This is a genomic window from Faecalibacterium sp. 9, assembly GCF_048320955.1.
GTDB lineage: Bacteria > Bacillota > Clostridia > Oscillospirales > Ruminococcaceae > Faecalibacterium > Faecalibacterium wellingii.
This window is the reverse complement of record NZ_JBLWGB010000001.1, coordinates 1,247,349-1,303,538: the sequence shown is the minus strand read 5'-3', so window position 1 is coordinate 1,303,538 and position 56,190 is coordinate 1,247,349. Positions and strand designations below refer to the sequence as shown.

Here is a 56,190-nt window from a genome sequence, read left to right as displayed (position 1 = left end):
TCCATGTAAAGCGGCTCTTAGTTTCGTGGTAGTGTTCGGTAATGGAAATGGCTTCCTTATACTTGTTCATAAGGGGCGAATAGGATTCTTCGCCCTGCTCAAAGGAAGGGGCAGCAATCTCCTGCGTATGGTTCTGGTAAGAACGCGCAGCATTGAAAACAGACCAGTCATACTCATACATTGCCTGAATTGCTTCGCTGCTCATGCCAGCGTCCTCATACTGTTTGCGAATGATAGTCCACTGACGGTCAAAGTTCTTTTTTTCCAGGCCATAGTTGAAGCCCATGTTAAACCTCCAAATTTTCGATAAAACGTGAAAAGTCGAAAATTCGAAGTTGCTAGGGATACCGTGCGGCCAGTTCCAGCCACGAAAAACGGGCAAAAAGAAACATGAAGTGTCCTTTCCGCCGGATGCGGAGGTTGAGGACACTTCACTGCAGGACAGTTTGCGGGCTTTTCTTGGCAACAAAAAAGAGATGCACTAAAGAAAAGGGTACCGACACTGTTTTCCATCCGAAGATGGAAAGCGGTATAAGTATCCTCAGCCCTTAATGCATCTCAGGCATTCGATATTTTTTGTGTGAGTTTTGATAGCAAATAAATAAGCTGCAACTCACTTCAAGAGCTGCAGCTTACCGTCATAAGATATTTTTAATGTGAATATTGCTCGGTTCTTTGCAGAACCTAAATATCCAATCTATACAGATTTTCACCTTTGTCACCTCTTTTTGGGTTGCCCGTGTTTAGCAAGTAATCTTGAGATCACTTCAAGTCACTCTTGTGGTGATTTATCAAACTACCGGAACGAATTAGAATGAATATGAGGTGAGCTTTGATGAACAATCCACTGGATGAGTTTGGTGCAAAAGTTCGTGCAGAGCGAGAAGCCAGAGGTCTGACCCAGAAGCAGCTTGCCGAAAAATTGGGCATGAGTCACCGCACTGTTATGCAGGCGGAGATCTGCCGCAGCAATCCAAAGATGGAAACGGTCATTCTTCTGGCAAAGGAACTGAACATCAGTTTGGATGCACTCGTGTTCCCAGAAACGGCAACGCCGAATGCAGTGCCAAAGTGTGTTTATGACTTCTTTCGCGGAAAGACAGAGAGCGAAGCCGAAAAGCTGATCGACATCTGTCGGCGAATCGACGAACTGAATCATGCAAAGTAAGGCATCGGATGCTGTGAGCATCTGGTGTCTTTCTTTTTGCAAAGAAAAAAGCAGCGAAACATGACGTTTCGCTGCTCTTGGCGTATCATCATGTGAATTAGGAAAAACTCTCCCCATTTTCAGGTAGATGATACCAAATGAATTCTTCGATATGGTTTAGTCTTGCATAAGGTTTGCCCAAGAAAATTCTTACGGTTCAAATTTATAGCCGATGCCACGGATGCTCTTAATCAGGTCTGCAACATCCGAGAAATGTTTCAGTTTCTTTTTAAGGTTGCTGATATGGCTGGACAGTGCATTACGAGAGTAAAAAGCAGAATCGTTATGCCAGATGGCATCCATCATCATTTCATGCGTGAATACCTGCTTCTGGTTCAGCAGAAGCAATGCCAGAATATCAAACTCTTTTTCCGTCAGGTCAACAGCCACGCCATCAATGCTCACCGAACGCTGTTCAAGGCAGATTTGCAGATTTTTGACCTTGATCACAGTGGATTTGTGTTCGCATTGCAACGGACATTCTTCGGGAATGCGCACTTCGCTCTCCGTAGGCTGCACATAGTTACAAATTATATCAGGAGAAGTAACAATGATTGGAATCGTCTGGATTTTCTGCAGCGTTTCAATCTGTTCCTCTGAAACCGCCCTTGTACAGATCGCAACACAGATATAATTCCTGTTGCTGAGCATACAAACTGCGTGATCAAAATCATCTGTGCAGTCCAGTTCCAGTCCAAGCTGTTTCCAAATGCCGATTTTGGCGATGGTGGCCGTACTTTGTGTATATCCAATTCCCAATACATGAGATGCCATTTGCTTTTAACCTCCGGGTTCTTTTGATAATGCTGCTATTTTAGGAGATTCACCGCCCTTCAAATTAAATACTTTTAGATAAATAATCTTTTATAAGTATAAACGCTACCACCGTCACCGTCAATTTTAATAAGTTTGCATTTTATCAAATATTGCAGAAAGGTTATATGGAACAAACTTAATATTTACATTATTGAATCTATGATTGCGAGGTTGGCATACGGAACCGTAAACGCTATACAGACCTCTTGACAAAATCCAGCAGAAGAATAAAATAAATGCAGTTATTGATAAATTGATTTATCGAAAGAAGTGACAGAACAATGCCTGCAAAGAAACAGGTGACAAAAGAAATGATCCTTGGTGCAGCCCTCCGGGTGCTGATGGAAGGCGGAACGGAAGCTGTCAATGTAAAAAGCCTTGCCGCAGAACTGGGATGCTCTACCCAGCCGATTTATCTGTCGTTTGACAATATGGATGCACTGCGCAAAGAACTGATTCCAACAGCAGTGAACAAGTTTGTCGAACTGATGCAGAAAGAGTGCGGTTCAACACGGGTGCATCTGTACGGCATCGAGTACATTTGTCTTGCCAGGCAGCAGCCGGAACTGTTCCGGTTCTTATTCATGAGGTCACAGGCATTTGCCGAAATGAAACAGGTGCTTTTGCCCATAATTGACCGTACCATAGACGAACTGATGGAGCAGTACCATCTTGACCGAGCCGCCGCCGATGAACTGCACGACCAGCTTTGGATGCACACCCATGGTATCGCAGCCATGATTGCGACAGACTACTGCGATTGGGATATGAGCAAGGCTCAGCGGATGCTGAACCGCTGCCAGAAAGCTCTTGTGAGGGAATACGAGGCGTAAAAATGTTTTCCAACAAGGATTTAAGAAATCTGATCTTTCCACTGTTCATTGAACAGTTTCTTCTGATGTTCGTGGGAATCGCGGACACTTTTGTGGTCAGCTTTTCCAGCGAAGCGGATGTTTCGGGCGTATCGCTGGTGACGTCCTTTAACACGGTGATGATTTTCCTGTTTACGGCTCTTTCGGCGGGCGGTGCGGTCATTATCAGCCAGTATATCGGCTGTGACGATAAAAAGATGGCGTCCAGAGCTGCCGGTCAGCTGCTGACGATTTCCTGCCTGATTTCAGCGACCTTGACCATACTCATCCTGTGTTTCCGCAAGCCGCTCCTGCGGCTTCTGTTCGGGCAGATCGAGCCGGATGTCATGGCGGCTTGCGAATCCTATCTGTTTATCACCACACTGTCGCTTCCAGCCTTGGCGGTTTATGATGCTGGTGCCGCCCTCTGCCGCAGCATTGGTAAGACCAATGTGACCATGTATATCTCCCTTGTGACCAATATCATCAATGTGGTGGGCAACTGCGTGGGTGTGTTCGGACTGCATCTAGGAGCGGCTGGTGTGGCTTGGCCATCGCTCATTTCTCGCACCCTTTCAGCGGTAGCCGTTACCGCTTTCTGCTTTCAGAAGACAAACGCTGTGCAGTATCACGGCCCGGATATTCTGGCATGGGATGGCGGTACGCAGAAGAAAATCATGGGGATTGCACTGCCCAACGGTCTGGAAAACGGGGTGCATCAATTGGTCAAGGTAGCCCTTTCCAGCATGGTTGCATTGTTCGGCACCTACCAGATCGCAGCAAACGGTGTGGCGCAAAGTATCTGGTCGCTAGCATCTATTATGGGGCTGGCAATGGCTCCCGTGTATACCACGGTCATTGGGCAGTGTATGGGCGCACGGGATATTGATGCCGCCAATTTTTATTTCAAAAAGCTGAATCGTATCACGCTGGTACTGTCGATTTTGTGGAACGCCTTTGTGTTCGCCCTGACACCGCTCATCGTGCGGTATTCGGCTATTTCGCCGGAGGCAAAGTCGCTGGTCATCTGGCTGGTACTTATCAACAACATCTTTAACGGTCTTGCCTATCCTTTTGCCGGGAGCTTAGGCAATGGCCTGCGCGCAGCAGGTGATGTCACCTTTACGATGGTCGTTTCCATTTCGTTGACGATTGGCGCACGGCTGCTTTTCTCGGCCCTGTTTGGTCTGTATTTCGGCTGGGGTGTTATCGGAGTTGCCATAGGTATGAGCATGGATCTTGTATTCCGCGGTGCGATTTTCATTTGGCGTTATAAATCTCAGAAATGGACAAAGTTTCAGTTGATATAAGCTTTTTCTATCCGAGTGCATCTACGAAAAATCCCATGTCCTACACCATATTTTGGTCTGGACATGGGATCTTTTCATCTTATTGGTTGGAGGAAACGGGTGGCTTCAGTTCTATAAAACCATCCTGCGGCATTGCATCCGGGATAAATTCCAGACACATCAGCGCATTCAGACACCATTGCGATACCCAGTTGGTCGAGATGCCGGGAATCTCCTGATACGGGCCCTCTGCGGCAAAACCGTTCACATAGGAATGGGGTGTAAAGGCATCTGTTCCAGCGTTCTGCGGAACACTTTCCATCAGGACAGCCCATGTTTTCTTTGCAAGTTCCGCGTCGTGGGTGCTTGCCGCACTGAATGCCGAAACTGCCGTGGCAAACATCGGCCAACTGAAAGGACGGTTCATGATTTGCCCGTGGGTCAGTCTGGTCTTTTCTTCTACCGGGAGATAATAGAACTTGCCCAGTCGGGTCAACAGTGTTTTTAAGGTATCGTCTTCCAACAAGTCGGCAGTTTCCAGCCAGATCTGCGGCCCACCCATGCAGATCTGCAAATGCTGGTTTGGAGTATTTTCAATCTCGCCATGGTAGATTAAATGCCCGTTTTCCGGATCATAGTAATAGTCCGGCCCGGATGCAAAGCCGTATGGCGTGGCGGCAATGTCACGGATGCCGGTCTCAATTTTGCGCCGGTAGGTTTCATCCAGTGTCCGCTCATAGTGGGTCATCCAGTTCGACACATAACTCGACCAGTCCGGCCCGCTGCGGGCGGAGGGAACAACAACACCGTCTGACCGCTTTTCCATGCTGTGCGGATTCTGGCTCATGGAAACATCGGCATCTTTCACGTCTTCCATGACCTCGCCAAGTCGTGCGTCCCCGGTCAGATAGAATAGAAAACGGTGGTGTCCCGCCATGCCGATACGCGGTTCTTTGCAGGAGCAGCCCCAGTGTCGCACATTATGGCGAGAACCCAGCCCCTTGAGCGGGCCAAAGTGGTAGGTGTCCACTTCTGATGCGTGTCGGCTCATGGCTTCGGCAAGGCTGAAAACATCCTCACGTCCGGTGTGCAGGAAGTAGAGCCACAGCCAGTAGGTCGGCACCAGTTCTGTGTTCTGCCACGCATAGCCGCCAATATCATACTTCCAGCAATGGCGCACCGGGTCGTAGGTGTGCATTACATCGCCGTAGTCAAACAGGCCGTACCAATGCCGTGCTTCTACTTCGCGCTGATAGAACAAGAATGCCCGGTTAAGGGCAGTTTCCAACTGCTCCCCGGCCTTTGTTTCGGAATGCGGAAGCCCCCAATAGCCAAACGCGCGTTTTTCGTGGTAATACGTCGGGTCTGCTACAACGACCGGTGGCTTTTGCAGTCGGTCGGCAAACCGCCGGAGCTGCTGTTCGGAGGGCAGGCTGTCCGTGAACTGCACCCGGCATTCGCTGGTCACGCCGATGCCGTAGGCACTGGGGCGTAAATCTTCAAAACCCTCGTAGCAGGTCATAGGATGACTTTTGGTGTCATAATGCCGGAAATCGTAGGCTTCCTGCAAGGGCGAATAGAACCACAAAGTCAGCTGCGCATTTTCCTGATTCAGCGCATCTGCGGCAAGACCACCGGGATATTTCTGCCAGAAATCCCGGATGCCTGCCATCACGCCGCCGTTCTCTCCGGTCAGTGCCATAACGCCCGGTGCTCTTGCACCCTCCTGTGCGCGGATGCGGCAGCACGCAGTATGGGTCGCTTTGAAGATAGCATAATGCCGGTCGCTGTCCTGCACCAGATGATACTGACGCCAGATGGGAATATCCTGCGCGGCCTGTTTCATATCCTCTGACGCATTTGCAGCAGAAATCTCGCCGTTCAGTTGTGCCTGACGGACTTCCGGCCCAAGATGTGGAAACCGGGAATCCAGATTCTGCGGACATTCATGGAACACTTTGTCCTCTTGCAGATATTGCACATGACGGGTGTACGCCGTGCTGGAAAGCACTGTTTCAAATCGGATGCCCATTCCTTTGAGAAAATCCCACTGTTCCACACCGTCAAACAGGAAGGTGTGGACAAAGCGCATTTCTGCGCTGCCCTTCCAGACCGAGAGCCGTATCACAAAGGGCATGGAGCAACACTCGCCGGGCGTGTTCTCTCCGTAAAATGCAATGGTCGCCTGCAAAGGGCCGACTTCTTCCAGAACAGCCTTTTGAATCACACCGTGGAACTTCTGCACCCGTGTTTCCAGCACATCTTCCGTTTCGTTCCGGCGTTCCAGCAGAAAGACCGGGTAGACCTTGTGTGCGGCCTTTCTTCCGGAAACAGAAATATCCTGCGCCAGAAAATCACAGCGCAGGGTTTCTCCCAGAGGAACGTTCAGCCGGAGTACGCCGGTATCCAGTGTACAGGCATCCGAGCCTTTTATGATCTGGATGCCGCTGTCAGGCTGTTCTTTGAGGGTGGGCAAAAGTTCCGCGCCCTCTTTCATCAGTGCGGCATCGGTGGTATGCGCACTCCATTTGATGCTGCCATCCGGCCAGAATGCCATGGGCTTGCTCTGCAGCGGCAATGGTTTGCCATCTGGTGCTGTCAGCTGGAACGATGCAGCCGGAACCTCGCCCTTTTCCCAGACACCACCGAAGGTCACAAAGCCGCTTGCCGTCCGTCCTTGTAAGCAATGTACTTTCATGCTGGATTCTCCCTTCCGAAGTTCTTTCTGGCTCCATTATAGAAGCCGCTTTTCCCAGCGTCTATATCAATAATTTTTCATTCTATCAAGAATCACAGGTGGATAAAAACAAAGACGCCCTCCCACGAATGGGAGAGCGCATGATGAAGGAGAAAATGAAGAAAGCAAAATGCGGATGGGTTTGAAATGAAGGTTCAGAGGGCAGACATAAAGGCAATGTCCTCTGCGGCACAGTTCAGGATGACTTCTTCCCGAAGGAGCGGAATGTCCCGGTTCTGCTGATGCAGCCATTTGGAGATGGCATCATACTGGATGCAGCCTTTTCCCAGCGGGCAAGGCCCATAAGTATTGTAAGTTCCCGTAGAACCGTAGGTAAAGTCTTTGACGTGGATCACATCAATGCGAGAACCAATCAGGGAGAGCCAGTCATTCCACAGCTTTGCCTGATGGGGAATGTTGTGGTTTTCCAGTACATTGGCCGGGTCGAAGATGAAGTGCAGATGCTCCGGGTCGGCTACACGGTCAATCAGCTGCTGAACCACTTCCATGCTGTCCAGTGGGTGCCAATAGACCGGTTCCACCGCAAAGATGGCGTCTGTTTTTGCAGCGGTTTCCACGATGCGGAGAACGCTGTCGAACATCCATTCGCGCCGTGCAGCGCGTTCCTCTGCATCCAGATGCAGATAGGAAGTTTCACTGCCGACGCAGCGACCGCCTGCAAGATGCTGCCAGCCCAGAACGCGGCAGACATTCTGCACAGCAGCGGCACGTTTTTCTGCGTCCGGGTCGCTCAAGTCCTGATAACAGCCCAGCACAGAGATCTCGACCTGATGGGCGGAAAAACCACTCCGAAGGGTTTCCAACTGTTCCGGCGAGATATGTTGATAATCGTTGATGCCCTCAATGGCCTTTGGCACAGCGACCTGTGCAGCCTGATAACCAGCGTTGTGCAGAATCAATGCCAGTTCCTGCGCCGGGTGCTTGCCATAATCGTGGGCACGGCAGCCAATCTTCATAGCAGGTGCCTTTCTTTACTGGGGCTGCTTGCCGATGTAAGCGAGGATGCCGCCATCAACGTACAGGATCAGGCCATTGACAAAATCGGATGCCTCGGATGCGAGGAACACGGCAGGGCCACCCAGATCTTCGGCTTCACCCCAGCGGCCTGCAGGGGTCTTGGCCACGATAAACTGGTCGAAGGGATGACGGCTTCCATCGGGCTGAATTTCGCGCAGAGGTGCGGTCTGCGGGGTAGCAATGTAGCCGGGGCCAATGCCGTTGCACTGGATGTTGTAAGCACCGTACTCAGAAGCAATGTTCTTGGTCAGCATCTTCAGACCGCCTTTTGCGGCAGCGTAAGCAGAAACCGTTTCGCGGCCCAGTTCGCTCATCATGGAGCAGATGTTGATGATCTTGCCGCCGCCCTGTGCGATCATGTCAGGGATGATGGCCTTTGCCACGATGAAGGGCGCGTTCAGGTCAACATCAATGACCTGACGGAACTGTGCTGCGCTCATCTCAGTCATGGGGATGCGCTTGATGATGCCGGCGTTGTTGACCAGAATGTTGATGTGGCCGACTTCCTCGGTGATCTTGGCAACCATGGCGTTGACGGCGTCCTCGTCGGTAACATCGCAGACATAACCGTGAGCCTTGATGCCGGCTTCTTCATAAGCAGCGATGCCATTGTCCACCAGTTCCTGCTTGATGTCGTTGAACACGATAGTCGCACCATTCGCGGCCAGTGCCTTTGCAATGGCCATGCCGATGCCGTAGGATGCGCCGGTAATGAGTGCGACCTTGCCGGTCAGGTCAAAGGATTTGGGAGTGCAGATAGCCATAATAGTAGTCCTCCATAAAGGTCAGTGAAATATCATTCAAAGGTTTCCAGTGCTTCCACCAGTGCAAGGATGGTCAGCGACTGGCCGTATGCCATGGGAGCAATCAGAATGTTCTTGTAGTGGTCGCGGTCATAGCCCATGCCGGTGCCGCCGGACACTTTCAGCACCGTACCATCGGTGTCGATGTTCTTGAGGATGGCGCGGATGGCTTTCTGGGCGCAAGGCAGGTAGGAATCATCCAGAATCCCCATGCGGATGCCCTTCAGGATGCCAGCGGTGATGGCAGCAGAACCGGAAGTTTCTTCGTAGCTGGTGGGGTCGTCCAGAACGGTGTGCCACAGGCCGTCCTCGCCCTGCAGGTCACGCAGCGCACGAACCTGTGCTTTGTAGGTGTCCAGAATGAACGCCTTGACCCCCTGATTCAGCGTACCCTTGAACATATCCAGATAGTCCAGAATACCCAGCGTGAACCAGCTGTTGCCGCGGCACCAGAACACGCCGCCGAAGTTGTCCATCCGATTGAACGACCAGCCGTGGAAGAACAGGCCGGTGTGGGTATCGTACAGATACTTGATGTGCATCAGCACCTGCTTGATGGATTCATCGATCCACTCCTGCTTGCCGTACTTCTGGCCCATCCGGTTCAGGAACAGGACGGTCATGAACAGGGTGTCGATCCACATTTCGCTCTCGTTCAGACGAACGCCCTGACGGTCGCCGTTGGCACTGGTGACGTGCTGGAAACCGCCCTCACGGGTGCGTGGGATGCACTCCATCAGCCACTTTGCCCAGTCCAGACAGAGAGCTTCAAACTCAGGGTCGTGGTAGATCTCGTTCAGTTCACACAGGGTCAGCAGCGGAGTGGTCGTATTGATATTGCGGGAAGGCAGACCCTGCGCAATATTCTCCTTGAACCAGTCGTGCAGGAAGGTGCGGTATTCCTCCGAATCCTGCATCTTGGCAATTTTGAGCAGTCCGTACAGGCCGATGCCCTGCGGCCAGTCCCACTCCTTGATGCCGAAGTCACGGCTGAAAAATCCGATGGCCTCGCCGCCTTCTTTCAAAGTGTCCTCGTTTTCGGGGGCACCAAGGTGCATCAGCTTCTGAATGACGAGATCCAGCTTCTTCTGGATCAGTTCTTTTTTGATTTCGTTTGCCACAAAAAACACCTCATTTATCTGTGCTGTTTTGATTGGTTGAAGTAAGCGATTTGCGATATTGTGCAGGCGTAACGTGCTGATATTTCTTGAACACACGCCCCAGATAGGTGATGCTCTCAAACCCGGTACGGCTTGCGATCTCGGAAACGGAAAGCGTTGTCGTTTCCAACAGGCTCTGCGCCTTTTTTACCCGCAGGATGTTGACGTATTCGTTGATGCCGAAGCCAGTCACTTCATGAAAGGAACGGCTCAGATAATACTTGCTGATATAGAACTGCTCGGCAAGGCTGTCCAGTGAAAGCGATTCCTGAAAGTGGTCGGAAATATAATCAGCGACCTGATAAACGGCATCGAACTTTCCGCCGCTTGCCTTGCCCTCCTGCACATCATTCAGACAGGCGACCTGCTGATTGCTGCGCCGAAAGTGGATGAAGCCCAGAATCAACTCTGAAAGGATGGCAGTCTGGCTCATAGGCTCTGCCTTGTCCAGTTCCTCCATGATTTGCAGAAACAATCGACTGGTGTTCGCTGTCTGCTTCGGGGTCAGTTCGTAAATGCCGTAGTGCTTGTGGAAGAACGCACCGATCTTCAGTTCCGGGAACATCTTATCGACCTTTTCCACAATATCCCGGTCCACATAGAGGATCACGCGCTCGTATTCGGACTCCGGGTCACCCACAATGGAATGGGACATATGGATCTGGCCGCTGTCCACAAGGATCAGGTTTCCAGCCTGTGCTTCATAGGCGCGGTTCTCAAAGAACATCTGCCGCCGCCCACGGAGCAGGAGATAAATTTCGTACTCCTGATGGAAGTGGTTGTACCGCATATCAAAGTTTGCCGGACGAACCATGTGTTCCACCATAATGCCGTTTCGTTTGCGGTAATACTGGGTCGCATCGCCCTGAACCATGCTGTGCAGCCACGTTGTTTCCATGAAATGCTCCTTTTCTCCTGAACAGGCGGCATCCCTGCGGCAACTGCCGCAGGAACCTTCGCCTTGATTATGTCATATCTGTTCAGGTTTGACAAGCATTTGCACTGAGGGGCTTACATCAGGCCCAGCGTGGTAGGCAGCCACTCGCTCAGAGCGGGAATGTAAGTGACCAGCATCAGGGAGATGAAAATTGCCACGAAGAACGGAACCAGACTCTTCATCACGTTCTCCAGACGCTGCTTTGCCAGCGAACAGCCCACGAACAGGACGTTGCCAACGGGAGGAGTGATGGTGCCGACCGCCAGATTCATGACCATCATAACGCCGAACTGCACATCGCTCATACCGAAGGTGCGGACAATGGGCAGGAAGATCGGGGTGAAGATCAGCAGAGCCGGTGCCATATCCATGAAGGTGCCGACGATCAGCAGGAAGATGTTCAGAATGAGCAGCAGGACGTACTTGTTGTCCGAAATGCCCAGAACCATCTTGCTGATGGCAGCAGGCAGGCCGGTGAAACTCAGAACAAAGCTCAGGACGGAAGATGCACCGATGATGAGCATGACAACGGTGGTCATGTTTGCGGTCTGAACCAGAATACGGGGCATATCCTTCAGGTCGATGGATTTATAGATGAACACCGACAGGATGAAAGCGTAGGCAACAGCCACAGCGGAAGCCTCCGTGGGGCTGAACACACCGGACAGGATGCCGCCGATGATGATGACGATGAGCAGCAGGCTGGGGATGGCGCGCCAGATGGTCTGCAAGGTTTCGCTGGCACTCAGCTTCTTGGCTTTCTCGCCCTTACGGATGTAGCCGTATTTCTTTGCGATGAAATAACCAACGACCATGCAGGCGGCAGTCCACAGCAGACCGGGAATCCAGCCAGCCATGAACAGGGTAGCGACGGAAGTGCCGCCGCTGGCAGTGGAGTAGACGATAAATGCGGTCGTGGGAGGAATCAGCTGGCCAACCGGAGCGGTAGCCACGTTCATGGCAGCGGAGAAGCCTTCGTCATAGCCTTCCTCTTTTTCCATGGGGAGCATAACGCCGCCGATGGCGGTAGCCGCTGCGATACCAGAACCAGAAATAGAACCGAACATTGCGTTGCCAGCGGCGTTGGTCAGAGCCAGCGCACCGGGAACCCGGCGCAGAACCAGCATGGCTAAGTCAACCAATCGGTGCGCGATGCCGCCGTTGCTCATCAGCAGACCGGCTAAGATGAAGAATGGAACGGCGATCAAGGACAGACTGTCAATGCCCGCGATGACTTTCTGGGCGGAAACGAACATACCGAATTGCGGGGTCAGGAAAGCGGTGATGGTGATAAATGCGGATGCAACGATGCTGTACGAAACAGGTACGCTGAACATCAGCAACAGCGCGAAGCTGACCACCAGAAGGATAGCGGCTTGCAGTTCCATTTAAGCGACCTCCTTGTTTTTATCCCGGAAGAGATGATACAGATTGTTCAGGCTGTAAAGGATCATCAGCGCACCGCCGATGGGAATGCAGGCGTAGTAGCACTCCATGGGCAGCTTCATTGCCGCCGAGATCTGGCCGTGGGCGTTCATCGTGACGGCGATGCCGCCTGCAACAAAGACCGCAGCACTCAGTGCCAGAACAACGAACTCTACAAAGATCTGGGTGCGGTGCTGACCAGCGGGTTCAAAACCCTTGACCAGCAGGTCAATGGCCAGATGCTGCTTGGCACCGTAGGCATACGGCGCACCCAGCATAGTCAGCCAGATCAGTGCGAAACGCAGGATCTCTTCGGTGTATTTGCTGGGATTGCCCAGAACAAAGCGGGTAATGACCTGCCAGCAGCAGACAACGACCATCGCCGCCACCATGAAGGCAAGAACGGAACTCAAAATCTTATTCAAAACTTTCATTTGTCTGTATCCTCCGCATAGCTCTGGATATCATCGTACAGCTTCTGGTAGGACTCGCCTTTTGCAAGGAAGTTCTGGTGAATGGGCTGCACAGCTTCGATAAACGGAGTCTTGTCGATGTCGCGGTAGACATGGACACCGTAGCTTTCTGCCTCGACCATGGCATCGTCCATCATCTGATTGTACTTCTGTACGAAGTTGTCATTCAGTTTGCTGAAGCACTCCAGCAGATAATCCTGCTGCTCCTTGGAGAGCTTGTTCCAGACTTTCGTGCTGATGATGTAGATATCGGGGGTGTACTGATGCTCGGTGTAGGTGTAGGACTTGACGATCTCCTCGTGCTTATCAACGGTCAGAGCCAGTTCGGTGTTCTCGGCACCGTCCACGATGCCCTGCTGCAAAGAGGTGTAGGTCTCGCTTGCGGACATGGGAACGGGCGAACCGCCCATTGCTTCGATCATATCCATGGAAGTGGAACTGACCATAGAGCGGATCTTCTTGCCTTTCAGCACTTCGGGAGAAGTCACTGCAATATCGTCTTTCAGATAGAAGTTGCGCGCACCGTTGCAATAATATCCGATCGCGATATAGCCGGCATCTTCCGTGGCGTTGAACAGTTCGCGGATAGCTTCACTGTTTGCCATTGCATTGTAGTAATGTTCCTGCCCTTTGAACAGATACGGCAGCGAGAAGATGGTGTAGCGGTCATCGAACTGTCCCAGCGTACCGGCACTGATCTTTGCCATGTCCAGAACGCCGGCCTGTACCAGTTCGACCATGGCAGTTTCGGAACCCAGAACACCGCTGGGATAGATGGAAACCTCCATGTTCATGCTCTCATCTTCGGCCACCAGATCGGACAGATATGCGATCGTGCCGCCGATCTCGGAATCGCCCGCCTGACCGTGTGCCAGCCGGAGCTGGATCTTGTCACTGCCAATGCTGCCGTTTACCTTGAAAAAGGTGGAAATTCCAATTCCCAGCAACACGACGACAATGACGGTCAACAAGATTTTTGATGTCTTTTTCATTGTCATTCCTCCTAAAGTTTTTGCTTTTCCGGTGCAACTTTCTGGTTATAAGTATAGCGACTCTTGGACAGACTTTCTCGCAAAGAATTGCGAATGAAGTCAAAAATTCAAACAATCTTGCGCTTGTGTTGTATACAATTTTGTTCTTTTTAACATCGTCCTGTTAAATCATACAATATTTTTGGCTATTTTTCTACATATAAATAATTTTTTATATTCGTTGGTGCTTTTGAAACGTGCAACATTGTTTGAACGCAAGCAAAAAGAGCCACCCGTGTTCTTATTACGGATGGCTCTAGTCAATTTGGTTTTATCGGACAGTGTCGCTTAATCCAGCCGGAATACCTGTTCCAGCTTGGGCTGTGCGCCGGTCACGGGGTCCATTTCCAGTTCCAGAATGTCCTTCATATACTCGTTCCAGCGGTCAACCACCGGGCTTTCGGCCTGCACCTTTTCGGCGTAGGCCACGCCCTTTTCGCACTCATAGTAGCCGAACAGCTCATCGTTGCAGTAGAAGATGCTGTAATTGCAGATACCGGCGTCTTTCAGCACCTTGACCATCTCTGGCCAAATTTCTGCGTGACGCTTCTGGTATTCGGCCTTGCAGCCGGGCTTGATGCGGCCCTTCCATGCCATGTGTTCCATGTTCTGCTCCTTAGTCGAGGAAGTTCTCGTTCAGGGTCACGCCGAAGTCACGGGCGATGGCGCGCAGGTCGTCGTCCGTGATGGTCTGACGAATCAGACCGCCGCCCATGCTCAGGACTTTAACGTAAATTTCGGCACTCTTTTCAATGGTGTGAGCCAGACCGAAGGTGATGTCGAAGTCCGGGCCGGAAGCGAACAGGCCGTGCTGTGCCCAGATTGCAGCCTGATAGGTCTTCATCAGCTCACTGGTTGCCATGGCGATGTCCGCACCACCGGGCACCATCCACGGGCAGACACCCACGCCCTCCGGGAACACCACCGGACACTCGGTGGCACTCTGCCACAGGGCACGGGTGAAGTCGCGGTCGGTCAGGGGCAGGATATAGGTCAGTGCAATGACATTGGTGGCATGGCAGTGATAAATGACACGGTTCGCACCGTTGGTCGCTGCCTTGCGGACGCTGTGGTTCATGAAGTGGCTGGGGAATTCACTGGTGGGCTTTGCGCCATCTTCCAGACCCCAGACAATGCGCCAGCTGTCGCCCTTGTCGTTGATCTCCACGATACCGATGCTGTGGACGGGGTCCAATTCCACATTGCGGAAGAACTTGCCGGAACCGGTGGTGATGAAATACTCACCAGCCAGATTGTCGGCCTGCACACCCATGTTCACCCACTCGCGGGGCTGTGCATTGAAGAAGGGGCGGCACTCGGCCACTTCTTCTTCCTTCATGCGGTAGGTCAGGTTGCCGCCGTTGCGCTCGTGCCAGCCCTGAAGCCAGCCATCGTTGCACATCCGCATAAAGCCTTTTACGATCTCAACATCCAGAATTCCCATGATAAATACCTCTCTTTTCTTCTTCAAACTCAATTATCGGGTGATGATGTCCACAGGAACATCAAAGATTTTTGCCACTTTCAGAATGGTGTCGATGTGACGGCCAGAAGCCGCAGCCATGTGGTGGGTGGGGCCAGCCTCGCTCCAGCGGTTGCAGAACTCCCGTGCGCCGCAGGTGAAGCGGGTGCGCATATTGGTGTCGCCAAAGGTGAAGATGGGGCCGGGTTCGTTGACCCCCTCAGCCACCACGAACTTGAAGTGACCGTCCTTGTCCTGCGTGATGCCCAGATAGGTCACGGGGCCAAGGTGGGGGTAGAACTGGGTCAGGTAGCCGCCGCCGGTCTTGCCGTGGAACACGGGCACGATCTTCATGGTGGGCTTCTTCTCGGAAATATCAGCGTCACCGGAACCGGAATGACCGATGATGCAGATGTCCTCATCAAAGTCGATGGAGTACATCTCGCTCAGCTGGCCGCAGCCTGCAATGGTCTTGAGGATGCTCATGGCCATGGAAACTTTAATGTCGCCTTCCACGGCGCAGGCCACGCCCTGCTTGATGAGCATGGAGAAGGCCGGGATCAGCATACTGTCCAGCACACCGGCCTTGCCCTGTGCAAAGCCGTCATAGTGGGAAGCGATGAAGGCGATCTTCTCATCCTTGACCCACTGCTCAAAGGCCACGACATACTTTGCCATGTCCCAGACCTTTTCAATGGTGCCGCCACCCTCGATGTCGAAAGTGTCCAGAATATCCTGTGCCTTAGCGCGGATGGCGTTTTCATCGGTGATGTTGTCAGCGATGGCCCACATCTTCTCCCAGTCGAACTGCTTGGTGTAGAGGAACATCCGGTTGTACAGGTTGGTTTCGTCAATGTACAGGTCCATCATGCCGGGATACGGACGACCAATCTGTGCCAGATTGGTGTCGCGGAAGCGGCGGCGCACCTGTGCGGCACGGCACCAGTCCTCGATCTCAGCCTGCACCTGCGGGTCGCCGCCCTCGACCACGCCGGTGATAACGGCGTGACGCTTGCCAGCGCGCTCCAAGTCGGCCACCATCTCGCCGACTGCACCGCAGGCGTACAGCTCGCCCAGCCAAGTGGGAGTGTCCGTATTGGCGTAGTCCGGGGCTTTCTTCTTCTGGACGTTCACGAGAACCACGGGCACGTTCAGGTCACGCACAGCGGGCAGCATATTGTAAGAAGTAGCGTAGGTCAGCAGCTGCAAAATGACCAGATCAACGTCAGCGGCGCGGAACTTGTCGCCTGCGGCCATGGACAGTTCCTTGGTGGTGACGATGCCGCCATCAACGACTTCTACGCTGTCGGGGATGGTCTTTTTGAAGTCGGCGTACTGCTGCTCAAATTCGGGTACGAGGGTCGGGAACTGGGGCAGATAGGCTCCCAGAGCAATGGCGAACACGCCAACACGGGCTTTGGTTTCAACGAGCATGGGAAATCCTCCTTATCAAATGTTCATCTGGATCTTCAAATTGCCGATGGCCGTCGCCTCAATGGGCAGAGCCACGACCTGTTTTCCGGTATAATGGGCGGTCAGTTCGTTCAGGGTGGCGTTCTTTGCACCGCCGCCTGCGATGTACAGTTTATCCCAGTGCTGGCCGGTGACTTCCTCCATCTCACGATAGGCTTCGCCATAGCAGTAGGCCAGCGAGTGATAGATGCTGTTGATGAGGTCTGCATCCGTAGCAGGAGCGTCACCCGTTTCAGCAAGAGCGGCGCGAATCTCTGCGCTCATGTCCTGCGGCGCGGAGAAACGGGCTTCGTTCACATCAAAAATGCGGGTGTAGGTGCTGGTCTTGGCCAGTTCCACCATCTCTGCAAAGGAGATGCCCAGCTGCTTCTGCACACACTGGATGATCCACAGGCCCATGATGTTTTTCAGGTAGCGGATGTACCCCACACCGCCCTCATTGGTGAAGTTGGCTTTGCAGCTTTCCGGCGTAGTAACGGGGCTTGCCAGCTTGACACCCAGCAGGCTCCATGTGCCGGAGGACAGGAACGGTGCATCGCCCTGCTCCATCGGGATGCCCTCCACGGCACTGGCCGTGTCGTGGGTAGCGCACAGCACCACATTGGTCTGTCCGCCCGCCTCGGCGGCAATGTCCGCTTTCAGCGGTCCCAGCACCGTGCCGGGAGCGGTCAACTTAGGGAACATGGTTTCCGGCAGACCCAGTGCTTTGAGAATTTCCGGGTCATACTCCTTGGTCTGTGCGTTGACAAGGCCGGTGGAGGTAGCATTGGTGTACTCGCGGGCCTTCACGCCGCAGAGCTTCCAGAGCAGATATTCCGGGATCATCAGGAAATCTTCGGCCTGCTCCAGCCGCCCGGCCTTTTTGTCTGCGTACAGCTGATAAATGCTGTTGAAAGGCTGGAACTGGATACCGGTGTGCGCATAGAGCGTTTCAAACGGCAGGATGCTGTGTACTTCGGGAATGACCGCCTGCGTCCGGCTGTCGCGGTAGGCGTAGACCGGATAAATCGGCTGGTCGTTTTTCAGCAGCACATAATCGACCGCCCATGTATCAATAGAAAGGCTCTCGATGGCCGGATACTTTGCAAAGGCTTCCCGGATGCCGTTCTTCACGTTGGCGAACAGGCTGTCGATGTCCCACTCCAGATGCCCGTCCACCCGCTGAACACTGTTCGGGAACCGGTACACTTCCTCGGTGCGGAGAACGCCGTTCTCCATCCATCCGACAATGTGCCGTCCGCTGGATGCACCAATGTCGATGGCAAGATATTTCTTTTGCATAATGCGCCTCCTGTGTGGATTCTTTGACCTAAGTATACGGGTTCGGGCATCGTGATTCCATCGGCAAAGGTGACACATTCTTTGTGAAAAGTCTACTCTATGATTTTGAAAAAGCATCTGCTGCAAACAAAAAAGCCGGAACGCTCCGTATGGAAGGAACGCTCCAGCTTTTTTGCGTTATGGGGGTAATGAAGAAGAAATGGGGAATTTAAGCAAAGCAGTTATGCGGAATCTTACAGCTGGCTCTTGTACAGCTCCACGATCTCCTCCACGCTGGTGTCGCGGGGGTTACCGGGGCGGCAGGCATCTGCATAAGCAGACTCAGCGAGGAACTGGATGTCCTCTTCCTTCAGGATGCCATTCAGGTTAGTGGGGATGCCCACATCAGCAGACAGTTTCTTGACAGCAGCGATGGTTGCATCAGCGGCCTGTGCGTCGTTCATCTCGTCGATACCCTTCACGCCCATAGCCTTGCCGACTGCACGGTAACGCTCGCCAGCGACGGTCTTGTTGTACTCCAGACCGACCGGCAGCAGGATGGCGCAGGCCACACCGTGGGGAGTGTCATACAGAGCGGACAGGCCGTGTGCCATGGAGTGAACAATGCCCAGACCCACATTGGAGAAGCCCATACCGGCAATATACTCGCCCAGAGCCATACCCTCGCGGCCTTCCGGAGTGTTCTGCACCGCACCACGCAGGTTCTCGCTGATCAGCTTGATGGCTTCCAGATGGAACATATCGGAAATGGTGCAGTGACCCTTGGTGATGTAGCCCTCGATGGCGTGGGTCAGAGCATCCATACCGGTGGCGGCGGTCAGGCCCTTGGGCATGGAGGACATCATATCAGGGTCAACGACTGCGATCTCCGGGATGTCGTTGGTATCCACGCAGACGAACTTGCGCTTTTTCTCCACGTCGGTGATGACGTAGTTGATGGTAACTTCGGCAGCGGTGCCGGCAGTGGTGGGTACTGCGATGGTGAACACAGCGTGCTTCTTGGTGGGAGCAACGCCCTCCAGAGAACGCACATCGGCGAACTCAGGGTTGTTGATGATGATGCCGATGGCCTTTGCGGTGTCCATGGAGGAGCCGCCGCCGATGGTCACAATGCAGTCAGCTTCTGCTGCCTTGAAAGCAGCCACGCCGTCCTGCACATTGGCGATGGTGGGGTTGGGCTTGATCTCGCTGTACACGCTGTAAGCGAAACCGGCAGCGTCCAGCAGGTCGGTGACCTTCTTGGTGACACCGAACTTGATCAGGTCGGGGTCAGAGCAGACGAAAGCCTTCTTGTAGCCGCGAGCGGTCAGTTCGGGAACAATGTTCTCGATGGCACCGTGGCCATGGTAAGAAATGCTGTTCAGAACAATACGATCAGCCATAATACAAAACCTCCAAATTGACACTTCTCTTTTTGCTGCAATCGTTTGGATTGGCAGAAAGATAACAAACTTTCTGTTCATTAGTATACTGGCCGCGTTCGGAAAATTCCATCCGAAAAAGTATCCTCTTTTTTGTGAAAAGTCTACTCTTGCCCCCAAAAGGCGTGTGCGCTATACTAAAAACAGAAAGAGAGGAATCGGAAAATGCTGACTTATAACATGGATGTGACCCCAGAAAGCATCTGGAAACGCACAACGCCCAGCGAAGCAGAGCTAGCGCAGCCCTATTATTGCACCGAAGCGGGAGTGTTCTATGCCCAGCAGCATTTTTCCACTGCCCGCACCGACAAAGAAAGCTACATTTTGTTCTACACCTTGCGCGGAGCCGGACTGATCGAGCAGGATGGGAACCATGTGACCCTCAGCACCGGGCAGGCATTGCTGCTCAACTGCCGTACTCCGCAAAGCTACTGCACCGCACCGGGGCAAAGCTGCTGGCACCATTATTGGGTGCATCTGGACGGTGTGGGCGTTGCGGCCATGGAGCCGCTGCTGTTTCCGGGCAAAAAATTGACCCCGGTGCAGATCACCGGGGTCAAGATGCAGGAATTGTTTGAAACGATTCTGGGCCAGATGGAACGCGGCAACGTGGACAGCATGGTGCAGACCGGGTTGACTCTGCACGGGATGCTTGCCCTGTGCGCGCAGACCATTCTTGCAGAGGCCGAGACCACCAGCGCACGGCAGGTCATTCTGCAGGCTGCGGAAACCCTGCGCAAGAATTACCAGAAAGAACTTTCCCTTGCTGACCTGCTGGCCGATGCCCACATGAGCAAGAGCTATTTTCTGCGGCTGTTCCGGCGGTATATGGGTACAACGCCCTACAACTATCTCGTCAACTTCCGCATCACGCAGGCAAAGGAACTGCTTGTCCTCACCGACCACAGCGTAACCGAGATCGCGCAGCAGGTCGGTTTTGGAGATGCCAGCAACTTTTCCACCCGGTTTGCCAAGGCGACCGGGCAAAGCCCTTTACAGTATCGCAAAAGTGCACTGAAAAGTGCCGGAAACCCGGAGCAAGGTTAACCGCCCTGTCCACGGGCACTCTGCACCGCCGCAAGCAGCCGTGCCAGCGCATCGCCGCCATCCTTTTCAGCCTGATGGTCTTGTGCGGCAGTTCCTTCTTCCGTACCATTGGGGCCTTTTACCCCGGCCAGACGCACAGGCTTTTCCAGAAGCAGTGCGGCTTCCGGCTTCCACGGCTTGATGGATGCTGACACCGCCTGAATCAATGGCAGATACTCCGGGAACGTACCGCCCAGCGAACGCAGAGCATCGGCCGCATATCCAGCGGCACGGACTGCGCCGTAATCGTTGGTGTGCGTCCAATCCCCCTGATGATAGTAGATTTTGGAAGCATCCCGGCCCAGCCGGATGATGTCCTCCATGGCGGCCTGATGTAGATCCAGCACGGGGACATTCAGTTCTTTGCCTAGCGCGATACACGCCTGCGCATGGTCGTGCAGGAGATCGTTATAGGTGAGTTTTCCGTTTTGCTCTGTCCATGTATTGCGCGCGATCGGCGTTGCAAGAATGGGCAGGGCTTTTTTTGCGCGAATCTCCGCAATGAACCGGCGCAGATTTTCCGGGTAGCCGTTGTATGCCTGCAAATGCGGATGCTTCTGGTCGTTGTGGCCGAACTGGATCACCACAAAATCGCCGGGGCGCAGCTGCTTCTGGATGAGGTCAAAATGACCCTCGTTGCGGAATGTTTCGGTGGAGCGTCCGTTGTGCGCGTGGTTGCACACGGCCACACTCCCATCCAGATACAAGTCCAGCGCCTGTCCCCAGCCGCCGTAGCACGCCGCCGGGTGGTAGGGATATTCTGCACCGTAGTCCGCCATCGTGGAATCTCCGGCAAGGTAGACTGTGGGGACCTCGATGGGCACAACAGACAGAAAATCCAGTGCCGGGCAGTGGCCGACCACCGCAATGTCCAGAGCATTTTTTTCAAAGGGCCGGTCTTTTCCATTGGGGATGATGGGCGAAACACTGACCGTGAAACAGATGGACAGCACCGCGCCCTGCCGCAAGGAGCCTTTCCACGCAAGATGGCGGCATCCGTGGAAAATCAGAAGCTGTTCTTCCTCCGCGCGGGCGGTCAGCGTGAGTTTCACGCGGTAATTTCCGGCACGAGGAACAGCCGCCTTGAAGCAAAGCGGAACAAATCGCTGCGGCGGCTGGACTGCGCCATCCTTTTCCCACAAAGACTGCACCAGTGCATCCGAATCCAGAAAACAGCCGTTTTCGTCCTGCTGGATTTTTGTGATTTCTTCCGATGCGTACCAGTAGGGTACATGGAATCCACTGTTCAACTCAAAGATATTGAGTTCTGGCTGTGCGTTATGGGCAGCTTCGTCCACAAACCCGAAGAGCTGGCTGGGGCTATAAAACGGGATGGAATCCTGTGCGCCCTTTTCCAAGGAAATGGTGAAAGTTTCAGATTTCATAATGCGTCCTCTATATCCGAATTTTCATTGGATTCAAAGACTTAACTGAAGAATCCCTTCAGTGTGTCAAGAGCCTGTTGTTTCTTCAGGGCAAGGATACCAGCATAGTCCAGCGTACCGATGGACTTTCCAACCTCTTTGGATTCCGTGGTGTAAACAATATTTGCAATAGGCAAATTCATGGACAAGACTTGTTCCTTGTTATCTTCGCCAAGATAGAATCCGATGTGAGGGGGCTGATTGTATGCGCTGTTCTGGTTCGCCACACAATTTCTGTAGACAGGGTCATGCATCAGCGTATAGATCATGTAGTCCGTTTCTGTCGTTGTCATGTAGATACGAAGCTCGGTGTCGTCCTCGTTTCTAAGCACGACTTCTTCACGCCAGTCACCCAGAATATCGGCTGTCAGGCTGGGGTTGTTTTTGGTGGAATTGTTCGTCTTGCCATCCAGCACATCAATGGTATCCACCGCACCACTTTCCCAGTTGTATTTATACACGCCGAAATCGCAGGATTCTTTCTCAACGCCATCACCAAGTTCGCTGAGCAGGTCACCGTCCCAGTACAAGACCCAGTTTGCCGGCAGACCTGCACGGCTCGGATTGACCATTCCACTCAGAATGTTGTATACACCGCTGTTGTTTGCCTGACCCCAGTATTCGTATCCGGGCAGCGGAGTGATATTCGCCGCTACTGCACGGCCCACATCCTTTGCCGAAGTCCAGATACCATCATAGCGCAGGCCGGTTCCAGCATTGCTCAGAGCCTGATTTACCGTTGCCACCTTGTACTCCTCTGTGGGAGAGAAAACATAGAGCTGCGTAGGATTGTTCGGATTCATTGCCGCAAGGTGGATGGCATCGCCGTGGCTTCCCAAATCCTGTCCATCCTTGCCATTCTTGACCCAGAGCAGCGAGCCGTCATGGTCAACCGCCATATTGCCGATGCAGATCTCATCAAAACCGTCCTGATCCAGATCACCGGTCGATACATTATGGTTTCCCTTATCTGCGGCATCCTCACCGGTCAGGGCCACAAAGTTCCACTCCAGCTGCAGCTTTCCATTTCTCAACGTGTAGGCAGCAATCGTAGTTTTTGCATAGTAGCCGCGGTTAAAGAATACAGCAGGAATCGTTTCGGTGCTGCCTGCTTCTTTGGGCAGATAGCCGATTGCAATATTGTAACGTGCAGAGCGGTTGCCGCCATCGCCTGCTTTGCCCCAGTCATCGTAATTGCCAGTCACATTGATGTAGTCGATGCTGTCAATGATTTCACCGGTCTGCCCATTGAATACCGTCACATATTCATTTGAGTCAGGGCTTGCATGGCCGTTTGCATTGATATTTGTACCGGGAACCACGCTCTTATCGCCCACATAGGAAACGATCGTGCTCTCATCGGTCATATCAAATTTGCCAGCTTTATTCGGCTTATAGGCGATCGTACCATCGGAGGTCTTGATAAACAGCTCTGCTTTGCCATCTTCATCCATATCGTAAAGCATAAACTGGTTAAAGTGGGCACCAGAGGGCATTTCCAGACCCATGTTCAATCTCCACAACGGAGTACCGTCCATCTCATAGATGTCAAAGATGGTCGGAGAGGAAGGTGCCACAGCCTTGCCAGAGTCAAATGCATTGTCCGGATACCATTTTACAATGATTTCATACTGTCCATCGCCATCCACATCACCCACGCCGGTATCATTGATCGTATACGAAGAAAGGTCTCCGTTTTTGGTGGGCTGGGGTTCCGGCTTTTGCAGAGGGATGCTCATATAATTGTTTTCCAGAGCGGCAACAGCCTCGCTGTTATACTGTAGGCCGTTCTGAATCTTTGCAACTACATACACATCGCCGGCTTTGCCTTTTGCATCGGTAAAATTGGTTCTGTCTGTGATCGGAGAGGAATTGATCTTGATGCCATTTCTGTACACATCAAAGGAAATATCCTCACCATACTCTGTTGCAAGGATTCTCCAAGAAATGAACACACCATCATCGGACTTCACCGCATACACGCCGCGATCCAGATTTTCCATAGAACGTGCATACGCATTATAGCTGCTGCCCGTCTTAAAGTAGCCGATACGATAATACACATCATAGGTGTAGTCCGTCCGCTGTTCGCTGGGGTCAGTAGGGTTTTCATTGGGTGTCAGAGAATCTTCCAGTACCTGATATTTTCCCTCGACCGGAACAACATTGGCACCGTAAACATAGATGCCTTCTTCTGCTGCGTTAAATTCACGAATCGCGGTCCATTTGCCAACGGTTACCGTTCCAATCGAGCCATCGTTCATCACAGCGGTCACTTCTGTGGGAAATTGTTCTGGCAATGCTTCACCAAATGGAAGTTCCAAGGTCGTGGGATTGTACACATAGGTTGGATACGGCAGTGCGCTATAGCTTATGACCTGTCCGGCTGCTGCGGTATCCGGGCCGACTGCACAGACGTTCCATGCAGAAGAAACGAGTATGCTGGCCGTAAGCAGGCAGGCCACGAGTCTTTTCTTATTCATAATTTTATGCCTCCTCGATCGTATGCGGTACGGGGGGAATGTAATTGATGTCCGGTGCGGTATCCAGAGGGGTGATGTTGCAGTTTTCGCAGACCATACCGTTCACTGCGGTCGGGTCAAAGGAATTTTCTTTTGCGCGAATGTCCAGATTCCGGAATGTGAAGTCCGAGAGTTGATACTGTGTCGGTTCCGGTTTTACGTTGAAGTATTCGCGGCACTCACAGCGGCAGTCCTCCACGGTGATGTGATCTGCATAGGAAAGCGGAATGTCCTTGCGGTCTTCCAGATCATAGAACTGCGTCCACGGATTGATGTTGACAAAACTCTCCACAACGGCATCCACCTGCTTCATCGTAATGTACTCGTAATGCTGTGGGGTATCCGGGCGCATTTTCAGCCAGAGCAGATTGCAGGCGTGGTCTACTTTCAAGCGGCGAATCAGGACGTTGCGATCGTGCATGGACTCCGAACCGCAGGTCAGACAGCCATGGCAGAAACCATAGTGGCAGTCCTCCACCAAAATCCGCTCATTGATGCCGTTTTCGGGTGCAGTATCGGCCCACGGGCCTCTGCCGCCCTTCAGCACGACCGAATCATCGTTCACTTCCAGATAGCAGTTCTTGACCAGAACATCGGTGCAGACATCAATGTCGATGGCATCGGTGCTGGGAGCCGGAACCGGGTGCGCCGGTGAAAGAATGCGGCAGTTCAGGTACTTCACATGGTCGCAGCGGTAGAGATGGCTCGTCCAGAAGTGCGAATTTTGCAGGGTGATATTGGCAAAGGTCACATTTTTGCTGTTGGAGATGAACACGAGCCGCGGACGCTGCTCGTCCTTGTTCGTGCATTTGGGGTTCCACTTGCGGCGCAGCCAGAACGCCCGCCAAGAGCGCAGGCCGTTGCCGTCGATGGTGCCGGGGCCGCTGATGGTAAAGCCATCCACGCCATCGGCGTTGATGAGGGCCGAGAAGTAGATACAGTTCTGTCCTTCCATGCGTGTTTCGCAGAGGTCATAATCGGCAATGTCATCACTGCCCATCAGGGTGCCGCCCTGTGCTACATACAGATTCACGCCCTGTTTGAAGTGCAGCGCACCCGTGTGGTAAACACCAGCCGGAACTACCAGAACACCGCCGCCCTCCTTGGCTGCAAAGTCAATGACGGACTGAATCTCCTTTGTATGCAGCTGGCCATCCGGCAGGATGCCGTAATCCGTTAGCGGGTACTGCTTGCCCAGCGCAGAAAGTTCCGGGGTTTCGATCTCATAGAACCAATCGTCGATTGGGGTTCCGTCCGGGAAAAATTCAAGTTCATGTTTCATGGGTGTGTTCCTCACTCAAATCGTGTTGTCGTTCCACCGGGAAGTTCGTAGATTTTTCCTCCCACGCTGACCCAGCAGGATGCAGCATTGGGATTATAGCATAGATCACCGTCTACGGTAAACTGGAGCCGGGCAGCATCTTCCAGCGCATCTACAATTTCGATGTTAGTAGCGTACCAGATGTCGTCCTGATGGCTCATCATCTGGCAGAACTGCTCCATCTGTGCCCAGCCATCCTGTTCGGGCAGTTCATAACTGTGACCCCAGACGTACATCAGGTACAGATACTGGGTCTTGTGCATGGTCAGGAACTTCTGGCCCAGTTCCAGCATCCCACGCCGGAAATGACAGGTCGGATCCCACTCGGTAAAATCTTCCGGGATGGCAAACCCCTGCGTACTGCGCACAGTACGCGCATAGCGGATGCCCAGTGCCGGCAGCAGTTCCATGATTTTATGGGTGTAACTGCCGTTTGGATAAGCAAGACCGCGCACTGGGGTCTCGACCAGTTCTTCCAATGCACGGCGATCTTCCAGAACCTGCTGGGCCACCTGATCCAGCGGAGAGCGTGCAATGGTGGGATGCAGCACGGTGTGGCAGGCCACCTCATGCCCACGATACAGTTCCTTATATTCGCTGACCGGGATGCGCTCTGCATTGTGCAGACCGGAGTTCAGATTAAAGGTTCCCTTCATGCCGTACTGGTTGAACAGTTCCACAAGGCGGCGGTCTTCCACGCGGCCATCGTCAAAGCTGAAAGTCAGGGCCTTGTGCTTGCCGCCGGGAAAACAGGTATAGATATTTTTCAAACTCATACAGAAGCCTCCTGTAAGCCGTAGGGAACGGCGCGTTTGCCATAGCGGTTTGCCAGACTACCTGTCACGACCAGCTTGAACGCATTGCTGCCCGGATGGAGCAGGCCCTTCAAATCGAACCGGTGCTTATTCCAGAACGAAACTCCGGCAAATTTTCCGTTGACCCAGAGTTCGGCCATCTCCTCGGCATCCAGTTCCATCAGCGGATAATCGTCGTTTGCCTGTTCTGCGCTGTATTCCACCTCGGCAACGTAGGTCTTTTTGACCTGAATGCCATCGGCTTTTTTCAGGGTAAACTCCGGCACAGGGAGCAGCAGTGGTTTCGGCTGTTCCGGCAGAGCGGCAAAGTCCGCCTCCTCGCAGGTGAACAGCAGCAGGCTGCTGCGGCTGGGCAGGTTCAACGCAAAATCCTTTGCCTGCGCACGGGCTGCTTTCCCTGCCCAGAGGTCATACTGCCCGACTTTTTTGGTAGTGGGCAGCGTGATGGTGGTGTGAAGGTCGGTGTTGCCCTCGTTCACAAGGAACCAGCACTCACTGCCTGCGCGCAGGAAGTGCGCACTGCGCAGCTGCGGAGCCGCCGGGCTGCACTGAAGGTCTGCAAGGGGCGAGAGGTCTTTGGGGAGCGCGGGCGCATCGGGGAACCGCTGTTCCGGGTCGATCACCGCCGAGAACTCCATGCCGCGGCAATGCAGTTTTCCGTCCTGCACCCGGCAATCCCTCCAGACGCTTTCCGGCAGATACTGGAAACCGACCTGCTGCTCATAGAGCGGACGAACGGCATCCGGTTCCAATGCGCGGTTGCGGCACAGCACCGCCACCGGCAGGAGAGCGGTCGTGTCCGTCATCAGGCAGGACAGCCGCCGCAGATAGGTAGACCACAGCTTATAGTGCTTCCACCAGTTGCTGTTGGGGCCGACATCGGGCGGGCGCTCATCTTTCCGCTTGCCGGTGATGCTGTAATAGAACGCATGAGGGATGAACAGGTTGACACCGCGCACGGCCAGCCAGTCCGTGTACCACTTGATGTCCCCGCCGGAGAGCTGCCACGGATTGTTGTCCTTGTTGCAGGCTCCAAAGCACTCGTTGGAATTGCGGCGGCGGTTCATCAGGCGGGCCGCATCCGCGCTGCACTTACCCAGCGTGGAATCCAGCCCCACAAGGCAGTCCTTTTCCGGTGCGATCCAGCGCAGGCACAAGTCCTGACCGGGGATGCCGAAGTATTTTTCCACCTCAATATCATCGCTCTGGTGGGGGTGTCCCATCAGGCAGATGCCGTGCTGCTCGCACCAGCCGGAAAGAGCCGCATAGTAAACGCCGCCCTCCCGGTCAAGGATCATCTGATGATAGAGCCGGGTGTCGGCATTTTCGGTTTTCTCGAACAGTGCGGTCAGGTTTTCCAGCTTGCCGCCTGCTTCGGTGAAAAGCTGGGCAAAGCCCTTTGTCCAAGGGAACATATTCCCCACGTTCCGCCCCAGAATACTGGGTTCATCGGTGAAGAAGCCGATGATGGTATTCCCGAAGTATTCTTTCAGTTCACGGTAGTAGGCATCGTGGGTCAAGCCGATGAACCGCTGCACGACCTCCGGGTTCAGGATGTCGGCACTTTCCGGGGCGTTCGGTTCGCCATCGTCTTCGCCCCAGTGGATGCCGCGGATGGTGCCGCCGCTCTTGCGCACCACCAGAACGCCCTGCGGTGTCTGTGCAAGGACTTCATCTCCCGGCTTGCTCTCGCTCACCAGCGTGATGCCCTGACTGACCAAATCGGGTCGGCCCGCAGTGACCATGCCGTTTGCGGAGCCGGACGGGTACATTCCCTCATCGTACAGAACGACCGTCATGTTCAGCGCAGCAGCTTCCTTGACCGCCGTGCGGATGTAGGAAAAGTATTCTTTGGAAAGGTATTTGATGCGTTTTGCAAGGCCGATGCGGGGATGCAGCACCACGCCGGATACGCCGTGTGCGTTGAAATCATTCAACTGGCGGCGGATCTCGTCATGGATCAGGTTGCCATTCAGAAACCAGAACGGGATCGGGGTAAATTCGCGCGAGGGTTTGGAAAGCAGTGTGAGTAACTCCATACGAACCTCCTATGGTTCATTTTTTGCAAGGGCGCAAAGTTTGGCCCATCGCTTTGTACGAAAATAAAACAGCATCAGGATCATACCAGCCAGAAAACTCAGCGGTACACTGGCCATTGCATAGCCGCCATAGCCAAGCCGTGAAAGCAGATATGCGACCGGTATCCGTACACCCCACAGGATGAAAAGATTTACGATGGTCGGATACTTGATCTCTCCAATGCCATTGGCAAAGCACATGATGACGTTCATGATCGCATACATCCATGTGAACGGAAGAACGATATGGATGTAGCGCGTTGCAAACGCAAGAACTGCGGTATCGTGTGTGAAGAGTGCGAGGAGCGGGTTGCAGAAAATTGTAACGAGGATTCCAGCAGATAATGTGATGGCTCCCGCGCTCAACGGAATCAGCCATGCGCTGCGGCACAGTCGGCGATAATTTCCTGCACCAAGGTTCTGACCGGAAAATACCGTCATTGTTGAGGAGAGCGATGCAATGGCAAGGTTGGCAAGGCTGGTGACTTTTCCGGCCACCGAGCAGCCTGCAACAAAAGTCGAACCCTGAAGATTGAACAGAATCTGCAAAATCAGGTGTCCGGTGGAATAGAGTGCCGTGTTCATTCCAAGTGGGAGGCCGATCTGTATCATCTTCCGCAGCGTTTTCCCATCGAATCGATGGGGCAACAGTGGAAATTCCAGCTCCGGTGCATAGCGGCGGATATACCAGATGCTGCACAGCCATGAGAGTGCCAGTGCAATCACGGTCGCCCATGCAGCACCGTAGACACCCATGCCAAACTTCGCTACAAAGAGCAGATCCAGCGCAATGTTGACCACACAGGATACCAGCAGAAGCACCAGAGAAGAATTGCTGTTGCCAAGCCCTCGCAGGATGCCTGCATTGAAATTGTAACCCATGTTGCCAAGAATACCGATGGCAACAATGCGCAGATACTGCACTGCATAAGGCATAGCATCCGGCGGAACCTGCATCAGATTCAAGAGAACCGGCCCCAATACAAGCCCCAACACCGTAAGTGGAATCGCTGCTGCGTAGAGGAAGAACACGGATGCTTTGAGCAGCTTTTTCAGCGCATCCTGATCGGACGCACCGCAAGCCTGCGAAACAAGGATTGAAATGCCAGAACCAATACCGAGAAAGACACACAAAAGAATTTCCAGCGGCTGCGAACTGGTGGAAACCGCTGCCAGTGCAGAGGAATCGCAATAATTGCCGATGACCAGCGTATCTACGGTGCTGTACATCTGCTGAAGGACACTGCCAGCGCAAATCGGCAGAGCAAAGCGCAGGGTGCAGCCGAGGATAGAGCCATGGGTCATATCTGTCTGATGCGCAGGTGTTTTATTCTGTGTCATATCATTTGCTTCATAAAAGAAGAAACCGTGTCCCGCAAAAGGTTGCGGAACACGGCTTCTGTGTTATCCAGATCTCAACTCCGTCAGCAGGATATCATGCAGACCGGAGCTTGCGTCCGCTATGATTTTTACAGAGAGTCGCGGATCGTCTTTGCATTTTCGAGGTCAGCCAGACGCCACTCGATGATGCTGTTGGCATCCAGACCGTTGCAGTCGGCGACCATCTGATCCCACAGGGCATCGAACTCGCTGTCGGAAGAAGCATAGACCATCTTCCAGCTTGCGGTGGTGACCTTATCCTTGATGGCATCGATCATCAGCTGCATATTGTCATCCGGCAGGCTGGTAAAGCTGGATACGTTCTTCAGGGGGCTTTTCTCGCAGTAATCGCTGCCCAGCCACTCCTTCCAGTTCTCGTGGCCAGTGGTCTTCTGCCACTTCTGGAAGTTTTCGCTCTGAGCACTGATCTCATTGACATCGCTCCAGCCCAGCGTAGAAGCGCAGCGGTAGCCGCCCTCTCCATCGCCATACTGGGTCAGGGTACCGTTCATCACGATAAAGGGAGTGTTCCACAGTTCCAGCGTTTCGCCGGTGGACATCTCAAAGCCGGTAAAGTCGTTGTGACCGGAGTTCAGCCACTCCTTTGCACGGTCGGTCAAAGCAGCATTGCCCTTGTCATCACTTGCCCAGTATTCACCATCAGGACCCTGCGTCAGGATCAGGAAAGCTTCGGGATCAGCCAGAACATCAAGGTAAGCGAGGCAGGCGTCCAGATTCTTGGTCTTTGCGCTGATGCCGATCATGTAGCGAGGATCGCCGTAGGTGGAGTTTGCGCTGTAGTAGCTCTTGACACCGGGAATATGGTATTCCAGATAGGTGGGTGCCCAGCCCGGCAGATAGCCGGAAGGAACCTGTGCATAGCCGCCATCGACCTTGACTTTCTGGGTGGGACGGTCATTGTTGATGCTGTCGGGGTCGATCAGGCCGCGCTTGTAGACCTCGTGATACCACTTCAGACCCTTATAGTACAGGCTGTCCTTGTCCAGAATGGAGTGATATTCGCCGTTGACCATATCGGCTTCCAGCAGGTAGGCAAGCTGGTTTTCGAGATAGCCCTGCCAGCGGTACCACATGGTCATGCAGGCCCAGAAGTTGGAGTCAGAGCCGTTGTTCAGCACCGTGCCGTAGCAGGCAGTGCCATCATCAGCCGTGGGGCGAGCCTTCTGCATCTGCTCCATGACATCGATCAGGTCTTCAAAGCTGTTGATCGCCGGTGCGCCGATCTTTTCATAGGTATCCCAATGCACACGGACTGCGTTGCGCTCGGTGGAGTCCAGCCACTTATACTTGACGTAGCTGTCGCCGATACTGGTGGGGATGCCGTAGACGCTGCCGGTACCTGCGCTCTTGAACTCACGGACGTAGTTCAGAGCAGGCTCAACTTCGGTGAAAGCCTTCAGATGCGGCATCTTGTCCAGATAGTCGTCCAGATTCAGCAGCATACCGCCCTGAATCATGATATCCAGGCTCTTTTCCGGGATGAACATCACATCCGGCAGGTCGCCGCTGGCGAGGATTGCGTTGGTCTTTTCATCCGAGTAAGCCCAGACCTCCAGATTGAAGCCATGCTCTGCGAAGTAATCGCCCTTGAAGCCGCTAATCAGGCCGCTGGATACGTTTGCATCGCGGGGATAGAAGGTGATGGTCTGCGGACCGCTGGAAGAAGCAGCGGAACCGGAACCAGCGGTGCTGCCAGCGGCAGTGCTGCTGGAGGAGCCGCCGCCACAGGCGGTCAGGGCGGCTGCAGAACCGGCGATTGCACAAGCCTTGAGGAAATTACGACGGGAAATCATCTTTTTCATGGTCTTGTTCTCCTTTTATCATATAATACACAATTTTGATTATCATATAATACACAATTTTGAGTTCAAAAGAAAGGCTCTCAGCCCTTGACGGCACCGACCATCAGGCCCTTGACATAGAACTTCTGGACGAAGGGATAGACGCAGATGATGGGGATGACGACCACAGCAGTCAGGGTCAGGCGGATACCGGTGGGGGTGATGGTCGCATAGGGGTTCTCACCGGCGATCTGCTCGGCGGCTGCGGTGACCTGCTGGAGCAGTTCGTACAGCAGATACTGCAAGGTATAGAGCTTCGTGTTGGTGATGTACAGCTTGGTGGTGAAGAAGTCATTCCACTGGTTCACGGCGGTGAACAGCGAAATGGTGGCAAGGATGGGGGTCTGCAGCGGCATCACGATTTTGAAGAAGCGGGTCAGATAACCGGCACCATCCAGATAAGCGGATTCTTCCAGTTCCGGACTCATGGCTTCGATGTTCGTCTTGACCAGAACCATGTTGTACACGGACAGGCAGGACGGAATGACGTAGACCCAGAAGCTATTGACAAGGCCCAGCATCCGGTTGTTCAGGTAGATGGGGATCATGCCTGCGGAGAAGTACATAGTAATGACGGTGAAGCGATACCAGAACTTGCGCTTCCACATATTCTGCTTGGTGAAGAAGTAGGCCATGTAGCTGGTCAGCACAAGGCTGAGTGCCGTGGTGATCACGGTACGCGCCACCGAGATGAAGGCCGCATTGCCCAGATTCTGCACCTTAAAAATTTCAACGTAGTTTTCAAAGTTGATGCCCTTGGGCAGCAGGATGATCTGGTTCAGGTCAACCAGCTTCTGGTCGCTGATGGTGCAGATCATAAGGTAGTAGAACGGATACACGCACAGCAGCGTGATGATGGTGAACAGGATGATGCCGACGATGTTGTAGATCTTATCCTCCCGGCTCATCTTGATGTGGTGGCTTTTCTGCCGGGGTGCGATTTTTGTTGCAGTCACAGGATGCTTCCTCCTCTCTTTAGAATACGCTGGTGCCGCGGATCTTCTTGGATGCGGTGTTGGCCAGACCGAACAGGATCAGTGCAATGATGGATTTCATGACACCAACGGCGACCGAGAACGAAATCTGACCACTGCCGATACCGAGGTTGTAGACGTAAAGGTCAAGCACTTCGATGTATTCCTTATTCAGAGCGTTGCTGAAAGCGAGGAACTGGTCGATGCCGGAGTTCAGGAAGTTGCCGATGCTCATAATGAGCAGAACGAAGAAGGTGGGCATCAGCAGCGGAATGGTGATGTAGCGGATACGCTGCCAGCGGTTTGCGCCGTCGATCATGGCCGCTTCGTTCACTTCCTGATCCAGACCGGTGATGGCGGCGAAGTAGATGATGGCGTTCCAGCCGAGGTTTTTCCATGTGTAAAGCAGTGCTTGGATCAGCCAGACGTGCTTGTCGGTGGTGAGGATATATTTCATCAGTAGATTGGGAAGAAGTGTCGCTTCCTCCGCCGCCTTTTGTGCAAGCAGTTCTTTCCGTTTTTCTCCCAGCTCGGTAATCCAGCCTTTGAGGTTTTGGATAAGCTGCCGGATGGACTTCATCAGGCGGTTGGCGGCTCTGATTTCCCGGTTCAGGTTGCCGATGTTCGTCTGGATACCCCGCTTTTCCATCTGCCGGACAGCAGCTCCCTCATGGACAGTAGGGATAATATCAAGCCCCTGTCTGGCATAGGAACGCAAGTCCACACGCTCTGGGCGGTCATTGGCTTCCAGATAGCGGTTCTGGATGACCTCCCATTCATGCCGCCAGATTTCGCAATACTTCTGGTCGTTCCAATCCACCGTATCCTCCTTGTGGCTTTTCCATCTGCCGGACGGAAGTTTTATCCGTTCCCCGTTTTCGTCAAGGTCATAAACCTTGCGGCTCTTGGGAAGCCATTTTCCATGTTCGTCCATTGCCCTCATAGTGAGCATGACATGGGCGTGGGGATTGTGTCCCGGCGGATGGGGGTCATGGATTGCAAAATCAGCAATCATGCCTTTGGAAACAAACTGCTGCTCACAAAACTCCCGGACAAGGACAGCATACTGGTCGGGCGGTATCTCTCTGGGGATGGTAAGCACCCACCGCCTTGCAAGCTGGGAGTTCCATTGTTTTTCCACCGCTTCGGCGGCGTTCCACAAAGTATTGCGGTCTGCATATTCCTGTGGGGCATTTGCCGGGAGCAGGATTTCATTGTGGACGATACCACGCTTTTCCGGGTAGTGCTTCACTTGCTGGTCGTATTCACAGAACAGCTTTTCGCCGCTCTGGTAAGCAGCGGCGGCAACAGCAGACTGCCGCTGGCTGCGCTGCACAATCGTGATTTCGTTGTGTGGACAGGGCATTTCGTGTTCCTTCTTTCGCTAATTGGTGGATGGGGTGGCGTTTTACCACCTCATTTTGGGCAGAAAAAAAGCAGGAGACCTTTTTTCAGATTTCCTGCTCGATGTGCCGCTGTGTGGGCGGCGGGTATTTAGTTGTAAAAGTTCGGGACAAGTTGACCCGATGAGTGAATGATAAATAGAAAATTTGCAAAGACTATTGACATTTTTCCAAAATATCTTTCAGTTGAGCAGTCAACACATCTTCTTGACCGAGAAGCACATCTTTTTCATATACAATGGTATTCCACAGATTGCTGAGTTCTGCGGAAATTTCAGGGCTATCACAAAATTCGTGTGCCACCCAAATATTGCTGGCTATCGCTTCTGGGGCGCCATCAATGGACAGACCTTTATCTTTGATTGTATCAATCGCACGAGAAATATATTTATCAAATTGTGCTGCTCGACTTTCTGTATGTGACTTGTCGCTCACATAGTGTCCAATAAAAAAGGAAATTGCAAATCCAGCGATGATGAACACGATAGTCAATGCTGTACCTATTCTTTTCATACTTCCAACTCCTTTGTCAAATTCAAGAACTATTTTTTATTGCTTCCTATCCAGTAACATCCTGCTCCGATTACCGCTGATAAAAATTCAATTCCTTTCAAATACATATCGTAGTTTGTATATCCGATAATTGGACCAGATAAAACATAAATTATAACAAACACAATAACTGTAACTATTGCTCTCTTAGCAGTGTCCTTCACTTTTATTCCCTCCATAACTTCGACATTGTTGCTATGAAATTTTCTTTTCATCATCTCTCGGTGGTCGGACATAACATAACATTTCTTTTTCACAAGCACCAAATTTTGAGAAATTGGATTTCGCTTCTTTTAGTGTTATTCCATGATTAGAGTCGCTTGGTTCGTTATCAGAAGCAATGAACGGGTCATTCTCCCAAAAACAAACGGGACAGATATACCCACAATCTTCATTTGCCGGAACATTATAGGTAAAATATCCGCAGCAAGGACATTGGTATTTTTTCATATAAACCTCCCGTTTAAGCCTTGACCTCAAATTCCTGATTTATTGCTGACTTCATTATACTTCATTGCCTATCGAAAAGATAGCATATTTTATGAAACTTGTCGGCTGGGAACAGCTTGCAACGCAAGGTGTCCCCAGATGGCAAGTCCACAAAAGGGTAGCTGGCGGCAGCCAGCGCAGGGGAAGTGTAGCGTCCCCTGTATGATTTGGAGCAGACCATGACTGCGGAAAATCACAGCCCTCCGGCGAGGAGCCTTCGGAGAACGCAATGCACCAACCTCTGGGTGGTGTATAATTGCGCCCTTAGTAAACTAAGGGGTTTCCGGCTTCTCCCGTTCCAGCAGTTTTTTCAATAGTTCCTGCGTGTCCTGCCTGTGAAAAATGAGTTTCAACAACAGCATGACATCATCATCTGTCAGGCGTTCCGGCTCTTGCAGAAAACTTTCCAGCATACCGCCACGAGTACAGAGCCGGTGCGTCCGTTCCTTTCGGGTAAGCTGCTTTAACTGGTGCTGCAATGCCTTTTCATCATTGATGGCTTTCCGCAGTTTCTTTTCGCTTTTCTCCAACTCCCGGTTGAGCTTTTCCAGCTTTGAGGTATCAGGCAAGGGCAGCGTCCTCCTTTCCCGGTATCAGCACATAAATCCTGTTTGGTTCTCCAACGCCCTGACGCACCCGCATGATAAGTCCGGCGGTTTCCAGTTCATTCAGAGAACGCTTGACCGTCATGGGACTGCGGGACAGGACTGCGGCAATGGCTGTGACAGGGAAGCAGACAAACAGGATTCCGTTCTCGTCCTCCTGACCTTTGGAGAGCATAGCGTCCAGCATCCGGCAGTACATGACCTTTGCGGTGCTGCTGACTGGAAATCCTGTCAACGCTCTGGGAAAGGGCATACAGGGCGGCAATGGTGTGTCTATCGTCATAAATTCAAAATTCATTCGGTGTGTTCCTCCTTTTTCTTTGCTCGTTTGGATAAATAACGGGGGCAGTCAATCACAACCGCCCGGAAGCTCTGCCTGCACCCATGCTGGCATTTCCGGCATAATTCGTTGTAAGTGACACGCCCCCGGTCATTGAGGTAAAAGGAAAGCTCATGCTTCCTCTTTTTGCTCATTCTCGGCATATTGTGTTTCCTCCCGTTTTAGTGTATGGTTTCGGGGCGATTTTCGGCAAAATTACAGCCATAGAGCCGATTAAAATCTCCCGAAGTATCAGCGATAGGGTAGACTATCCCCCTATCAGATTGTCGTGTTTCGGTATCATTTCGGTGTCAGTTCGCCAGTTCTCCCCGGTGTCGTTCCTCCCCTGAATCTCACAGCGGCGTATCGCTCCCTTTGGTACGCTCGTTTCGGTCAGGGTTCCTCCACATCCCTGCCAAAAGTCATGGCACTACATCGCCGGGGAAGCATATCCCACACAGGCTGGTCATTCGATTGGAATAATCCATCGATGAACTACCTGTATCATAGAACATTTTTGTGCCCTGTGCCGTATGTCCACAAAGTAGGAATTAGGGGTAAAAATCAGAAATTTCCACGATTGCGGAAAGTGTGATATAATCCAGATAAGCGGCAGCAATGAAACCATTGGAAAGGAGCGTGCGCCCATGAAAGGAGCAACAAGCATACAGGAACGCCTTTGGGAACTCCGCAAGGACAAAGGCTTAAATCTGGAAGAACTATCAAAGCTGACAGGCATTTCCAAATCAGCTCTTGGAAGTTATGAAAAAGAGGATTTTAAGGAAATCAATCATGGCAACCTTATCACGCTGGCAGACTTCTATGGGGTCTCTGTTGATTATCTACTGTGCCGGACAGAGAACAGGGAGCAGATCAACACACCATTGACGGAGCTGCATTTGAATGATGAGATGGTGGCACTGCTGAAAAGCGGTCGGATTAACAACCGTCTGCTCTGTGAGCTTGCTACACATAAAGATTTCATCAAGTTTCTTGCAGACATTGAGATTTATGTGGACGGGATTGCTACCATGCAGATTCAAAACCTCAATGCACTTGTCGATACCGTCCGGCATGAAATCATTGAACGGTATCGCCCAGGCGAAGATGACCCGCATTTGAAAGTGCTGCAAGCCGCCCATATCAGTGATGATGAGTATTTCAGTCACATGGTTCTGGATGACCTCAACCTGATTATCCGGGATATTCGGGAAGCCCACAAAAAGGACAGTGAGAGTGCGCCCCAGACCACCGTTGCCGATGAATTGAAAGAAAATCTCGAAGCAGTCGAAAATTTCAAGGGCAGCCGGGATGAAAAGCTGGTTGTCCTTTACTGCAAGCAGCTCGGTATCAACTATAAAAATCTGTCAGACGAAGAATTTCGCTGGCTGATTCGGATTCTCAAAAAATCAAAGAAAATGGGAACGCCTATCAGCCAGAGGAAAAAACGGTAAAAAAAACCGCTGTTGCATGGTTGGGGTGCCTTCCATGTAGCAGCGGTTCTTGCTGTGGTTATTATTTCATTCGTTTTCTTAATATCCGGCGATAATTTGTTTCTCCCTTTGGTGCGTCCTGTATAATTTCCAACACACCATCTTCAAGCATTTTATCAATGCGATTAGAAATCCATACATCACTAATTCCAAGTTGATATTTTCCTAAAACATTACCTATAACAATAGCCATTTTGAATTGCTCTGGCTGTTCCGCAATTTCACGAAGAATGAAACTATCATATATATCTTCTGAAACACTTTGCAATTTACCATTTAGCATTGCACGCAAAGGTGCATTTTCATTTTGAAGTTGATTCCATTTCATAGCACAAGCTGAAAGAAATACAGGCTTAGCTTTTTCTTGTAGAGTTATATATTTTCCCCATTCGCCAGGAGAAACCTCACCCCATGCTATTTTGGATGTCATAGTATTTTCTTTTCCATATTCCCAGGCAGGTAACTTAACCAAATAAATTGTTGTCTGACAGTTTAATGGTCGAAGTTGTTTCATAAGCCAGTACATACCGCAAAATTCATCCGGATTATAGCTATACCAAATACGAACTTCTTCCCCAGCTACATATCGTTCAATAACCGAAGACAATGTAGTTTTAATTTTCTGTATTTTTTCTTCAACCTGATAGTCTAAATCCTCTACAAACCAGACAGACAGCATTTTCTTGAGAACATTTTTCCGCTGTTCGCCAATTCCATTATCAGAAATATCTCCCACACTAAGAGCCATATCAAAACAATAAACATCACTGCTCTTGCCTCCCAATGGAATAGCATTCTCCCAAGCAATATGTTCTTGTTCCTGTGCTTGAATTTGTGCTTCTTTCATTTCATCTGAAGATGGAACACTCCCATCTTCGTGCCTCATAAAGACCGAAACTGCACTTCCTCTATACTTTCCCTTACCGTAAGTTTGGGCAATTTTCAAACTTCCACAGGCACTTTCACCAAATACAATTTCAATCATCTTATATACCTCCGATTTAATTACTCCCGTATGAATAAATTATATCATGCAAAACAATTTCTTCTGCCCGGTTGTGAATGTTATTACAACGCTGCACCCATTCCATTTGTTGAGTTCGCTTCAATTCCTCTGTCACGCCCTCGGTGGCTTTCATCTGCTCCATGATAGTGTCTAACCGTTCCTGTGCCTGTTCGTTCAGGTCTGCAAGATATGTCCACAATTCTCCGGTCAGTATCAATGTATTCAATCTGGCTGGGTGGACTTCCCTTAAATATTCCCGGTGCATCCGTCCGTACTTTCCGATAGGGCGGTGTTCCTCCGGCAGTTTCAAGTCCGGGATGTAGTAATCTCCGACAAGGATATAATCAATTCCGTTTTCCGTTATTCTTGGTTTCAATTCTCTCATGTTCCTTACCTCCTGTGGAAGCAGGCTCGTCTGGTACTAACTCAATCACATCGGTAATCTCACAATTCAGCGTTTCACAGATACGGGCTAATGTGTCCATGCTGATGTGCTTTCCCTCTTTGCTCATGTTGGCAATCATATTCGTTGTCATACCAGCGGCAAGCCTTAAATCCTCTTTCCTCATATCACGCTCTAACAGTGTGTGCCAGAGTGGTTTATAGCTGATGTGCATATTGTTTTCCTGCCTTTCTATCCATACCACCGGGGCGGCTGCCCCGGCAGGAACTTTTCTCTTATTATAGCACCAATCTTGTGAAATCACAATTTATTCTTGTATCCTGCCGCTGATACCGTCTGGATTGGTTTTCCTTTCTTTTTTGTTCCCTTTAATTAGCCATGAACTGCTTCATACCCTGACTCTTTACTGATGTGTGATAAAGAAGTAATAGAAGTGTAAAAAATTTTGCCGTTCCTATCCGGCACTTAGCTCTTGTGTCGGACAGGTCGGGCGGTTATTCGGGCAAGTCCACCTTGCCAACAAAAGAATAATAAATCTCAATGTCCTGCCTACGGGTCTTGTTCTCGTCATAGCTGCACTCATGCACAACGATTTTCTCTACAAACTCCCGCAACAGAGTAGGGGTAAGTTCTTCAAAGCTGGTATGCCGCCGGACAACATTCATAAACTTTTCTGCGTTCACGGTGGCTTCCTGTGCTTTGGAAAGCTCCGCTTGAATAGCAGCGGCTCTTTCTTTCAGCTCCCGTTGCTCTGCTTCATAGTCTGCCGACAGCTCTGTGAAACGCTCGTCTGATATGCGCCCGGTCACGCTGTCCTCATACAGCCGCTTGAAGATAGCGGATAACTCGGCTATGCGTTTCTCGGAGGCTTCCAGTTCCTTTTTCTTGGCGGCGTTCCTGCGTTTGCCCCCGTCCTCGTTCTGCTCAATCAAGAGTTTCATAAACCGGCTCTCATGCTTGGCTGCGTATTCGGTCACTTGCCGGAGATTTGCCAGGACACCAGCGGTCAACAGATCGGTGCGGATAAAGTGCGCCGTACAGTTGCGGGTGCGCTTCTTGTAGCTGCCGCAGATGTAGCAGTCCTGTTTGCGGTCTTTGTTCTGATACCGCTGCTGATACAGCACATGGCCGCAGTCGGCGCAGAACAAAATCCCGGAGAACAGCCCCACTTCATCGTAGCGGTTCGGGCGTTTGCGCTGTTTGCGTAACTCCTGCACCCGTTCCCATGTTTCCTTGTCGATGATCGGCTCATGGTGGTTCTCGAAAATGGCCTGCTTCTCGACGGGGTTCTCTATGCTGTGCTTGACCTTATAAGAAGGCTTTTCCGTTTTGAAGTTCACCAGACATCCGGTGTACTCTCGGTTTTCGAGGATATGAACGACGGTGTTGGTCGCCCATTTGCACTCATAGCCTGGGTGATAACGGCGGGTGCTGCCTGTCCGCTGATATTCCAGCGTCCCCGGCGTGGGGATTTGCTGCTCCGTCAGCATACGGGCAATCTTGGTCGGGCCGTTCCCGGCAAGGCAAAGCTGGTAAATCTGCTGCACCACCGGGGCGGCCTCCTCGTCTATAATAAAATTCTCGTCCTCGTCCATCACATAGCCGTAAACCGGCTTGCTGGTAACAGGCTTGCCGCTCATGCCTTTTGACTTTTTCACTGCCTTGATTTTCTTGCTCGTATCTCTCACCAGCCATTCATTGAACAGATTTCGCAGCGGGGTAAAATCGTTGTCCATGCCCTCGCTGGCACTGTCCACATTATCGTTGACAGCGATAAAACGCACACCCTTTTGAGGGAACAGCATTTCCGTGTAAAACCCTACCTGCAAGTAGTTTCGCCCTAACCGGCTCATGTCCTTGACGATGACCGTACCCACTTTCCCGGCTTCAATGTCCGCAAGCATGGCTTGAAATCCGGGCCGCTGGAAGTTCGCGCCGGAAAAACCGTCGTCGGTGTACCAGCGCAGATTGGTAAAGCCGTTCTGTTTTGCGTAGGTTTCGAGTATCCTTTTTTGGTTCGATATGGAATTACTCTCGCCTTGCAATTCATCCTCGTGGGACAATCTCGGATAAAGGGCGGTAATGAGGTTTTGGGTGGCTTGTCTTAACATAAAATCCTCCGTTTCCGACAGCCAGCCCCACTATTCCGTGGTTTCATTGTACCACGGAACGGCGGGGGCTGTACAGCGGCAAAAGCGTTAAATTTGCTTCTTTACAGCTTTTCAATTTTCCGATTTTTATGGTATGGGTTGTCGTCCCATATTTGCAGTAGAAAAGTTCATAACTCCGTGGTATACTCTGATTTAACAAAAAAATCAGAAGTTAAAGGAGAAAACATGAAGTATACAATAGATGAATTAACCGCGGCCAAAAGGCAAATTGATTCAACTCTGCACAAGCTAAGAGAAACAGTAAAAACATTTGAATCAAAGGATAATTCCGAGCGTTATAAATCACAAATCACATTGGCAAAGAGAAGAATAAAAGCCTTTGAAATTGCAAATTATTTTATAGAGAATGAGATTAAGAATTGCTAAAGCACTTCCGATTTTCGTTCCAGCGGTCATGCTCCCTGGCATGGCCGCTTTTCCATGCCCCGGTTCACGCCGGATAAGTCGGCTCCTGTGTAGCAGCGGCTTCCGCTTCCAGTACCCGCGCCATTTTGTCGGCGGCTGTGGTTGTGGTGTCTTTCTTGAAATAGCCGGACACGACAAGGACGGAATTGCCCATGCGGATTTCCGTCACACAGTCAGGGCGGCGGGTGGTGCGGGTGTCGTGCTGCTTGTTATCTGCCATAGGCAATACTCCTTTCAGTCGGTAATCAGTTTCTTCATGCTCTCCATTTTCCGCTTGGCGGTTTCCTGCCGGAAGTTGTCGCCGGTAAAGCGTACCGGGACGCACATGGAAAGCAGGCGGTCATAAATCCGGGAATGGGCGGTGTCCTCCGGGTTGTGCAGGTCGTCCAGCGTAAGGTTGGTCGTGACGATCAGCGGCTTGCCGCTGCGGTAACGGCTGTCAATCACATTGAACACCTGTTCCAGCCCGTATTCCGTCCCGCGTTCCATGCCGAAGTCGTCAAGGATCAGCAGCGGATAACGACAAAGGCGGGAAATGTACTCGTTGCGCCCCTCAAAGCTGGCGGCAAGGTCATTGAGGATAAGAGCAAAGTTCGTCATGCGGACGGGGATTTCTTTCTCCATGAGGGCGTTTGCGATACAGCCTGCAAGGTAGCTTTTGCCGGTGCCTACGCCGCCCCAGAACAGGCAGCCGATATTGTCTGTCCGCATATCTTCCCAATGCTCCACATACCGGCGGGCAAGCCCGGTCTGCGGGTTCCTGCCGTTGTCGTTCTCGAAAGTCCAGTCCCGCATGGTGGGGTCGGTAAAGCCCCGGCGTTTCAGTTCTTCCACGGTGTCAAGGTGTCTGCGCCGCTTTTCGGCGGCTTCCCGTTCCTCGCGGGCGGTTCTCTGGCAGTCGCACTCTGCCGGGTGGCGGTCGCGCCCGAAGATAGCGGCCTTATCCGGCGCAAAATAGGCTTCTTTCGGCTTGCGGCACTTGCCGCAGTACAGTAAACCGTCCTCGCCGGTGTAGTCCTCCGGCTCCGGGATGGTGGTCGTCATATTCTCCAAAACCGCGTTGATTTCATTCTTCATAAACTCTCGCCCTCCTTGCATGAGTAGTCTGGTATGCCCTTTTTAGGGGCTTCCTTTTTGTCGTTCCCCGCCCATATCCGCAGGGCGGCGGCATAGTTCTGGTAGCTTTTCCCGTTGGCGGCAAGGTAGCGGCTCATTTCCTCGATGAACCGTTCCAGCCTGTCAGGGTACTCTGCCTGCAACTCGTCGTATTCGGTCTGTGACAGAAAAATATTTCCATATCGGCCATAGGGCGCGGACGGCCCCCCACTCACTCCCTTTGTTTGGCTCTCTGTAAGGTTGTTTATAGTAGTTTGGTTAGGGGACGGTTTTCCGACCATCATAAGGTCGGTTTTCTGACCATCAGTAGGACGGTTTTCCGGCTCTATGAGGGGCGGACTTCCGGCCATCAGTTGGTCTGAAAACTGTACCTGTGGCACTGGCGGTACTTTGACATAAAGCCGGTTCGGTGCGGAGAAGCCGCCCCGTTCCCGTTCCAACAGCCCCGCCGTGTCCAGTTCATTAAGCGCCCCCTTGATGGTGGTGCTGCCTTTATCCAGTATTTCTGCTATCTCCGCGATGGGATAGATAATATAAATCCTGCCCTCGTCGTCCAGCCACTTGTTTTTCTGGGAGAGGGTGGAACGGTCTAACAGCAGCGAATACAGCAGCTTGGCGGTCTGTGAAATCTCCATTTTCAGCAGGAAACGGGGATACGGCAGATAGGCGGGCAGCCGCGTGTCTGCCCTGATATAATCAGCGATAGGATCACCTCCCTGTGTTCGGGTTGATTTTGGCGTATTGTCACGCATTAAAACGCCGTTTCCGGGGGAAAAGGATAAATGTATCGCGTACCCTTTGACACCCACGAAAAAAGCCTTGATTTATGCGGGTTTGAAAGGCTCTAAAGCGTGACATCTCTGCCTTTGTTTCCGCTTTCTCTCGGCGGCTTTGATTTTCTTCATGCGCCCGGCGCAGTCGGGGCAGTATTTTCCCCGGTTGGATTTGGGGACAAAGGCCGCCCCGCAGACGGCACACCGTTTCCGGCTTCCCCGGCACAAGAGGGCTGCGGCCAGCTCCCCGTCAAGGGGCAGGACAGCCACACGGAACCAGTGGCACATGAGGGAAAAGGAAATGCTCTGGACGCACACGCAAGGCTCCCCGTCGTCCAATAGCAGGCAGTTCCCCTCATCGTAGTTACAGCACTCATGTACCAGCCGCCGCGCCCGCCGGTGCTGGCGGTAGTCCATGTGGGGCAGGTTATCGCTCATGGCTCTGCTCCTTTCTGCGGTGCGGCTCGTCCCGGCGCAAAATCTGGTCGATGTTCCGCTTGACGGTCTGCAACTCCTTGAACCGCTGTTTCTGTTCGTGATAGGTGTTATACAGGCCGTCTTTCTCGGAGATAAGCTGCTCGATCTCGGCCTGCAACGCTTTCCGGGCGGGCAGCTTGGTAATGCCATGCGCCTTGAAATACCGGGCTGCTGCGTCGGCTATGATAAAATCGCTCTCATGGGCCTGCCGGTATGCGGCGCGGGCTTTCTCGGATTTCTGTGCCCGCAGCCCGTCGCGGGCGGCCTTGGTCTGGGCGTAGGCCAACACCTGCCGCTGCAACTTCTTTTTCCCTTGCAGCTTCGTTTCCAGTGCTTTCAGTTCGCCGCTGGTCTGGCGCATTTTCTGATAGGCGGTGTCAACGGCGGCTTCTAACTGCTCCGGGGAAGTAAAGCCGTATTGCTGGTAGACGGACAGCGTTTTGGCGGCCTGCTTCAGATTGTGTATCTTCGCCCAGCGTTCATAGCCCCGGCCTTTGCCCTCGGCCATTTTCTGCTCAATGTCCACAAGCCGCTGCACTCCGTCCTGTTTCGGGGCGGCTATCTCGGCTCTGGCAACCTGCAAGCGGTCTTTTATGGTGCGTGGGGGATCGGGGGATCTGGCTGGCGCTTCGGCTGCTCTGGCGGCGTTTTGCTCTAAAACGGCAAAGACAGCGGCGCGGTCAAAATCGTCGCCCAGCTTCCGGGCGGTAATTGGCTTTGTCCTGTCCGGCGTGAGGTAGGAAAGCCGCCCCCGGCTCTCCTTGACGGTCACACCCTCCTGCAGCAACAGAGAGGAAAACTCGTCAAAGCTGGCGGCGGTGGCAAGGGCTTTCCGTAGGGTCTGCCGCAGCTTCTCCTTGTTCGTTTCAAACTTGGTCTGCCGGGGCGTGATACTATCGGCAATCATGGGGGCGTTCTGCTTGTCCAGCGCGGCCTGTCCCTTTTTCTGCGCCCAATACTCCCGGTCGGTGACGCGGTTCTTGCTGCCGTTCAAGAGGTCGATTTGATAAAGCCCCTCCCGGTGGCACATCTCCATGACTTCGGATTTGAAGTAGCGCAGGGCAGCGTCGGTACATCGGTGCTTGCAGCCGACTTTCGTATCGGCCGGCCTGTCCATGTAGGGCAGGAACGGCACTTCCTCAATCCGCAGGCTGTTTATGACGATATGCACATGAATGTTGCCGCTGTGGTTATGCCCGTCCGGGTGGGTGCAGACAAGGGCCTGGTGGCCGGGAAAATGCTCTTTACAGAATTGTTCCCCCAACGCCTGCGCCCGGTCTACGGTCAGGCCGTTGTCCGGCCCGTCCCGCGGGTCAAAGCTGATGATGTAGTGGTGGCTTTTCACATCTTCCCGCCGCTGGTTTTTCTGATAGCGGAGATTGGCCCGCATACACGCAACGGCAAAATCCTCCCCGTCGCAGTTCAGCGTGGACAGCCGGTAGTCCTCGCGGGGGATAAGCCTGCCGGTTTCATCAAGGACGGGCTTCATGGTAAACTCGTCATGCTCAAAGAGAAGATATTGCTCGGCGGCTCCGTAGTCGGCGTTTTTAGAGTTGATATGCTTGAGTGTTGCCAACCGCGTCACCTACTTTCTTGAGGACTTCATACTTGAGGACGGCAAGGTCGGATATGGCGGCGCGTACCTCGCCGGAAAGGGTGTTGTAGGGTACGCCGTATTCGTTCAGATACCGGGCAATCTGATTGAGGTTGCCGCCGATCCTGCCGTACTCGGCTGTCAGCTTCCCGACAGCGGAAAGCAACTCGTCATTGACCGACGACACATGGACAACCGGGCGTATGGTCGCCCGCCGTATCGCCTGCCGGAGAAATTCGGACTGGCTGATACCATAGGGCGCAAGCCGCGCTGTGAAGTCGGCATACTCATCTTCGGACAGCCGGGTTTTCACAACGCGGCTGCGGTGGGGCGTGTTGTATTTCTTTCGCATGGTGTGACCTCCTTTCTCGCCCGTAAGGGCGCATGAGCAGGGTTTGGGGAAGGCACTCCCCAACAAGTTTCCCGCGAGGGGCAAAACTGCAGAATTGCGGATTTTGGCACCGTGGTAGAAACTTGCTCTCCGTGACTGCAAACTTTCTCTCACTTCCGTCCGCCACTTTTTTGGAAAACTGCAACCACAAAAGTTTGTTTCTCTTTTTCTGCTACTACTAATCCTGTAAAGGGCATTCCTGCCCGCTTTCGCTAAAATGACACCGGACGCAGTGGTTTCTACCCGGTGTTGGAGAAATCCTTTCTCTTTGCCCTCTACTACGGGTAAATGCTCCAAATGCCAAACACCAGGGCAGAAAAATTCCCTCCTCGCTTACTACTACAACCGGCAGGGGGCAAAATGGCCGGGAGCGGAGCCGGACAACAAAAAAAGCAGTAAATCTTTTTCAAGACTTACTGCTTTCGCTGGCCGCGTCGGTGGCGGCTGGTATTCAGTTTTTATGACTTGTCCGGTGGTTCGTCAAGCCGGAACTTGAATTGACAGTCAATTAACCGCTGCTTTACATAGTCCTCCACCTCGGCGTTGACCTGCCCGTTCACTTTTGAGAAATAGCGGATATATCCGGCGTAGTGGAGCAGGACAGCGTTCACGGCTTCTGGGTCGCCCTCACGGGCTTTGAGGATTGTTTCATAGGGGAGAAGTCTACTCATACCGGCTCACCCCCATTTCTTCGCGTAGCCGCTGCAAGGCAAGCTGGATATGCCGCCCCGCTGTGCTGCGTGACCGGCCAATACACGCGCCGATCACGCGCTGCGGCTGGCGCAGAAAGTAATAGCGCAGGATTTCTTCCCGCGTCTGCTCCGGCAAAACAGAGATCGCGTCGGCAAGGGCGGCGTTGCAGAGCAGGACGGTCTGACCGCAGACGGTAAATGGGTATTCCTCGTCCGGCTCCGACGCGGCAAACTGGACAAACTTCTCGTTCATCAGATAGTCAAGGGAAACTTGCCGTTCCCATTGCCGTTTAAGCTTCAAAATCTTGTCCAAGGCGGCACAGCGGATAACAGTCTTGCAAAAGGCGTTGTACCTGCGCTGGATATATTCTTGATAGGCTATCTGGTCGGTCATGGAAATTCCCCCTCTCTGAATAATAGTGCGGGGCGGCAGTACTCCTTGCTGTCGCCCCTTGATTGCCTACCAGCAAAGACGGGCGGGGCTGTCAACGACGGCGCGAAGCGGCGTTCATTTTATCGTTGACTGGCTCGGCTGGGTTTGCTATTTACCCGACAAACTTGAATTTATTTTAAGCTATCACGTTTTACCTTCTTAAGCCTTACTATCATTACCATAGGAATTTCTTTGTTGGTTTTGAAACATTCTTCATAAAATCCATCAATGACAAATCCAGCTCTAAAACAAAGGTTAAAAATATCTTGTATGGAACGATGATAATAAATCTGCTCTTTCGGTTGCCCTTCAATCGCTATATCATAGTAACTGTGCGGTGTCATATATTTTTCAGTCAACGTGACAAAACAAGGGTGTTGCGTTGCAAAGACAAAAATTCCGCTTTCCTGCAACAGTTCATAAACAGCCATAAGAAGTGGTTCAATGTCCGTAATATCCATAATTGCCATATTAGAAACTGCTTTCGTAAAGGCTCGATTTCTTTTTAATTCTAATATACTTTTTCTATCGGTCGCATCCGCCACACAAAATTCAATTTGTTTTGCATATTGTGATTGCCGTCTTTTAGCCAATTCTATCATTTTTTTGCTGTAATCAAAAGCGACAACCGAAGCACCTCTTTGTGCAAGATACGAAGAATAATTTCCATTGCCACACGCAATATCCAAAATGTAATCCGCAGGATTAGGAGATAGAAGTTCCGTTACTTTGGGGCGCACTACCTCTCTGTGAAATTCATTAGATTCGTCACCCATTGCATTATCCCAAAATTGTGCGTTCTCCTCCCAGATTTTTTTACTTTCCTCTGTTCCCATGTTCTCTCCCACTCCCCAAATTTGCTTTTTTGCTTCCATTAAATCTTCCTTACTATATTCCATTGTTACCCTCCATAACTTCTGATTGTTGCCGTCTTGACGATTATGTATCTTTACATTACCTTCTGAAACATATGGCGCACCTTGTCCAGGCGGCTGTTTGGACGGCGGGGCTGGATGACCGGCTGACCGACAGCGGCCTGATATCCTTTCAGCTCTGTAAGGCATACGCTCCGCCCGTTGGTGTAAAAGGCCAGATCAGTACGGTATGCCTGTATACAGCGGGCGGGAATCTCGCCAGTAAAGACAACTTCATCCTTTTTTACCTGGGCCGTTTCGATGGTGGCACAGTATTTCGGTGCATCATGATAAGCCCTGGAAAGATATTCCCGGGGCGCATAGAGGGTGAAGGAGAGATAAGGTTCCAGCAGTTGCGTCCCTGATTCCTTCAATGCCTGTTCCAATACAATCGGGGCCAATGAGCGGAAGTCCGCCGGCGTGCTGACCGGACTGTAATAAAGCCCGTATTCAAAGCAAATCTTACAGTCCGTTACGTTCCAGCCGAACAAGCCCTGCTCCAGCCCGTAACGGATACCATCCCTGACAGCGTTTTGAAAACTCTGGTTCAAGTATCCCAGCGAAACCCGGCTCTCGTATTGTACACCGGAGCCAAGCGGGAGTGGTGTAACAGACAGTCCGATGGATGCCCAAAACGGGTTGGGCGGCACCTCGATATGGATGGTGTGGCTGGCTGCTTTGAGCGGCCGCTCCATATAAATGACGGTGGGTTCCTTTACCACTGTTTCAAGCTTGTATTTTTCCGACAGCAAAGCGGAAACAACCTCCAACTGCACCCGGCCCAAAAAAGAAAGAATGATCTCATGGGTGATGGAATCCACTTCGCAACGCAAAAGCGGGTCAGTATCCGCAAGTTGCGTAAGAGCGTCCAGCAGCCGTTCTCTTTGCGCTGCCGTTTTCGGCGCAATCGTCGTCCGCAGCATGGGGAGGGGGTCCTCGCGCCACCTTTTACGAGGGAGCCGGGTTTGGTCCCCTAATACATCGTTTAACCTCACGCTGTCGCTGGGAAGGATAACAATTTCACCCTGATAAGCGGTGTCTGTCCGAACAATTTCCCCTTTGGATGGAATACGCATCTCTGTGATTTTCAGCTTTTCTCTCCCGGCCAGGGCCACCGTATCCCGCAGGCGCAGCGTTCCGCTGTATAACCGTAGATAGACACGCCGCTGGCCGCAATCGGTGTACTCAACCTTGAAAACGCTGCCGCATAGGGCGGCGCCCCCCTGTTCCCCAATCGGTTGGAACAGCCCTGTCACCGCATCCATCAACGGTTGAATGCCAAGGCCATTTTTGGCGCTGCCATGATAGACTGGGAACAGGGAGGCGTCTTGAACCCGCTGCTGTTCCTCCCGCGCAAGTTTTTCCCGGCTGATTGGTTCTCCTGCGATATACTTTTCCAATAATTCATCGTTATTTTCGATGACCGCATCCCATGCTTCTATGTCGGTATTTTCCTCCAGGACTATTTCCGGGGACAGCGACACCGTCTGCTTGATGATAATATCGGCGGAGAGCTTATCCCGAACAGACTGAACCACGCTCTGCAAATCAACGCCAGCCTGGTCGATCTTGTTGATAAAGATAACGGTGGGAATGTTCATTTTCCGCAGGGCATGGAACAGAATACGGGTCTGGGCCTGCACGCCATCTTTAGCGGAGATCACCAAGATGGCCCCATCTAAAACAGCCAAAGAGCGGTACACCTCCGCCAAAAAATCCATGTGGCCGGGCGTATCCACAATGTTAACTTTACATCTGTGCCACTGGAAGGAAGTGACTGCCGCTTGAATGGTAATCCCACGCTGCCGCTCCAAAAACATGGTGTCCGTCCTCGTTGTCCCTTTTTCGACGCTCCCCGGTTCTGAAATGGCTCCGCTGGCATATAGCAGGCTCTCCGTCAAGGTCGTCTTTCCAGCGTCTACATGGGCAAGAATTCCAATATTGATTATTTTCATGTGATTGTCCTCCCTTTACAGCCCCAAAGGGCATAAAAATCCCCAGCAGTAAAATACTTTTACCACTGGGGATTATAAGTTGCGGACATACACATATACAGCATACACCTGTTTGTGATTGCTGTTTTTGGGGATATGTCAAAATTGATAAGGCAAAAGTATTCTTAAATTGGGTACAAAAAACTAAGCCCCTACAAAAGGAGCTATCATAATCCTTTGTTCCCACTATTTGATTATAGTTTTATTTAAGAATACCTTGCCGCATATTTTTTACTCCTTTTCTGGATTAAATCATTGTATCACATCAGTATTGTATCACATCAGTTTTAGGAAAGCAAGTACCTAAAAGAAATTTTTCTTCCCCTTATATGTAACAATCATACCGGCTTCCTAGCGTTCAGAATGTTTTCTGCTGTCTGCTGTGGTGTTTGGTTGGAATTGTCCAACCAAAAGCCGATCCGTGGTGTTGTCTGCATTTTACTAAATACAAATTCAATGTATACAGAAAGATATAAGGAGTGGGAGGGATTCCGCCGTAGTTGGCATTGTAGGAAAATCCAAAAGTTTAGATTTTCCCACAATGCTTATCTTTTGGTCTTTGGTTCGGAATAGTGTAGTGCTGGCGGTCTATCTCTTGTTTTCGGTTGCTTGCTTCCTTACCGTACATGAGCATTGGCAGAGGGGTTATCGCCGCCGTAGCCTTCCATGAGGTTCACGGCACCCCACACGCCCAGACCGGCACCCAGTGCCACGACCAGAGTCTTCAGAACATCCACTGCACTGTTAAAGAATTCCATAGTTTTGATCTCCTTTGTTTTGAAAAAGTGACCCTGCACACTCCTGAAATCTGTTTGTAAAAAGCCGAAAGCCACGGCGAAGGTTGATTTTCTGGCGTACTTTTGGGTCAATGGGTAAAAAATAACCGCTCGTCTTGTCAGGCGGGCGGGAGTGAATCGACATCCACCATGATGAAGGTATCATCCGGGTGGATTTTTTCTTTTCGGTTCAAGAACTTCTCGATATCGAGTGCGTTCTTAGGGTCATAATCGGATGTGTATTTGTAGTTTGGATGCTGCGTCAGGTCATATTTGTCTGAAAGAAAAGGTCTGACACCGCGCAGTTGGAGGATGCACTTGCCGCCATCCAGCACAGCCAGTTCATCGCGGCTCATGAGTTCGTGACCAAGTTTTTGATAGTTGGTGCCATAGCTGGGGCTGTTTCCGCGCGTATCGGAAGTATTAAACCCATCAATTGTTTCCTTGCCGAGTGTTTCGGACAATTCTTTCAAGGTGGTAGGTTCGCTGCCGCCAAGGAAAATCTGAGAATCCATGTTGCCGACAATCGTATCGGCATTATCTTTGTAGATGGCTTTCAACTGGCTGCGGGTCTGCAAAACCAAGCAAGCCGAAATCTCGCGGCTGCGGATGGTGGCTACCAGCTTTTCCAGCTGTGGAATCTGCCCGATGTTGGCACATTCGTCAATCAGGCACCGCACATGGACAGGCAGCTTGCCGCCGTACACATCATCAGCTTTGTCGCATAAGAGGTTGAAAAGCTGGGTGTAGATCATGGAAATCAGGAAGTTGAAGGTGCTGTCCGTATCGCTCATGATAAGGAACAAGGCTGTTTTCCGGTCGCCCAGTTTGTCCAACTCCAATTCATCGTACATGGTGGCGTCCCGGATCTCTTGAATATCAAAGGGCGAGAGGCGGGCACCGCAGGAAATGAGGATGCTCTTGGCGGTCTTACCTGCGGCTAACTTGTAAAGTTTATACTGGCGCACGGCAAAGGAATTGGGCTTTTTCTTGCCTAAATCCTCAAACAGCAGGTCAACCGGATTTTGATAGGTTTCATCGTCCTCGGATACCTGCATGGTGTTGAGCATTTCCAACAGTGTTGCGAAGTTTTGCTCCTCAACCGGGGCTTCATAGTGGAGATATGCGATAAGCGAAACGAGCAAAAGCCGCTCCGCCTTGTCCCAAAATGGGTCGGCTCCCTGACCCTCACCTTTTGTGTTGGTCATCAGTGCGGTCACGAGTTTCAGAACATCCTTTTCACTGTGGATATACGCCATGGGGTTATAGTGCATCGACTTGGAAAAGTTGATTGTGTTGAAGAATTTTAGCTTGTAGCTGTACTTTAACAGGGCCTTACCACATTCAACGCCGACTGTACCTTTCGGGTCGGTGACCACGAATGATACCGGAAAATCTTTGGAATTGCATTGCAGCAGATTCGGTTTCAGGACGAAGCGCGTTTTACCACTGCCAGAACCGCCGACTACCAAAACATTCTTGTTTCTGGCGTTTTTCGGATCGGATGGACGGTTGGACATCATCAGCCGTTCCGTTTTGGTGAGGATAATGTTATCCTCAAATTTTTCGGCCATAAATGGGGCAATGTCCTTGGCATTTCCCCACCGGGCAGAGCCGTACTCCATGCCGTGACGGTACTTCTTAGCGTTTTTGCCTTTCAGGTACACCGCCAGCCGCATCCCGGCACCGCAGCACAGACCAATGAACAAGTCAAACGGATGCAGGCTGGGCAGCGGATTTGCAAATGCAGCCGGGAGCGTTCCCATCAGCGACACGATTTTATCGCCCAGTTCTTCGCCTACGGCCAGCCGCCATGCTTCACCCAGATTGGTGGCCAGCAGGCCAATCATCACATAGGGCAGGTAGAGAGCCAGCAGCTTGGAAAGTTTCTTTTTGCTCATAAGCCACGCTCCTCCTGCTTGTGCCGCACCTTGTCAGGCAGGTTTGCAACGGTCTGCGCCAGATCGTGCAGCTTTGCCAGCACAGAGGGGCGTTTGGTCTTGTCCAAAACTGCCGCTGAATATTCCTTGAAGGCTGCACTCAACGCATCGGTGTCCTGAGCCTTGAAGTAGATCATATAGTGCGGTGGGGTGTAGGACAGGTCTTTCTGGATGGCATAGTCGATGTGATACCGTTTGGCATACTTGTCAAAGTCCTTGATGCCGGTTTTCTGAATCTCGACATTGGTTACACCGCGATTCTGCCGCACCAGCCGTTTCATGGACTGCTTGCCCTGCGAAGCGTGCTTATCGTACTGCCGCAGCAGGAACTGCATCCCATGCAGCAGGGTGCGGGCAGATAGCTTTGTGGTCGAGATGGCAAAGTTGACCGTTTTATGCTCGATTTCTTCCTGCATTGTCACCACCTCCTGTGCAACAAGATGATTTTAACGGTCATGCTCTGCGGGGGGCTTGATGTGGGATTTTTCCTCTGCGGGCTGGACAGCTTCATCCGGGGTGGGCAGAATCACGAGATGACTGCCCAGTTTAACGAAGGTTTCAGGCTGGTGGAAGAACTGCTCATACTTCTGCGCCAGTTCTGGAGAGAGCGAGGCAAAATCTTCCTCACCCAGACCGACTACCAGAAAATTTCCTGCGACCACATCATAGGTCTGGCCGTGTTCATCCCGCAGGGCGCGATTCATGGGCAGACCGAGCAGTTTGCCCTCATCGTTGCACACGATGGCCACCGGGTCAGTAAAAGGATAAGTGGCTGTGATCGTGCCGCCGACGGCATCCTGCAAATCCTTCAGGTCGGTGCCGATGCTGATTTTCTGCGGATACGCACCGGGCTGAACCAGAAGAACATCCAGCTTCTCTTTGTTTTCAGAAAGTTCGTGTTCGCCCACGGTTTTGAAGTCAACGTCGATAAAGTCCTTGGAATCGAGGACATAATCATCGTTGTTCCATGATTCCGTGACCATCCGCTCTGCTTCCTCCTGCGAGGCAGCTTCTACGGATACCGTGCGCTGAAGCGTTTCGGTGATCTCCACATCAAATTTTTTCATAGGCTTCCTCACTCCATGCAGATGCAGGGCAACTTCTGATCGTCAGCCATCAGGGTAATGCTGTGACCTGCCAGATACTTCTGGAAGCGGTAGAGTTCATCCATGGACAGCGAAATAATGTCACCGTCCATGTCGATGCGCATCAGGATGACCGGACCGGTCAGATAGTGCTTGCCGCCCAGTTCCAGCACCTGCGCCGGGTTGTAGCAGAGCATCAGGGTGCTGTCAGGGATGTTGACACAGGCATCATCTTCATCGAAACAGGGCAGGATGTCGGGGGCTTCGTCCAGCGTGATAACGGTAAGTTCCATGTTAGGTGCGATGGCGGCGAGATAGATTTCGCCGTTCTTTCGCCCATCCTCCATGATGGTGAGGACGCGCATATCAATGGTGATTTCTTCAGAACGGATGGTACGGGTAGTGTTGTTCATAGGCTTTTCTCCTTTATTTGCAAAAGAAAAAGACCCAATCGGGTCTTTCAGTACGGTATGGTCAGCGTTCGTTCTCACGCTGCTGTTTGCGCTGCCAGCGTTCCAGCAGCATGATGATGGTATCTTCCATCTGCTTTGGCGTGTAGTTACGGGGAAAGTATTTCCGCAAGGTGTCATTTTTGATAATCACCTTATCCAGTTCGTCTTTTTTCGGCTCGCCCATCACAGCAAAGGCAACGTCATACGAGAAATGTCCTTCCTGTGCCAGCTTTTTAAGCCGCTGTGCCTGTGAGAGTGATGGGAAGTTCTGCGTATCGTTCATGGCTTCTAAAAAATCCCGCTGTTGGGCTTCGTCCAGATAGGACAATTCCACAGCGGGATTGAACGAAATTTTCTTTTCATCTACTATGTCAAGTAGTTCCGGGATAAGATTGGTCAGACGGATGAAACGTTGAATCTGATTGCGACTTTCACCAAGTTCTTCGGCCATGATTTGGTCGGAACGTTTTTGTGTCCCAATTTGGGACACATTTTCTTTTGACGGTCTACCGCTAGTTCTTTTCATGGCTTCCAACTTCATCTTGTACGCAAAAGCCCTTTCGCTGGGCAAAATGCTCTCGCGCTGGAGATTGCTGTCCACCATGAGCAGGATGGCGGCATCATCATCCATTTCTCGGACAATGACAGGAAGTGTGTCCAGCCCGGCAAGCTGAGCAGCGTGCTGGCGGCGGTGGCCGGAGATGATTTCATAACCACCCTCTGGTCGGGGCCGGGCAATAAGCGGCGAAAGTACTCCGTACTGTTCAACGCTTTCCACAGTGCGCTGCATGGATTCATCGTCCAGCACCTTAAAAGGATGGTTCTTGAACGGAAACAGTTCTGCAAGGGGAATTTGTTGCACCTGCTCCCACTTTTCCTCCTGCCGGGATTCTTCGGTGGAGAAGATGTCATCTGCTGCTTTCAGTGACACGTTTAAGCTGCTTTTCGGCATCGGCCAGCACCTCCTTCGTCAGAGATTGATAGGCTTCCGCTACTTTACCCTTTGGGTCATAGGTGAAAATGCTTTCGCCGGTCGTGCTGATTTCAGCAGCACGGACAGAGCGTGGAATGGTTGGCTCAAATACCTTGATTTTTCCGCCATAGGCTTGGCGGATCAGATTACTGATTTGCTTGTCGTAAGTGGTGCGGCTGTCTGTCATGGTCAGCAGGATGCCCTCGATTTTTAAGTGAGGGTTTATCTGTCGCCTGACTTTCTGGACGGTCTGGAGCAGTTGCTCCAAACCTTTAACCGGAAGATACTGCGCCTGCACCGGAATCAATGTCGTATCTGCCGCAGCTAAGGCATTGACCGTCAACATACCGAGGGAAGGAGTGCAGTCAATCAGGATATAGTCGTACTCGCGTTTTGCGCTTTCCAGCACCTGCTTCAGCATCTTCTCCCGGTTCATGGTATTGACAAGGGATACTTCCAGACCTGCCAGCTCGATGTTGGCAGGAATCAGATCAACCCCTTCATCATGGTGCAGGACACCTTCACCGGGCAGAATACTCTGGTCGTTCATGGCTTTTGCCATCAGGGTGGAAAGGGTAGTGGGCAGCTCATCGGGCTGCTGCCAACCCATGCTGATGGTCAAGCTGCCCTGCGGGTCAGCATCCACTAGCAGAACTTTTTTGCCCTCGGCAGCAAGGCCGATGCCCAAATTTTCGCAGGTCGTGGTCTTGCCGGTGCCGCCTTTCTGGTTGACAATGGCAGTCGTGGTACATTTCTTTGCGATAAAATCACCCCCTTTGGGAACCGTGCGCAAAGTCATGGTTCGTTCGATTTTGATAGGTCAGCTGCATCGTGGTCGGTGCGTTGTACAGAGAAGCGAGCAGATATT

The 56,190-nt window shown here is 52.0% G+C and carries 58 protein-coding genes and 1 pseudogene (2 of these 59 running past the window's edge); 6 read left to right on the top strand and 53 right to left on the bottom strand.

The window, feature by feature from the left end:
* Nucleotides 1-286 carry the 5' portion of a sigma-70 family RNA polymerase sigma factor gene (locus ACKXF9_RS06210; protein ID WP_120021030.1) on the bottom strand. 206 nt of this gene lie to the left of the window's left edge, so 286 of the gene's 492 nt are visible here — the first part of the coding sequence; its start codon is at nucleotides 284-286; the stop codon falls past the left edge of the window.
* Nucleotides 287-835: 549 nt separating this feature from the next.
* On the opposite strand from ACKXF9_RS06210, the gene ACKXF9_RS06205 reads away from it, so the two are divergent.
* Entirely contained in the window at nucleotides 836-1,168 is a 333-nt protein-coding gene (locus tag ACKXF9_RS06205) for a helix-turn-helix domain-containing protein (RefSeq protein ID WP_120021031.1), read from the top strand.
* Between the two features lie 189 nt (nucleotides 1,169-1,357).
* On the opposite strand, the gene ACKXF9_RS06200 is transcribed toward ACKXF9_RS06205, so the two are convergent.
* Nucleotides 1,358-1,981, bottom strand: a complete 624-nt coding sequence (locus ACKXF9_RS06200; protein WP_120021032.1) for a winged helix-turn-helix domain-containing protein — start codon at nucleotides 1,979-1,981, stop codon at nucleotides 1,358-1,360.
* A gap of 323 nt (nucleotides 1,982-2,304) precedes the next feature.
* On the opposite strand from ACKXF9_RS06200, the gene ACKXF9_RS06195 reads away from it, so the two are divergent.
* Both ACKXF9_RS06195 and ACKXF9_RS06190 read left to right on the top strand, forming a co-directional pair.
* The gene (locus ACKXF9_RS06195) at nucleotides 2,305-2,856 is read left to right on the top strand and encodes a TetR/AcrR family transcriptional regulator (protein ID WP_120021033.1); all 552 of its coding nucleotides are present in this window, start codon (nucleotides 2,305-2,307) and stop codon (nucleotides 2,854-2,856) included.
* A 2-nt stretch (nucleotides 2,857-2,858) separates the two neighbouring features.
* On the top strand, nucleotides 2,859-4,184 hold the full coding sequence (locus ACKXF9_RS06190) for an MATE family efflux transporter (protein ID WP_418265585.1): 1,326 nt from the start codon (nucleotides 2,859-2,861) through the stop codon (nucleotides 4,182-4,184).
* A gap of 79 nt (nucleotides 4,185-4,263) precedes the next feature.
* On the opposite strand, the gene ACKXF9_RS06185 is transcribed toward ACKXF9_RS06190, so the two are convergent.
* From ACKXF9_RS06185 to fucO, 13 genes are all read right to left on the bottom strand, one after another.
* Nucleotides 4,264-6,861, bottom strand: a complete 2,598-nt coding sequence (locus ACKXF9_RS06185; RefSeq protein ID WP_418265584.1) for a hypothetical protein — start codon at nucleotides 6,859-6,861, stop codon at nucleotides 4,264-4,266.
* Nucleotides 6,862-7,055: 194 nt separating this feature from the next.
* On the bottom strand, nucleotides 7,056-7,877 hold the full coding sequence (locus ACKXF9_RS06180; RefSeq protein ID WP_418265583.1) for a sugar phosphate isomerase/epimerase family protein: 822 nt from the start codon (nucleotides 7,875-7,877) through the stop codon (nucleotides 7,056-7,058).
* A gap of 15 nt (nucleotides 7,878-7,892) precedes the next feature.
* Nucleotides 7,893-8,702: a gluconate 5-dehydrogenase gene (locus ACKXF9_RS06175; RefSeq protein WP_120021037.1), complete on the bottom strand. Its 810-nt coding sequence runs from the start codon at nucleotides 8,700-8,702 to the stop codon at nucleotides 7,893-7,895.
* A 32-nt stretch (nucleotides 8,703-8,734) separates the two neighbouring features.
* Complete coding sequence (locus tag ACKXF9_RS06170; protein WP_207666267.1) at nucleotides 8,735-9,862, bottom strand: glycoside hydrolase family 88 protein; 1,128 nt, start codon at nucleotides 9,860-9,862, stop codon at nucleotides 8,735-8,737.
* A 10-nt stretch (nucleotides 9,863-9,872) separates the two neighbouring features.
* The gene (locus ACKXF9_RS06165) at nucleotides 9,873-10,799 is read right to left on the bottom strand and encodes a helix-turn-helix domain-containing protein (protein ID WP_418265582.1); all 927 of its coding nucleotides are present in this window, start codon (nucleotides 10,797-10,799) and stop codon (nucleotides 9,873-9,875) included.
* 113 nt (nucleotides 10,800-10,912) lie between these two features.
* Nucleotides 10,913-12,226: a TRAP transporter large permease gene (locus ACKXF9_RS06160; protein WP_120021040.1), complete on the bottom strand. Its 1,314-nt coding sequence runs from the start codon at nucleotides 12,224-12,226 to the stop codon at nucleotides 10,913-10,915.
* Nucleotides 12,227-12,697 (bottom strand): TRAP transporter small permease, encoded by a 471-nt coding sequence (locus ACKXF9_RS06155; protein ID WP_120021041.1) that lies wholly within the window; start codon nucleotides 12,695-12,697, stop codon nucleotides 12,227-12,229.
* Nucleotides 12,694-13,728, bottom strand: coding sequence for a TRAP transporter substrate-binding protein DctP (gene dctP / locus ACKXF9_RS06150; protein WP_120021042.1), 1,035 nt, complete (start codon nucleotides 13,726-13,728; stop codon nucleotides 12,694-12,696). Before dctP ends, ACKXF9_RS06155 begins: the two co-directional genes overlap by 4 nt.
* 327 nt (nucleotides 13,729-14,055) lie before the next feature.
* The gene (locus ACKXF9_RS06145; protein ID WP_120021043.1) at nucleotides 14,056-14,373 is read right to left on the bottom strand and encodes an L-rhamnose mutarotase; all 318 of its coding nucleotides are present in this window, start codon (nucleotides 14,371-14,373) and stop codon (nucleotides 14,056-14,058) included.
* A 10-nt stretch (nucleotides 14,374-14,383) separates the two neighbouring features.
* Nucleotides 14,384-15,211, bottom strand: a complete 828-nt coding sequence (gene rhaD / locus ACKXF9_RS06140; RefSeq protein WP_120021044.1) for a rhamnulose-1-phosphate aldolase — start codon at nucleotides 15,209-15,211, stop codon at nucleotides 14,384-14,386.
* 33 nt (nucleotides 15,212-15,244) lie between these two features.
* A complete protein-coding gene (locus tag ACKXF9_RS06135; protein ID WP_418265581.1) occupies nucleotides 15,245-16,663 on the bottom strand; it encodes an arabinose isomerase in 1,419 nt (472 codons plus the stop codon).
* A gap of 15 nt (nucleotides 16,664-16,678) precedes the next feature.
* Complete coding sequence (locus ACKXF9_RS06130; RefSeq protein WP_120021046.1) at nucleotides 16,679-17,983, bottom strand: rhamnulokinase; 1,305 nt, start codon at nucleotides 17,981-17,983, stop codon at nucleotides 16,679-16,681.
* A 233-nt stretch (nucleotides 17,984-18,216) separates the two neighbouring features.
* Nucleotides 18,217-19,365 carry a lactaldehyde reductase gene (gene fucO, locus ACKXF9_RS06125; protein ID WP_120021047.1) on the bottom strand — a complete coding sequence of 383 codons (1,149 nt, stop codon included), beginning with the start codon at nucleotides 19,363-19,365 and terminating at the stop codon, nucleotides 18,217-18,219.
* A 204-nt stretch (nucleotides 19,366-19,569) separates the two neighbouring features.
* Here fucO and ACKXF9_RS06120 point away from each other — a divergent pair, with 204 nt between their 5' ends.
* Nucleotides 19,570-20,451 carry an AraC family transcriptional regulator gene (locus ACKXF9_RS06120; protein WP_349186070.1) on the top strand — a complete coding sequence of 294 codons (882 nt, stop codon included), beginning with the start codon at nucleotides 19,570-19,572 and terminating at the stop codon, nucleotides 20,449-20,451.
* Here the strand turns inward: ACKXF9_RS06120 and ACKXF9_RS06115 are convergent.
* From ACKXF9_RS06115 to ACKXF9_RS06040, 16 genes and pseudogenes are all read right to left on the bottom strand, one after another.
* Complete coding sequence (locus ACKXF9_RS06115) at nucleotides 20,448-21,875, bottom strand: rhamnogalacturonan acetylesterase (RefSeq protein WP_120021049.1); 1,428 nt, start codon at nucleotides 21,873-21,875, stop codon at nucleotides 20,448-20,450. The genes ACKXF9_RS06120 and ACKXF9_RS06115 overlap by 4 nt on opposite strands.
* 41 nt (nucleotides 21,876-21,916) lie before the next feature.
* Complete coding sequence (locus ACKXF9_RS06110; RefSeq protein WP_120021050.1) at nucleotides 21,917-24,397, bottom strand: Ig-like domain-containing protein; 2,481 nt, start codon at nucleotides 24,395-24,397, stop codon at nucleotides 21,917-21,919.
* A gap of 4 nt (nucleotides 24,398-24,401) precedes the next feature.
* On the bottom strand, nucleotides 24,402-25,718 hold the full coding sequence (locus tag ACKXF9_RS06105) for a glycoside hydrolase family 28 protein (protein WP_120021051.1): 1,317 nt from the start codon (nucleotides 25,716-25,718) through the stop codon (nucleotides 24,402-24,404).
* An 11-nt stretch (nucleotides 25,719-25,729) separates the two neighbouring features.
* Complete coding sequence (locus ACKXF9_RS06100) at nucleotides 25,730-26,533, bottom strand: polysaccharide deacetylase family protein (protein WP_120021052.1); 804 nt, start codon at nucleotides 26,531-26,533, stop codon at nucleotides 25,730-25,732.
* Nucleotides 26,530-28,611 (bottom strand): hypothetical protein, encoded by a 2,082-nt coding sequence (locus tag ACKXF9_RS06095; protein ID WP_349187257.1) that lies wholly within the window; start codon nucleotides 28,609-28,611, stop codon nucleotides 26,530-26,532. The genes ACKXF9_RS06100 and ACKXF9_RS06095 overlap by 4 nt, the downstream gene beginning before the upstream one ends.
* Nucleotides 28,612-28,620: 9 nt before the next feature.
* Complete coding sequence (locus tag ACKXF9_RS06090; protein WP_418265580.1) at nucleotides 28,621-29,955, bottom strand: MATE family efflux transporter; 1,335 nt, start codon at nucleotides 29,953-29,955, stop codon at nucleotides 28,621-28,623.
* 164 nt (nucleotides 29,956-30,119) lie between these two features.
* Complete coding sequence (locus tag ACKXF9_RS06085) at nucleotides 30,120-31,853, bottom strand: twin-arginine translocation signal domain-containing protein (protein ID WP_418265579.1); 1,734 nt, start codon at nucleotides 31,851-31,853, stop codon at nucleotides 30,120-30,122.
* An 80-nt stretch (nucleotides 31,854-31,933) separates the two neighbouring features.
* On the bottom strand, nucleotides 31,934-32,848 hold the full coding sequence (locus tag ACKXF9_RS06080) for a carbohydrate ABC transporter permease (protein ID WP_418265578.1): 915 nt from the start codon (nucleotides 32,846-32,848) through the stop codon (nucleotides 31,934-31,936).
* A 19-nt stretch (nucleotides 32,849-32,867) separates the two neighbouring features.
* Nucleotides 32,868-33,323, bottom strand: a complete 456-nt coding sequence (locus tag ACKXF9_RS06075; RefSeq protein ID WP_418265871.1) for an ABC transporter permease subunit — start codon at nucleotides 33,321-33,323, stop codon at nucleotides 32,868-32,870.
* Nucleotides 33,312-34,232: pseudogene (gene mobQ / locus ACKXF9_RS06070) on the bottom strand (MobQ family relaxase); the annotation flags it as partial. The pseudogene mobQ and the gene ACKXF9_RS06075, both read right to left, overlap by 12 nt.
* Before the next feature lie 193 nt (nucleotides 34,233-34,425).
* Nucleotides 34,426-34,782 (bottom strand): hypothetical protein, encoded by a 357-nt coding sequence (locus ACKXF9_RS06065; RefSeq protein WP_117541235.1) that lies wholly within the window; start codon nucleotides 34,780-34,782, stop codon nucleotides 34,426-34,428.
* Between the two features lie 29 nt (nucleotides 34,783-34,811).
* Entirely contained in the window at nucleotides 34,812-35,039 is a 228-nt protein-coding gene (locus ACKXF9_RS06060; RefSeq protein WP_418265577.1) for a hypothetical protein, read from the bottom strand.
* Nucleotides 35,017-35,271 (bottom strand): CPCC family cysteine-rich protein, encoded by a 255-nt coding sequence (locus tag ACKXF9_RS06055; RefSeq protein ID WP_117541237.1) that lies wholly within the window; start codon nucleotides 35,269-35,271, stop codon nucleotides 35,017-35,019. The genes ACKXF9_RS06060 and ACKXF9_RS06055 overlap by 23 nt, the downstream gene beginning before the upstream one ends.
* Nucleotides 35,272-35,582: 311 nt before the next feature.
* Complete coding sequence (locus ACKXF9_RS06050) at nucleotides 35,583-35,879, bottom strand: DUF3847 domain-containing protein (protein ID WP_002594808.1); 297 nt, start codon at nucleotides 35,877-35,879, stop codon at nucleotides 35,583-35,585.
* A complete protein-coding gene (locus ACKXF9_RS06045) occupies nucleotides 35,872-36,213 on the bottom strand; it encodes a DeoR family transcriptional regulator (RefSeq protein WP_003020305.1) in 342 nt (113 codons plus the stop codon). Before ACKXF9_RS06045 ends, ACKXF9_RS06050 begins: the two co-directional genes overlap by 8 nt.
* Nucleotides 36,210-36,398 carry a hypothetical protein gene (locus tag ACKXF9_RS06040; RefSeq protein WP_005930722.1) on the bottom strand — a complete coding sequence of 63 codons (189 nt, stop codon included), beginning with the start codon at nucleotides 36,396-36,398 and terminating at the stop codon, nucleotides 36,210-36,212. The genes ACKXF9_RS06045 and ACKXF9_RS06040 overlap by 4 nt, the downstream gene beginning before the upstream one ends.
* Before the next feature lie 483 nt (nucleotides 36,399-36,881).
* Here ACKXF9_RS06040 and ACKXF9_RS06035 point away from each other — a divergent pair, with 483 nt between their 5' ends.
* Nucleotides 36,882-37,688, top strand: coding sequence for a helix-turn-helix domain-containing protein (locus ACKXF9_RS06035; RefSeq protein ID WP_009296084.1), 807 nt, complete (start codon nucleotides 36,882-36,884; stop codon nucleotides 37,686-37,688).
* Nucleotides 37,689-37,749: 61 nt separating this feature from the next.
* Here the strand turns inward: ACKXF9_RS06035 and ACKXF9_RS06030 are convergent, their stop codons facing one another.
* The 4 genes from ACKXF9_RS06030 to ACKXF9_RS06015 form a co-directional block, all read right to left on the bottom strand.
* Nucleotides 37,750-38,712, bottom strand: a complete 963-nt coding sequence (locus ACKXF9_RS06030) for a DUF3658 domain-containing protein (RefSeq protein WP_118524769.1) — start codon at nucleotides 38,710-38,712, stop codon at nucleotides 37,750-37,752.
* 16 nt (nucleotides 38,713-38,728) lie between these two features.
* Nucleotides 38,729-39,118 carry a TnpV protein gene (locus ACKXF9_RS06025; protein WP_009296082.1) on the bottom strand — a complete coding sequence of 130 codons (390 nt, stop codon included), beginning with the start codon at nucleotides 39,116-39,118 and terminating at the stop codon, nucleotides 38,729-38,731.
* Entirely contained in the window at nucleotides 39,078-39,440 is a 363-nt protein-coding gene (locus ACKXF9_RS06020; protein WP_022742028.1) for a helix-turn-helix domain-containing protein, read from the bottom strand. The genes ACKXF9_RS06025 and ACKXF9_RS06020 overlap by 41 nt, the downstream gene beginning before the upstream one ends.
* A 190-nt stretch (nucleotides 39,441-39,630) precedes the next feature.
* Nucleotides 39,631-41,247 (bottom strand): recombinase family protein, encoded by a 1,617-nt coding sequence (locus ACKXF9_RS06015; RefSeq protein ID WP_418265576.1) that lies wholly within the window; start codon nucleotides 41,245-41,247, stop codon nucleotides 39,631-39,633.
* A 225-nt stretch (nucleotides 41,248-41,472) separates the two neighbouring features.
* On the opposite strand from ACKXF9_RS06015, the gene ACKXF9_RS06010 reads away from it, so the two are divergent.
* Nucleotides 41,473-41,673 carry a hypothetical protein gene (locus tag ACKXF9_RS06010; RefSeq protein ID WP_002596235.1) on the top strand — a complete coding sequence of 67 codons (201 nt, stop codon included), beginning with the start codon at nucleotides 41,473-41,475 and terminating at the stop codon, nucleotides 41,671-41,673.
* Between the two features lie 64 nt (nucleotides 41,674-41,737).
* Here the strand turns inward: ACKXF9_RS06010 and ACKXF9_RS06005 are convergent, their stop codons facing one another.
* The 18 genes from ACKXF9_RS06005 to ACKXF9_RS05920 all read right to left on the bottom strand — a co-directional run.
* Nucleotides 41,738-41,932: a transposon-encoded TnpW family protein gene (locus tag ACKXF9_RS06005; RefSeq protein ID WP_002596234.1), complete on the bottom strand. Its 195-nt coding sequence runs from the start codon at nucleotides 41,930-41,932 to the stop codon at nucleotides 41,738-41,740.
* Between the two features lie 14 nt (nucleotides 41,933-41,946).
* Nucleotides 41,947-42,789 (bottom strand): ATP-binding protein, encoded by an 843-nt coding sequence (locus tag ACKXF9_RS06000; RefSeq protein ID WP_002596233.1) that lies wholly within the window; start codon nucleotides 42,787-42,789, stop codon nucleotides 41,947-41,949.
* Nucleotides 42,786-43,580: a replication initiator protein A gene (locus ACKXF9_RS05995; protein WP_006356266.1), complete on the bottom strand. Its 795-nt coding sequence runs from the start codon at nucleotides 43,578-43,580 to the stop codon at nucleotides 42,786-42,788. The genes ACKXF9_RS06000 and ACKXF9_RS05995 overlap by 4 nt, the downstream gene beginning before the upstream one ends.
* Before the next feature lie 72 nt (nucleotides 43,581-43,652).
* Entirely contained in the window at nucleotides 43,653-44,039 is a 387-nt protein-coding gene (locus tag ACKXF9_RS05990; RefSeq protein ID WP_002596231.1) for a cysteine-rich VLP domain-containing protein, read from the bottom strand.
* Nucleotides 44,029-45,654 (bottom strand): relaxase/mobilization nuclease domain-containing protein, encoded by a 1,626-nt coding sequence (locus ACKXF9_RS05985; RefSeq protein ID WP_002596230.1) that lies wholly within the window; start codon nucleotides 45,652-45,654, stop codon nucleotides 44,029-44,031. The genes ACKXF9_RS05990 and ACKXF9_RS05985 overlap by 11 nt, the downstream gene beginning before the upstream one ends.
* The gene (locus ACKXF9_RS05980; RefSeq protein WP_002596229.1) at nucleotides 45,626-46,024 is read right to left on the bottom strand and encodes a plasmid mobilization protein; all 399 of its coding nucleotides are present in this window, start codon (nucleotides 46,022-46,024) and stop codon (nucleotides 45,626-45,628) included. The genes ACKXF9_RS05985 and ACKXF9_RS05980 overlap by 29 nt, the downstream gene beginning before the upstream one ends.
* A gap of 497 nt (nucleotides 46,025-46,521) precedes the next feature.
* Nucleotides 46,522-46,734: a helix-turn-helix domain-containing protein gene (locus tag ACKXF9_RS05975; protein ID WP_002586615.1), complete on the bottom strand. Its 213-nt coding sequence runs from the start codon at nucleotides 46,732-46,734 to the stop codon at nucleotides 46,522-46,524.
* Nucleotides 46,727-47,149 carry a sigma-70 family RNA polymerase sigma factor gene (locus tag ACKXF9_RS05970; RefSeq protein WP_002586616.1) on the bottom strand — a complete coding sequence of 141 codons (423 nt, stop codon included), beginning with the start codon at nucleotides 47,147-47,149 and terminating at the stop codon, nucleotides 46,727-46,729. The genes ACKXF9_RS05975 and ACKXF9_RS05970 overlap by 8 nt, the downstream gene beginning before the upstream one ends.
* A gap of 170 nt (nucleotides 47,150-47,319) precedes the next feature.
* On the bottom strand, nucleotides 47,320-48,087 hold the full coding sequence (locus ACKXF9_RS05965) for a class I SAM-dependent methyltransferase (protein WP_002586626.1): 768 nt from the start codon (nucleotides 48,085-48,087) through the stop codon (nucleotides 47,320-47,322).
* Between the two features lie 50 nt (nucleotides 48,088-48,137).
* The gene (gene tet(W), locus ACKXF9_RS05960) at nucleotides 48,138-50,057 is read right to left on the bottom strand and encodes a tetracycline resistance ribosomal protection protein Tet(W) (protein ID WP_418265575.1); all 1,920 of its coding nucleotides are present in this window, start codon (nucleotides 50,055-50,057) and stop codon (nucleotides 48,138-48,140) included.
* A gap of 656 nt (nucleotides 50,058-50,713) precedes the next feature.
* Nucleotides 50,714-50,854: a Maff2 family mobile element protein gene (locus tag ACKXF9_RS05955; protein WP_005924798.1), complete on the bottom strand. Its 141-nt coding sequence runs from the start codon at nucleotides 50,852-50,854 to the stop codon at nucleotides 50,714-50,716.
* A 137-nt stretch (nucleotides 50,855-50,991) separates the two neighbouring features.
* On the bottom strand, nucleotides 50,992-52,773 hold the full coding sequence (locus ACKXF9_RS05950; RefSeq protein WP_349186214.1) for a VirD4-like conjugal transfer protein, CD1115 family: 1,782 nt from the start codon (nucleotides 52,771-52,773) through the stop codon (nucleotides 50,992-50,994).
* Entirely contained in the window at nucleotides 52,770-53,228 is a 459-nt protein-coding gene (locus ACKXF9_RS05945) for a PcfB family protein (protein WP_349186215.1), read from the bottom strand. The genes ACKXF9_RS05950 and ACKXF9_RS05945 overlap by 4 nt, the downstream gene beginning before the upstream one ends.
* 30 nt (nucleotides 53,229-53,258) lie before the next feature.
* Nucleotides 53,259-53,879: a DUF3846 domain-containing protein gene (locus ACKXF9_RS05940; protein ID WP_120020532.1), complete on the bottom strand. Its 621-nt coding sequence runs from the start codon at nucleotides 53,877-53,879 to the stop codon at nucleotides 53,259-53,261.
* 8 nt (nucleotides 53,880-53,887) lie between these two features.
* A complete protein-coding gene (locus ACKXF9_RS05935) occupies nucleotides 53,888-54,310 on the bottom strand; it encodes a hypothetical protein (protein ID WP_120020531.1) in 423 nt (140 codons plus the stop codon).
* A gap of 61 nt (nucleotides 54,311-54,371) precedes the next feature.
* Nucleotides 54,372-55,301, bottom strand: a complete 930-nt coding sequence (locus tag ACKXF9_RS05930; RefSeq protein WP_120020530.1) for a ParB/RepB/Spo0J family partition protein — start codon at nucleotides 55,299-55,301, stop codon at nucleotides 54,372-54,374.
* Entirely contained in the window at nucleotides 55,258-56,121 is an 864-nt protein-coding gene (locus ACKXF9_RS05925) for a ParA family protein (RefSeq protein WP_418265574.1), read from the bottom strand. Before ACKXF9_RS05925 ends, ACKXF9_RS05930 begins: the two co-directional genes overlap by 44 nt.
* Nucleotides 56,090-56,190: the 3' portion of a DUF6017 domain-containing protein gene (locus ACKXF9_RS05920; protein WP_120020528.1), read on the bottom strand. Its footprint extends 778 nt past the window's final position; 101 of the gene's 879 nt are visible here — the last part of the coding sequence; its start codon lies off the right edge, out of view; the stop codon is at nucleotides 56,090-56,092. Before ACKXF9_RS05920 ends, ACKXF9_RS05925 begins: the two co-directional genes overlap by 32 nt.

Coding starts and splice junctions, on each gene's coding strand:
- ACKXF9_RS06085 (WP_418265579.1), bottom strand. CDS start 31,853: ATGAAAAAGATGATTTCCCGTCGTAATTTCCTCAAGGCTTGTGCAATC.
- ACKXF9_RS05975 (WP_002586615.1), bottom strand. CDS start 46,734: ATGAGTAGACTTCTCCCCTATGAAACAATCCTCAAAGCCCGTGAGGGC.
- ACKXF9_RS06120 (WP_349186070.1), top strand. CDS start 19,570: ATGCTGACTTATAACATGGATGTGACCCCAGAAAGCATCTGGAAACGC.
- ACKXF9_RS06090 (WP_418265580.1), bottom strand. CDS start 29,955: ATGACCCATGGCTCTATCCTCGGCTGCACCCTGCGCTTTGCTCTGCCG.
- ACKXF9_RS06000 (WP_002596233.1), bottom strand. CDS start 42,789: ATGAAGAATGAAATCAACGCGGTTTTGGAGAATATGACGACCACCATC.
- dctP (WP_120021042.1), bottom strand. CDS start 13,728: ATGAAAAAGACATCAAAAATCTTGTTGACCGTCATTGTCGTCGTGTTG.
- ACKXF9_RS06040 (WP_005930722.1), bottom strand. CDS start 36,398: ATGCCGAGAATGAGCAAAAAGAGGAAGCATGAGCTTTCCTTTTACCTC.
- ACKXF9_RS06190 (WP_418265585.1), top strand. CDS start 2,859: ATGTTTTCCAACAAGGATTTAAGAAATCTGATCTTTCCACTGTTCATT.
- ACKXF9_RS05925 (WP_418265574.1), bottom strand. CDS start 56,121: ATGACTTTGCGCACGGTTCCCAAAGGGGGTGATTTTATCGCAAAGAAA.
- ACKXF9_RS06035 (WP_009296084.1), top strand. CDS start 36,882: ATGAAAGGAGCAACAAGCATACAGGAACGCCTTTGGGAACTCCGCAAG.
- ACKXF9_RS06025 (WP_009296082.1), bottom strand. CDS start 39,118: ATGAGAGAATTGAAACCAAGAATAACGGAAAACGGAATTGATTATATC.
- ACKXF9_RS06105 (WP_120021051.1), bottom strand. CDS start 25,718: ATGAAACATGAACTTGAATTTTTCCCGGACGGAACCCCAATCGACGAT.
- ACKXF9_RS06015 (WP_418265576.1), bottom strand. CDS start 41,247: ATGTTAAGACAAGCCACCCAAAACCTCATTACCGCCCTTTATCCGAGA.
- ACKXF9_RS06205 (WP_120021031.1), top strand. CDS start 836: ATGAACAATCCACTGGATGAGTTTGGTGCAAAAGTTCGTGCAGAGCGA.
- ACKXF9_RS06030 (WP_118524769.1), bottom strand. CDS start 38,712: ATGATTGAAATTGTATTTGGTGAAAGTGCCTGTGGAAGTTTGAAAATT.
- ACKXF9_RS05990 (WP_002596231.1), bottom strand. CDS start 44,039: ATGAGCGATAACCTGCCCCACATGGACTACCGCCAGCACCGGCGGGCG.
- ACKXF9_RS05970 (WP_002586616.1), bottom strand. CDS start 47,149: ATGACCGACCAGATAGCCTATCAAGAATATATCCAGCGCAGGTACAAC.
- ACKXF9_RS05955 (WP_005924798.1), bottom strand. CDS start 50,854: ATGGAATTCTTTAACAGTGCAGTGGATGTTCTGAAGACTCTGGTCGTG.
- ACKXF9_RS06155 (WP_120021041.1), bottom strand. CDS start 12,697: ATGAAAGTTTTGAATAAGATTTTGAGTTCCGTTCTTGCCTTCATGGTG.
- ACKXF9_RS06045 (WP_003020305.1), bottom strand. CDS start 36,213: ATGAATTTTGAATTTATGACGATAGACACACCATTGCCGCCCTGTATG.
- ACKXF9_RS05995 (WP_006356266.1), bottom strand. CDS start 43,580: ATGCGTGACAATACGCCAAAATCAACCCGAACACAGGGAGGTGATCCT.
- ACKXF9_RS06110 (WP_120021050.1), bottom strand. CDS start 24,397: ATGAATAAGAAAAGACTCGTGGCCTGCCTGCTTACGGCCAGCATACTC.
- ACKXF9_RS05950 (WP_349186214.1), bottom strand. CDS start 52,773: ATGAGCAAAAAGAAACTTTCCAAGCTGCTGGCTCTCTACCTGCCCTAT.
- ACKXF9_RS05980 (WP_002596229.1), bottom strand. CDS start 46,024: ATGCGAAAGAAATACAACACGCCCCACCGCAGCCGCGTTGTGAAAACC.
- ACKXF9_RS06100 (WP_120021052.1), bottom strand. CDS start 26,533: ATGAGTTTGAAAAATATCTATACCTGTTTTCCCGGCGGCAAGCACAAG.
- ACKXF9_RS06200 (WP_120021032.1), bottom strand. CDS start 1,981: ATGGCATCTCATGTATTGGGAATTGGATATACACAAAGTACGGCCACC.
- rhaD (WP_120021044.1), bottom strand. CDS start 15,211: ATGGGAATTCTGGATGTTGAGATCGTAAAAGGCTTTATGCGGATGTGC.
- ACKXF9_RS06005 (WP_002596234.1), bottom strand. CDS start 41,932: ATGGCAGATAACAAGCAGCACGACACCCGCACCACCCGCCGCCCTGAC.
- ACKXF9_RS06055 (WP_117541237.1), bottom strand. CDS start 35,271: ATGAAAAAATACCAATGTCCTTGCTGCGGATATTTTACCTATAATGTT.
- ACKXF9_RS06065 (WP_117541235.1), bottom strand. CDS start 34,782: ATGAAAAGAATAGGTACAGCATTGACTATCGTGTTCATCATCGCTGGA.
- ACKXF9_RS05930 (WP_120020530.1), bottom strand. CDS start 55,301: ATGCCGAAAAGCAGCTTAAACGTGTCACTGAAAGCAGCAGATGACATC.
- ACKXF9_RS06195 (WP_120021033.1), top strand. CDS start 2,305: ATGCCTGCAAAGAAACAGGTGACAAAAGAAATGATCCTTGGTGCAGCC.
- ACKXF9_RS06095 (WP_349187257.1), bottom strand. CDS start 28,611: ATGGAGTTACTCACACTGCTTTCCAAACCCTCGCGCGAATTTACCCCG.
- ACKXF9_RS06135 (WP_418265581.1), bottom strand. CDS start 16,663: ATGCTCGTTGAAACCAAAGCCCGTGTTGGCGTGTTCGCCATTGCTCTG.
- ACKXF9_RS06165 (WP_418265582.1), bottom strand. CDS start 10,799: ATGGAAACAACGTGGCTGCACAGCATGGTTCAGGGCGATGCGACCCAG.
- ACKXF9_RS05965 (WP_002586626.1), bottom strand. CDS start 48,087: ATGGAATATAGTAAGGAAGATTTAATGGAAGCAAAAAAGCAAATTTGG.
- ACKXF9_RS05940 (WP_120020532.1), bottom strand. CDS start 53,879: ATGAAAAAATTTGATGTGGAGATCACCGAAACGCTTCAGCGCACGGTA.
- ACKXF9_RS06185 (WP_418265584.1), bottom strand. CDS start 6,861: ATGAAAGTACATTGCTTACAAGGACGGACGGCAAGCGGCTTTGTGACC.
- ACKXF9_RS05935 (WP_120020531.1), bottom strand. CDS start 54,310: ATGAACAACACTACCCGTACCATCCGTTCTGAAGAAATCACCATTGAT.
- ACKXF9_RS06160 (WP_120021040.1), bottom strand. CDS start 12,226: ATGGAACTGCAAGCCGCTATCCTTCTGGTGGTCAGCTTCGCGCTGTTG.
- fucO (WP_120021047.1), bottom strand. CDS start 19,365: ATGGCTGATCGTATTGTTCTGAACAGCATTTCTTACCATGGCCACGGT.
- ACKXF9_RS06145 (WP_120021043.1), bottom strand. CDS start 14,373: ATGGAACACATGGCATGGAAGGGCCGCATCAAGCCCGGCTGCAAGGCC.
- ACKXF9_RS06010 (WP_002596235.1), top strand. CDS start 41,473: ATGAAGTATACAATAGATGAATTAACCGCGGCCAAAAGGCAAATTGAT.
- ACKXF9_RS06115 (WP_120021049.1), bottom strand. CDS start 21,875: ATGAAATCTGAAACTTTCACCATTTCCTTGGAAAAGGGCGCACAGGAT.
- ACKXF9_RS06060 (WP_418265577.1), bottom strand. CDS start 35,039: ATGATGAAAAGAAAATTTCATAGCAACAATGTCGAAGTTATGGAGGGA.
- ACKXF9_RS06175 (WP_120021037.1), bottom strand. CDS start 8,702: ATGGCTATCTGCACTCCCAAATCCTTTGACCTGACCGGCAAGGTCGCA.
- ACKXF9_RS06130 (WP_120021046.1), bottom strand. CDS start 17,983: ATGCAAAAGAAATATCTTGCCATCGACATTGGTGCATCCAGCGGACGG.
- ACKXF9_RS06180 (WP_418265583.1), bottom strand. CDS start 7,877: ATGAAGATTGGCTGCCGTGCCCACGATTATGGCAAGCACCCGGCGCAG.
- ACKXF9_RS05945 (WP_349186215.1), bottom strand. CDS start 53,228: ATGCAGGAAGAAATCGAGCATAAAACGGTCAACTTTGCCATCTCGACC.
- ACKXF9_RS06075 (WP_418265871.1), bottom strand. CDS start 33,323: ATGAAATATATCCTCACCACCGACAAGCACGTCTGGCTGATCCAAGCA.